The sequence below is a fragment of the Colwellia sp. TT2012 genome (assembly GCF_001440345.1).
Classification (GTDB): domain Bacteria; phylum Pseudomonadota; class Gammaproteobacteria; order Enterobacterales; family Alteromonadaceae; genus Colwellia.
The window spans coordinates 1-57,671 of record NZ_LJYX01000022.1 but is presented as its reverse complement, the minus strand read 5'-3'; the positions used below and the strand labels follow the sequence as shown (position 1 = coordinate 57,671).

Annotated in this window: 51 protein-coding genes and 1 pseudogene (1 of these 52 running past the window's edge); 35 read left to right on the top strand and 17 right to left on the bottom strand. The window is 40.8% G+C overall.

Features of this window, described 5'->3' with window-relative positions; translation table 11 throughout:
• From bhcD to ASU03_RS17235, 15 genes are all read left to right on the top strand, one after another.
• Positions 1–270, top strand: partial view of an iminosuccinate reductase BhcD gene (gene bhcD, locus ASU03_RS17305; protein WP_057833040.1) — the 3' portion only. The gene continues 753 nt to the left of window position 1, outside the view; only the last 270 of its 1,023 coding nucleotides appear in the window; its start codon lies beyond the left edge, outside the window; its stop codon occupies positions 268–270.
• 318 nt (positions 271–588) lie between these two features.
• Positions 589–1,170: a GNAT family N-acetyltransferase gene (locus tag ASU03_RS17300; protein WP_057833039.1), complete on the top strand. Its 582-nt coding sequence runs from the start codon at positions 589–591 to the stop codon at positions 1,168–1,170.
• Positions 1,167–1,367 (top strand): hypothetical protein, encoded by a 201-nt coding sequence (locus tag ASU03_RS17295; protein ID WP_057833038.1) that lies wholly within the window; start codon positions 1,167–1,169, stop codon positions 1,365–1,367. Before ASU03_RS17300 ends, ASU03_RS17295 begins: the two co-directional genes overlap by 4 nt.
• A gap of 725 nt (positions 1,368–2,092) precedes the next feature.
• Complete coding sequence (xdhA, locus tag ASU03_RS17290) at positions 2,093–3,577, top strand: xanthine dehydrogenase small subunit (RefSeq protein WP_057833037.1); 1,485 nt, start codon at positions 2,093–2,095, stop codon at positions 3,575–3,577.
• Entirely contained in the window at positions 3,570–5,993 is a 2,424-nt protein-coding gene (gene xdhB, locus ASU03_RS17285) for a xanthine dehydrogenase molybdopterin binding subunit (RefSeq protein ID WP_057833036.1), read from the top strand. The genes xdhA and xdhB overlap by 8 nt, the downstream gene beginning before the upstream one ends.
• 53 nt (positions 5,994–6,046) lie before the next feature.
• Positions 6,047–6,943: a xanthine dehydrogenase accessory protein XdhC gene (gene xdhC / locus ASU03_RS17280; RefSeq protein WP_057833035.1), complete on the top strand. Its 897-nt coding sequence runs from the start codon at positions 6,047–6,049 to the stop codon at positions 6,941–6,943.
• A 115-nt stretch (positions 6,944–7,058) separates the two neighbouring features.
• A complete protein-coding gene (gene allB, locus ASU03_RS17275; RefSeq protein WP_057833034.1) occupies positions 7,059–8,426 on the top strand; it encodes an allantoinase AllB in 1,368 nt (455 codons plus the stop codon).
• Positions 8,427–8,553: 127 nt separating this feature from the next.
• On the top strand, positions 8,554–9,633 hold the full coding sequence (gene alc, locus ASU03_RS17270) for an allantoicase (protein ID WP_057833033.1): 1,080 nt from the start codon (positions 8,554–8,556) through the stop codon (positions 9,631–9,633).
• A 91-nt stretch (positions 9,634–9,724) separates the two neighbouring features.
• Complete coding sequence (uraD, locus tag ASU03_RS17265; protein WP_057833032.1) at positions 9,725–10,246, top strand: 2-oxo-4-hydroxy-4-carboxy-5-ureidoimidazoline decarboxylase; 522 nt, start codon at positions 9,725–9,727, stop codon at positions 10,244–10,246.
• A 61-nt stretch (positions 10,247–10,307) separates the two neighbouring features.
• Entirely contained in the window at positions 10,308–10,649 is a 342-nt protein-coding gene (uraH, locus tag ASU03_RS17260) for a hydroxyisourate hydrolase (protein ID WP_057183231.1), read from the top strand.
• A gap of 85 nt (positions 10,650–10,734) precedes the next feature.
• Positions 10,735–11,244, top strand: a complete 510-nt coding sequence (locus tag ASU03_RS17255; RefSeq protein ID WP_057833031.1) for an ureidoglycolate lyase — start codon at positions 10,735–10,737, stop codon at positions 11,242–11,244.
• 116 nt (positions 11,245–11,360) lie between these two features.
• A complete protein-coding gene (gene guaD, locus ASU03_RS17250) occupies positions 11,361–12,698 on the top strand; it encodes a guanine deaminase (protein WP_057833030.1) in 1,338 nt (445 codons plus the stop codon).
• Between the two features lie 359 nt (positions 12,699–13,057).
• Complete coding sequence (locus ASU03_RS17245) at positions 13,058–14,248, top strand: urate hydroxylase PuuD (RefSeq protein ID WP_057833029.1); 1,191 nt, start codon at positions 13,058–13,060, stop codon at positions 14,246–14,248.
• Positions 14,249–14,311: 63 nt separating this feature from the next.
• Complete coding sequence (locus ASU03_RS17240; RefSeq protein ID WP_057833028.1) at positions 14,312–16,501, top strand: malate synthase G; 2,190 nt, start codon at positions 14,312–14,314, stop codon at positions 16,499–16,501.
• A 330-nt stretch (positions 16,502–16,831) separates the two neighbouring features.
• Positions 16,832–17,455, top strand: a complete 624-nt coding sequence (locus tag ASU03_RS17235; RefSeq protein ID WP_057833027.1) for a TetR/AcrR family transcriptional regulator — start codon at positions 16,832–16,834, stop codon at positions 17,453–17,455.
• A 91-nt stretch (positions 17,456–17,546) separates the two neighbouring features.
• On the opposite strand, the gene ASU03_RS17230 is transcribed toward ASU03_RS17235, so the two are convergent.
• A complete protein-coding gene (locus ASU03_RS17230; RefSeq protein ID WP_057833026.1) occupies positions 17,547–18,017 on the bottom strand; it encodes a hotdog fold domain-containing protein in 471 nt (156 codons plus the stop codon).
• A 447-nt stretch (positions 18,018–18,464) separates the two neighbouring features.
• A complete protein-coding gene (locus ASU03_RS17225; protein ID WP_057833025.1) occupies positions 18,465–19,586 on the bottom strand; it encodes a pyridoxal-phosphate-dependent aminotransferase family protein in 1,122 nt (373 codons plus the stop codon).
• Positions 19,587–19,786: 200 nt separating this feature from the next.
• Here ASU03_RS17225 and ASU03_RS17220 point away from each other — a divergent pair, with 200 nt between their 5' ends.
• Both ASU03_RS17220 and ASU03_RS17215 read left to right on the top strand, forming a co-directional pair.
• Positions 19,787–20,614 carry an outer membrane protein OmpK gene (locus ASU03_RS17220; RefSeq protein ID WP_057833024.1) on the top strand — a complete coding sequence of 276 codons (828 nt, stop codon included), beginning with the start codon at positions 19,787–19,789 and terminating at the stop codon, positions 20,612–20,614.
• Between the two features lie 241 nt (positions 20,615–20,855).
• Complete coding sequence (locus tag ASU03_RS17215) at positions 20,856–22,103, top strand: malic enzyme-like NAD(P)-binding protein (RefSeq protein ID WP_057833090.1); 1,248 nt, start codon at positions 20,856–20,858, stop codon at positions 22,101–22,103.
• 286 nt (positions 22,104–22,389) lie between these two features.
• Here the strand turns inward: ASU03_RS17215 and ASU03_RS17210 are convergent, their stop codons facing one another.
• Positions 22,390–23,364, bottom strand: a complete 975-nt coding sequence (locus ASU03_RS17210) for a transposase (protein WP_057833023.1) — start codon at positions 23,362–23,364, stop codon at positions 22,390–22,392.
• Between the two features lie 217 nt (positions 23,365–23,581).
• Between ASU03_RS17210 and ASU03_RS17205 the strand changes: the two genes are divergently transcribed.
• From ASU03_RS17205 to ASU03_RS17195, 3 genes are all read left to right on the top strand, one after another.
• A complete protein-coding gene (locus ASU03_RS17205) occupies positions 23,582–23,989 on the top strand; it encodes a DoxX family protein (RefSeq protein WP_057833022.1) in 408 nt (135 codons plus the stop codon).
• Between the two features lie 659 nt (positions 23,990–24,648).
• Positions 24,649–25,311 (top strand): HupE/UreJ family protein, encoded by a 663-nt coding sequence (locus ASU03_RS17200; protein WP_442855149.1) that lies wholly within the window; start codon positions 24,649–24,651, stop codon positions 25,309–25,311.
• Between the two features lie 66 nt (positions 25,312–25,377).
• Positions 25,378–25,914 (top strand): hypothetical protein, encoded by a 537-nt coding sequence (locus tag ASU03_RS17195; protein ID WP_057833089.1) that lies wholly within the window; start codon positions 25,378–25,380, stop codon positions 25,912–25,914.
• A gap of 42 nt (positions 25,915–25,956) precedes the next feature.
• On the opposite strand, the gene ASU03_RS17190 is transcribed toward ASU03_RS17195, so the two are convergent.
• Entirely contained in the window at positions 25,957–26,388 is a 432-nt protein-coding gene (locus tag ASU03_RS17190; RefSeq protein WP_057833020.1) for a hypothetical protein, read from the bottom strand.
• A 296-nt stretch (positions 26,389–26,684) separates the two neighbouring features.
• On the opposite strand from ASU03_RS17190, the gene ASU03_RS17185 reads away from it, so the two are divergent.
• A complete protein-coding gene (locus ASU03_RS17185) occupies positions 26,685–27,995 on the top strand; it encodes a dipeptidase (protein WP_082627334.1) in 1,311 nt (436 codons plus the stop codon).
• 64 nt (positions 27,996–28,059) lie between these two features.
• On the opposite strand, the gene ASU03_RS17180 is transcribed toward ASU03_RS17185, so the two are convergent.
• The 7 genes from ASU03_RS17180 to ASU03_RS17150 form a co-directional block, all read right to left on the bottom strand.
• Positions 28,060–28,695, bottom strand: coding sequence for a hypothetical protein (locus ASU03_RS17180; protein ID WP_057833019.1), 636 nt, complete (start codon positions 28,693–28,695; stop codon positions 28,060–28,062).
• A 149-nt stretch (positions 28,696–28,844) separates the two neighbouring features.
• On the bottom strand, positions 28,845–29,636 hold the full coding sequence (locus ASU03_RS17175; RefSeq protein ID WP_057833018.1) for a substrate-binding periplasmic protein: 792 nt from the start codon (positions 29,634–29,636) through the stop codon (positions 28,845–28,847).
• Positions 29,637–29,756: 120 nt separating this feature from the next.
• Positions 29,757–32,891, bottom strand: a complete 3,135-nt coding sequence (locus ASU03_RS17170; RefSeq protein WP_057833017.1) for an efflux RND transporter permease subunit — start codon at positions 32,889–32,891, stop codon at positions 29,757–29,759.
• Positions 32,891–34,645, bottom strand: a complete 1,755-nt coding sequence (locus tag ASU03_RS17165) for an efflux RND transporter periplasmic adaptor subunit (protein ID WP_057833016.1) — start codon at positions 34,643–34,645, stop codon at positions 32,891–32,893. The genes ASU03_RS17170 and ASU03_RS17165 overlap by 1 nt, the downstream gene beginning before the upstream one ends.
• Entirely contained in the window at positions 34,645–36,048 is a 1,404-nt protein-coding gene (locus ASU03_RS17160) for a TolC family protein (protein ID WP_057833015.1), read from the bottom strand. The genes ASU03_RS17165 and ASU03_RS17160 overlap by 1 nt, the downstream gene beginning before the upstream one ends.
• Positions 36,048–36,644 (bottom strand): DUF411 domain-containing protein, encoded by a 597-nt coding sequence (locus ASU03_RS17155; protein ID WP_057833014.1) that lies wholly within the window; start codon positions 36,642–36,644, stop codon positions 36,048–36,050. The genes ASU03_RS17160 and ASU03_RS17155 overlap by 1 nt, the downstream gene beginning before the upstream one ends.
• A 187-nt stretch (positions 36,645–36,831) precedes the next feature.
• The gene (locus ASU03_RS17150) at positions 36,832–37,272 is read right to left on the bottom strand and encodes a hypothetical protein (protein WP_057833013.1); all 441 of its coding nucleotides are present in this window, start codon (positions 37,270–37,272) and stop codon (positions 36,832–36,834) included.
• A gap of 155 nt (positions 37,273–37,427) precedes the next feature.
• Here ASU03_RS17150 and ASU03_RS17145 point away from each other — a divergent pair, with 155 nt between their 5' ends.
• The 5 genes from ASU03_RS17145 to ASU03_RS17125 all read left to right on the top strand — a co-directional run bounded on the left by ASU03_RS17145 (position 37,428) and on the right by ASU03_RS17125 (position 40,603).
• Complete coding sequence (locus tag ASU03_RS17145; protein WP_057833012.1) at positions 37,428–37,850, top strand: hypothetical protein; 423 nt, start codon at positions 37,428–37,430, stop codon at positions 37,848–37,850.
• A 250-nt stretch (positions 37,851–38,100) separates the two neighbouring features.
• Positions 38,101–38,475, top strand: coding sequence for a CopL family metal-binding regulatory protein (locus ASU03_RS17140; RefSeq protein ID WP_057833011.1), 375 nt, complete (start codon positions 38,101–38,103; stop codon positions 38,473–38,475).
• 311 nt (positions 38,476–38,786) lie between these two features.
• Entirely contained in the window at positions 38,787–39,197 is a 411-nt protein-coding gene (locus tag ASU03_RS17135; RefSeq protein ID WP_231731628.1) for a copper resistance CopC family protein, read from the top strand.
• An 11-nt stretch (positions 39,198–39,208) separates the two neighbouring features.
• Complete coding sequence (locus ASU03_RS17130; protein ID WP_057833010.1) at positions 39,209–40,087, top strand: copper resistance D family protein; 879 nt, start codon at positions 39,209–39,211, stop codon at positions 40,085–40,087.
• Positions 40,088–40,123: 36 nt separating this feature from the next.
• Positions 40,124–40,603, top strand: coding sequence for a YybH family protein (locus ASU03_RS17125; protein ID WP_057833009.1), 480 nt, complete (start codon positions 40,124–40,126; stop codon positions 40,601–40,603).
• A gap of 133 nt (positions 40,604–40,736) precedes the next feature.
• Here ASU03_RS17125 and ilvA read toward each other — a convergent pair whose 3' ends face one another.
• The 3 genes from ilvA to ilvG form a co-directional block, all read right to left on the bottom strand.
• Positions 40,737–42,305, bottom strand: coding sequence for a threonine ammonia-lyase, biosynthetic (gene ilvA, locus ASU03_RS17120; RefSeq protein ID WP_197410305.1), 1,569 nt, complete (start codon positions 42,303–42,305; stop codon positions 40,737–40,739).
• 77 nt (positions 42,306–42,382) lie between these two features.
• Positions 42,383–42,670: an acetolactate synthase 2 small subunit gene (gene ilvM, locus ASU03_RS17115; RefSeq protein WP_057833008.1), complete on the bottom strand. Its 288-nt coding sequence runs from the start codon at positions 42,668–42,670 to the stop codon at positions 42,383–42,385.
• 1 nt (position 42,671) lies between these two features.
• On the bottom strand, positions 42,672–44,336 hold the full coding sequence (gene ilvG / locus ASU03_RS17110) for an acetolactate synthase 2 catalytic subunit (RefSeq protein ID WP_057833007.1): 1,665 nt from the start codon (positions 44,334–44,336) through the stop codon (positions 42,672–42,674).
• 452 nt (positions 44,337–44,788) lie between these two features.
• Here ilvG and ASU03_RS17105 point away from each other — a divergent pair, with 452 nt between their 5' ends.
• Positions 44,789–46,312: a YifB family Mg chelatase-like AAA ATPase gene (locus tag ASU03_RS17105; RefSeq protein WP_057833006.1), complete on the top strand. Its 1,524-nt coding sequence runs from the start codon at positions 44,789–44,791 to the stop codon at positions 46,310–46,312.
• A gap of 14 nt (positions 46,313–46,326) precedes the next feature.
• Here the strand turns inward: ASU03_RS17105 and ilvY are convergent, their stop codons facing one another.
• Positions 46,327–47,205, bottom strand: a complete 879-nt coding sequence (gene ilvY / locus ASU03_RS17100; RefSeq protein ID WP_057833005.1) for an HTH-type transcriptional activator IlvY — start codon at positions 47,203–47,205, stop codon at positions 46,327–46,329.
• 208 nt (positions 47,206–47,413) lie between these two features.
• Here ilvY and ilvC point away from each other — a divergent pair, with 208 nt between their 5' ends.
• A complete protein-coding gene (gene ilvC / locus ASU03_RS17095; RefSeq protein WP_057833004.1) occupies positions 47,414–48,895 on the top strand; it encodes a ketol-acid reductoisomerase in 1,482 nt (493 codons plus the stop codon).
• Positions 48,896–49,044: 149 nt separating this feature from the next.
• Positions 49,045–49,359: a pyrimidine/purine nucleoside phosphorylase gene (ppnP, locus tag ASU03_RS17090; protein ID WP_057183131.1), complete on the top strand. Its 315-nt coding sequence runs from the start codon at positions 49,045–49,047 to the stop codon at positions 49,357–49,359.
• Between the two features lie 278 nt (positions 49,360–49,637).
• Here ppnP and ilvD read toward each other — a convergent pair whose 3' ends face one another.
• Positions 49,638–51,317 carry a dihydroxy-acid dehydratase gene (gene ilvD / locus ASU03_RS17085; protein ID WP_057833003.1) on the bottom strand — a complete coding sequence of 560 codons (1,680 nt, stop codon included), beginning with the start codon at positions 51,315–51,317 and terminating at the stop codon, positions 49,638–49,640.
• Between the two features lie 333 nt (positions 51,318–51,650).
• On the opposite strand from ilvD, the gene ASU03_RS17080 reads away from it, so the two are divergent.
• Together ASU03_RS17080 and ASU03_RS17075 are read left to right on the top strand one after the other, a co-directional pair.
• On the top strand, positions 51,651–52,622 hold the full coding sequence (locus tag ASU03_RS17080) for an SPFH domain-containing protein (protein ID WP_057833002.1): 972 nt from the start codon (positions 51,651–51,653) through the stop codon (positions 52,620–52,622).
• Between the two features lie 36 nt (positions 52,623–52,658).
• Entirely contained in the window at positions 52,659–53,120 is a 462-nt protein-coding gene (locus ASU03_RS17075) for an NfeD family protein (protein ID WP_057833001.1), read from the top strand.
• A 95-nt stretch (positions 53,121–53,215) separates the two neighbouring features.
• Here ASU03_RS17075 and yegD read toward each other — a convergent pair whose 3' ends face one another.
• Positions 53,216–54,589 (bottom strand): molecular chaperone, encoded by a 1,374-nt coding sequence (gene yegD, locus ASU03_RS17070; protein WP_057833000.1) that lies wholly within the window; start codon positions 54,587–54,589, stop codon positions 53,216–53,218.
• Positions 54,590–54,710: 121 nt separating this feature from the next.
• Here yegD and ASU03_RS17065 point away from each other — a divergent pair, with 121 nt between their 5' ends.
• The 4 genes and pseudogenes from ASU03_RS17065 to ASU03_RS17055 all read left to right on the top strand — a co-directional run bounded on the left by ASU03_RS17065 (position 54,711) and on the right by ASU03_RS17055 (position 57,508).
• A complete protein-coding gene (locus tag ASU03_RS17065) occupies positions 54,711–55,100 on the top strand; it encodes a hypothetical protein (RefSeq protein WP_057832999.1) in 390 nt (129 codons plus the stop codon).
• A gap of 210 nt (positions 55,101–55,310) precedes the next feature.
• Positions 55,311–56,186 (top strand): annotated as a pseudogene (locus ASU03_RS17060) (HlyD family type I secretion periplasmic adaptor subunit); the annotation flags it as partial.
• A gap of 188 nt (positions 56,187–56,374) precedes the next feature.
• Entirely contained in the window at positions 56,375–56,512 is a 138-nt protein-coding gene (locus ASU03_RS20900) for a hypothetical protein (RefSeq protein WP_157465949.1), read from the top strand.
• Between the two features lie 78 nt (positions 56,513–56,590).
• Positions 56,591–57,508, top strand: a complete 918-nt coding sequence (locus ASU03_RS17055; protein WP_057832997.1) for a hypothetical protein — start codon at positions 56,591–56,593, stop codon at positions 57,506–57,508.
• The last annotated feature ends 163 nt before the right edge of the window (positions 57,509–57,671 follow it).

The window sequence follows — 57,671 nt, the reverse complement described above, 5'->3', positions numbered from 1 at the left end:
TTACTGACAGTGGCTAAGGTATTTACCGATGAATTAGCACAATCAATTACCATAGGTGAAGCCCAGCACGCGATTGCGCGCAAACTAATTCAACAAAGTGATATCGTTCCTATAGGTGACGTAATTAATGGTACTAAACCTGGACGTACTTCAGCGGAAGACATTACTCTTTTTGATGGTACTGGTGTTGGTTTACAAGATTTAGCGGTAGCTGCTCTAGCCGCTGAATTAGCCGAAGCTAAAGGTTTAGCGACTTACTTTAAACTATAAGGTTAGTGCTTTTTAACGAAGATTTTTCCAGTTAGTTCGGCTAAAAAGCAAGCCTCATCGGAGGCGAAAAGTCATCATGGCTGTTTATTCATTAAACAGCCATTTTTTTGCTTAAAAGTAGCAGTAAGTACATAAGTAAAATCTTGCGTAGCAGGGGGGGGATTTTAATACTTTGAAAATAAAGCTATTAAGGTTAGATTGGTTAATAACCGTTTGATTGTCGTTTGTTAGTTACCTAGTGACCAGGAGTTTATGTGAGCAAGTGTATAGTGAGTTATTTAGTCGGTATTTGTTGGTGTATTGGAGCTCATTGATATCATGGTGATAATTAGAGCTGCGCGTTTAGACGATTTAGAACATATTGCTGAGTTACATGCACAAAGCTGGCGTGAAAACTATCAGCAAGTACTGTCGGCAGACTATCTTAATGATAAAGTTTTTGCTGAAAGGCTAGCCGTATGGACAACAAGATTAACAACACCACAGAGTAATCAATTAGTGCTAGTGGCTGAGTTAGAGGGCGTTTTCTGTGGCTTTATTTGTCTCTTGGGTGGTAACCATCCTAAATATGGCACCATCATTGATAACCTGCATGTGATGTCAGCTAATAAAGGTCAAGGCACTGGCTCTCGTTTATTAGCGGCTGCGGCATCTTGGGCTGCGGCCAATTATAAAGACCATGATTTATACCTTGAGGTTTTAGCCGGTAATAACAAAGCGATAGGCTTCTACCAAGCGAAAGGGGCGAGAAATATAGCGACAGCTTATTGGCATACTCCTTGTAGTAACAAGGCTAAAGAATTCATCTATAGCTGGGGAGCACCTGATAACTTGGCTAAAGGTGTCGTGCAGGGGATAGCTAACAAGCTAACTAATAATTTAGCGGAGAAGGTTTCATGAAAGCAGCAATGAAAGAATCGATAGCAGAAGCGAAGAATGAACTCAAAACTGAGCTGAAAGCTAAGCTGCTGTACTGGAATAACCTTAAAAGCGGAAAAATAAAAGTCGCGGTAATCGTCTTGGGCCTTGGCATAATAGCGTTAAAAATATTCACCACAGTATTAACGTTTGATTGGCTTAGAGGTTTATTTAGCTAAACAGCTAATCAGGCTTATTTACTTTTAATACATTTATTCAAGATTACAGTATCTTAGTAAAATGGAGAGCACAGTGTTACTTGAACAATTTACCCTTACGTTAATCAGCCCTACCGTTGAAAATTTATACAATTACGTCAAAAAGTAGGTTGGGGTGAACTTGATGCTAACATAAAATATAACAGACACCCACTCAAATGGAAATAATGAGTGGCCTAAACTATGCTCGAATAACCATCAATTAAATTTATATTGAGAGTTATTCGGGCGACGGCAAGATTTTGCTAAATTAATTTGAATACCCTCTTCGTCACCATAATACTCAAAGTTAAACTCTGCCCAATGTAAATCAGTAACGCTGATTTATTGATATTATGTATTAATTATTTTGAGTGTGTGTCTGGTGTTTTGTGTTTTATTTTACTTAATTTCACATAGTGAAAGTCTCAACTAAACGTAGTGGCTAACAAAACGTCCTTAAAAAAAGAAAATTTTCATCCAACAGAACTTGGTTGAAGGCGCTGTTTTACAAAGAATTTTATGCTAAAAAAACACTGTTTATCGCCATTTTTAAAAAGTAAAAGACAAGCATAAATTCACCGGTACCAACAACACAGTAACAAAAAAACAAACCTGACACTTGTGTCAACTATCCATTCTGCTATAGTAAAATCATACGAATATTCAAATCGACACTAAAAATCAAAATTAAAGCGGAAAGAATAATGGTAGAAAATACAATAAAATTCCTGTTAAACAATAAGCTAGTAAATATTGAAAACCTAGATCCTAATACCACAGTCTTACAATACTTGCGTGAAGAACAATTTAAATCTGGCACAAAAGAAGGTTGTGCTTCAGGTGATTGTGGTGCTTGTACCGTAGTTCTAGCCGAGCTTGATACTGAGAATAGCGGGCAACTTAAATATAAATCAATTAACTCATGCATCACCTTTGTCGGTAACTTACATGGCAAGCAATTAATTACCGTTGAAGACTTAAAAGACGGCGCTAAATTACATCATGCCCAACAAACTCTGGTTGATAACCACGGTTCACAATGTGGTTTTTGTACACCCGGTTTTGTTATGTCTTCCTTTGCTTTACATAAGCACAACAAGACGCCAAATCGGGCCGAAGTACTTGCAGCCTTAGCCGGTAATTTATGTCGTTGTACCGGTTACCGTTCAATTATTGCCGCGGCCATGACCTCGAGTGAAGCTGTTGCCGAAGATTCATTTGCTCAGCACTATCAAGAAACTGTGGCCGCACTGAGCGAATTAGAAAAATTACCAACACCTGCTTTAACGGGTAATGGTCATAATTTTATCGCGCCAAAAAATATCGATGAATTAGCCACTGCCTTAACCAATGAGCCTAACTCTACTTTAGTTGCTGGTGGTACCGATTTGGCACTTGCGGTTACTCAAAATTTAGCAATAATCGATAAGCTTGTTTACCTTGGTAATGTGGCAGAATTAACCACTATCAAGGAAACAGACTCTGAAATCATTATTGGTGCAGCACTACCTTATAGTGACTTCATTGATACCTTACATCACTACTACCCTGAATTGGGTGAGATGATTGAACGTATTGGTGCTAAGCAGGTACGTAACACCGGAACTTTAGGTGGTAATATTGGTAACGCTTCACCCATTGGTGATATGCCGCCAGCGCTGATTGCTTTAGGCGCGACCATGACACTCCATGTTAATGGTCAAGAACGTACTATCCTAGTTGAAGACTATTTTGTTGATTACAAGAAAACCGTACTTAAAACCGCTGAATTTATTAAATCTATTCAAATTCCAAAACCTACCGCGGGTCAAAGCTTAAAAATTTACAAGATTTCGAAACGTATTGATGACGATATCTCTGCGGTATTAGCTGCTTTTTTCATTGAACAAACACCGACAGAAAATGGCAAAAAAATTACTAAGGTCCGTTTAGCTTTTGGTGGCATGGCTGCCATTCCTAAACGCGCTCCAGCTGCTGAAGCTGTGCTGCTAGGCAAGAGCTTATCTAAAGAATTAGTAGCGCAAGCAAAAGCAGCGTTAGCGAGCGACTTCCAACCCATGTCTGATGTTCGTGCTTCTGATAAGTACCGTATGACAGTGGCGCAAAACCTTATTGAGAAATGCTATTTAGAGCTGAAAAGCGCCAATGCAAGAGCAGTTATTGCAACACGAGTGGTAAATTATGCGTAGCCTTATTAATGTAGAAAAGTTTGCTGTAAAGAAAGCCGATACCCTAAAAGTAAAAACCAATACCAATAAAAGCCTTATTGATGGACAAAAAAATGTTGGTTTAGGTGGCGTAGGTCGCTCGAAAAAGCATGATAGTGCTGATAAACACGTCGCCGGTGAAGCTATTTATGTTGATGACCGTCCATCACTGCGTGGTGAATTACATGCGGCAGTTGGGCAATCGGCTTATGCACATGCCAATATAATTTCTATGGACTTATCAGCCGTTAAAGCTGCGACAGGTGTTATCTCAGTCATTACGGTTGAAGATGTACCTGGACATACCGATATCGGTCCAGTATTTCCTGGTGACCCAGTACTTGCTATAGGTAAAGTTGAATTTATCGGACAGCCACTTTTTGCCGTGGCAGCAACAAGCTTCGATTTAGCCAGACGCGCAGTTAAATTAGCAAAAATTGACTATGAAGAACTTGAAGCGGTACTTACGGTAAAAGATGCGCTAGCAAAACAAAATTTTGTACGACCACCTTTTACCATGAAACGTGGCGACTCTGATGCGGCCATTAATAGTGCTGCCCATCAATTATCGGGTGAAATCAAAGTGGGTGGTCAAGAGCATTTCTATTTAGAAGGTCAAGTATCAACCGCCGAGCCAACTGAAGATGGTGGCATGAATATTTTTACCTCGTCACAACATCCCAGTGAAGTACAAAAATTAGTGGCTGAAGTTTTAGCTATTCCACTAAACAAAGTTTTAGTTGATATGCGCCGTATGGGTGGTGGTTTTGGTGGAAAAGAAACCCAAGCGGCTCAATGGGCTTGTATTGCGGCCTTACTTGCCAATGAAACTAAACGCCCCGTTAAATTTAAATTAGCTCGAATGGACGATATGATCATGACAGGTAAACGTCATCCATTTGAAAATAATTACACCGTTGGTTTTGATGCTCAGGGTCAAATAAAAGGTATTAACATCGAAGTTAATGGTAATTGTGGTTACTCACCCGATTTATCAGATGCCATTGTTGATAGAGCTATGTTCCACTCAGACAATGCTTACTACTTAGACCAAGCAACCATTACCGGTAATCGTTGTAAATTAAACACAGTATCACACACTGCTTATCGTGGTTTTGGTGGCCCTCAAGGCATGATGACCATTGAAATGATTATGGATGATATCGCCCGTCATCTTGGTAAAGATCCCTTAGAAATTCGTAAAATTAATTTATATGGTAAGGATGATCGTAACGTAACCCACTATCATCAGACCGTTGAGCATAATAATTTAAGCGAGATCATTGAGTCGTTAGAGACCAGCTCTGATTATCAAGCCCGTCGCCAAGCGATTACCGAGTTTAACGCCAATAGTACTATATTAAAGAAAGGACTGTCATTAACGCCGGTTAAATTTGGTATTTCATTCACGGTACAGCATTTGAACCAAGCCGGGGCACTGGTTCATATTTACACCGACGGTACCATTCACTTAAGCCATGGCGGCACTGAAATGGGTCAAGGTTTGAATATTAAAGTGGCGCAAATTGTTGCCGAAGAATTTCAAGTTGATGTTGATACTATAGCCATATCTTCGGCCCGTACCGATAAGGTACCAAACTCATCACCAACAGCAGCCTCTTCAGGTACTGACTTAAATGGTAAAGCGGCACAAGCGGCGGCTAAAACCATCAAACAACGTCTAATTGACTTTGCTTGTGAGAAATATCAAGTCGAAGCAGGACAAGTTCACTTTGAAAATAGTAATGTTATTGTTGGTGAACAAAGCTTTAGCTTTGCTGAATTTTCACAACTTGCTTATATGGGCCGTGTTTCCTTATCGTCTACTGGTTTCTATAAAACCCCTAAAATTCATTTTGACCGTGCTACCGGTAAAGGGCGTCCGTTCTTCTATTACGCCACAGGTGCTGCGGTATCAGAAGTTATCATTGATACCTTAACCGGGGAATATAAAACCTTACGTACCGATATCTTACAAGATGTCGGTCACTCCATTAACCCCGCTATTGATATTGGCCAAATTGAAGGCGCATTTATTCAAGGCATGGGCTGGTTAACCACGGAAGAATTAGTGTGGAATGAGCAAGGTCGGTTACTTTCTAACAACCCAGCGACCTACAAAATACCAGCAATTAATGATACCCCTGCAGATTTCAGAGTGGCATTAGTGCCTGACGCACCAAATCGGGAACATACTATCTACAATTCAAAAGCCGTAGGTGAACCACCATTGATGTTGGCTATTTCCGTTTGGGCCGCACTTAAAGATGCCATCTCAAGTATAAATGATTATAAAACTAGCCCGGCACTCGATACCCCCGCAACACCAGAGCGCGTCTTATTTGCTGTTGAAGCAGCCAAAGCATCTCAAGCACAAGCTGCGGCTGCGGCGAAGTAATTCGCCCTGTGAACCTGTAATAGGTATAGCTAGGAATAAATAGGAATATCATCATGAAAATAAATTGGACCGGTGCAGTACACCAACTAAACAAACAAGGTAAAGCCTATGTTGTCGCCACCATTGTCGGGGTAACCGGTTCAACGCCGCGTAATAGTGGCACCAAAATGGTGATAACCAATGACGATATTTTTGACACTATTGGTGGTGGTCACCTTGAACATAAGGTGATTAAACATGCCCATCAACTGTTAACGTCCGGTGAGGCTTGTCAACAACTAGAACATTTTCAATTGGGTGCTCAACTAGGCCAATGTTGCGGTGGTGATGCCAGCGTATTATTTGAATGTTTTAGCGCCAGTGGTGCCAATATCATCTTATTTGGTGCTGGTCATGTCGGTAAAGCCCTTATGCCTATCTTAGCGGGTTTGCCTTGTAGTATTACTTGGGTGGATAACCGCGCGGAGCAGTTTCCTGATGATATCGATAGTTACGGCAATGTCACTGCTGTTATTAGTGAAAGCCCGGCGGAAGAAGTGGCGGCTATGCCGACAAACAGCTACTACATAGTGATGACACACAACCATCAGCTTGATTTTGACATTAGTCACAATATTTTAAAACGCGCTGATTTTAGTTATTTAGGTTTAATAGCCTCGGCTACAAAATGGCGTCGTTTTCAACAAAGGTTTCAACACCGAGATATCGAAAAGAGCTTAGTCGAAAAAATGAATTGCCCTATTGGCTTAGCACAAGTACAAGGGAAATTACCCATGGAAGTAGCGGTATCAGTGGCGGGTGAAATAATTGAGCTTTATCAAGCACAATTGACTGCCAATGCCATCGCCAACCCCAGCGCCAATAAACAAAAAAATGCCAAGCCACAAAGCTCAAAAAAAGGCATTGCTTGGCAAGAGCTGAAAAGTTTAATCAACGAAGAAGTTAACTAATTAGCTCTTGCCAAGCAGTTAGCAAAGAAAGCTTAAATAAAAATATGCTCGCACATATTTAGTAATAAAACCCATGCCACACGTTCACGTTTATCAAATTTAGAGGAGAAGCAAGGTGTCCCATTTTGCCCTGCAAAGTAAAAAAGTAATTGTCCATGCTGGTGAAAAAAGCGAAATGATCGCGGCCTGCATCGAAATTAAAGATCAATTAATCCATGCCATTCACCCCTATGGCCAAGCCCTTACTTGTCCAATCACGGATGTCGGCGAGCAAGTGATCATGCCGGGTTTGGTCGACTCTCATGTGCATATCAATGAACCTGGCCGTACCGAGTGGGAAGGTTTTAATACCGCGACACAAGCTGCGGCAGCCGGTGGTATTACTACTTTAGTTGATATGCCACTTAACTGTATTCCGGTAACAACGACCAAAGCAGCCTTTGAAGAGAAGCTTGCCGCAGTGCATGACAAACTTTGGGTTGATTGTGGTTTTTGGGGTGGCGTTATTCCTAGCAATATCGATGAACTTGATGACTTACTTACCGCCGGTGTTTTAGGGGTTAAATCTTTCTTAATTGATTCAGGTATTGCCGAGTTTCCACCAGTGGAAGCCAAGGACATGCTGGCGGCTATGCCTATCTTAGCCAAACACGATGTGCCATACCTGATCCATGCCGAACTAGATTGTGGTGGTTTTCATGATGTTGAAATCACCAAAGAATACAACTCTTTCTTAGCGTCGCGGCCAAAGAGCTGGGAAAACGATGCTATTTCGTTAATGGTAGAGATGGCGCGTGCATCTAAAAAAGCCGGTGATAACTGTAAAATTCACATTGTGCATTTATCCTCTGCTGAAGCCCTTGCAACGATTGCTCAAGCCAAAGCAGAAGGTTTACGCTTTAGCGCAGAGACTTGTCCACATTATTTAACGCTGGCAGCAGAAAATATTCCTGACGGCAAAACCTTGTTTAAATGTTGTCCACCTATTCGCGAAAACAAAAATAGAGAACTTTTATGGCAGGCCGTTACCGATGGTCGTATTAGCTTTATCGTTTCAGATCATTCGCCTTGTACCCCGCAGTTAAAACATATTGATACCGGTGATATTGAAAAAGCTTGGGGCGGTATTTCAGCATTGCAATTTGGTTTACCCCTAATTTGGACTGAAGCCAAAGATCGTGGTTTCACCCTAGTTGATTTAGCCCGTTTAATGTCGCACGAAACCGCTAAGTTTGCGGGTTTAGATAAAATAAAAGGCCAAATTTCAGTGGGTCATCATGCGGACATATTGGTCTTTGATGACACAGCAAGTTTTGTTATCAGCAATGACATGATCAAACACAAACATAAAATCACCCCCTATGTCGGCCGCAAAGTAAATGGCCAAATAATGCAAACCTTTGTTCGTGGCCAGCAAGTTTACTGTAATGAGCAATTTATCCACTCGCCTATTGGTAAGCCGTTACTTAAAGGTCAGCTGTAAGCTGCTATCGCCAATGGCGAGAACAAATAAATAACTAATAAAAATAATTAAACGAACAAGAAGTCACGCACCTTTGCTACGCCGATAACCAGGCTGAGCAAAGCTAGCGTTTACAGGAGATAAAGTAATGATTGAAGATTGGTTAGCACAAAATAAATTATCGGCAGAAGACGCAACTTTAGAACAAAAATTAAAAAATCAATATGTTGATTTAGCCAGCGAACGTGTGGGTGGCGAAACATTATCTTGTAGTGATGATTTTTTTGCCGAAATGGAAAACTTATTAAAAGTAGGTCGAGGTATTTTTATCGAAGAGAAGTTTACTGAACGTGGTAAATGGATGGACGGTTGGGAATCACGCAGAAGTTATGGCCGTGCTCACCGACTAGAAAGTGGTCGTGATTCTGACTGGTGCATTATCCGTTTAGGCATCAGTGGCGTTATTCGCGCCTTTGATATCGACACTAACTATTTCCGTGGTAACGCGCCAGAGAAAGTTTCGGTAGAAGCCTGTGTTAGTGAAGTACAACCAAATGAAGATACGGTTTGGCATACTATTTTGACCGCTACCGACGTTAAAGCCCATAGCCAAAACCTGTTTGTGCTCGACCCTGAAAAAAAGCTCAATAATACTGCTTTTACCCATGTGCGTTTAACCATGTTTCCTGATGGTGGTATTGCCCGTTTCCGTGTTTATGGTGAAGCAGAAGTAAACTGGAATGACTTTGTTGACGGTGAACTCATTGACTTAGCGTCGATTAAAAACGGAGCAAAAGCGTTATTAGTCAGCGATATGTTTTTCAGTGATAAAAACAACCTAATCATGCCTGGCCGTGGCGCCAACATGGGTGATGGTTGGGAAACTAAACGCCGTCGTGATCCCGGTCCAGATTGGTCAATTGTTAAACTTGCCGCTACCGGTACAGTAAATAAAGTCATCATAGATACTTGTCATTTTAAAGGTAACTTCCCTGACACCTTTATGCTTGAAGGTTGTATCAGTGATAGCGATGATTTCACCGCAGGCGCAGCACCGGTAACGTGGACCGAAATTATTCCAAGCACTAAATTATATGCTCATAGGGAACATCTATTCACTAAAGAGATCATAGTGGCAAAAGATCAGCCTTTCACTCACGTACGTTTAAGTATCTTCCCTGATGGTGGTATTTCTCGCATGCGTGTTTTTGGTAAGCGCCAAGGTTAGTTAACAAAAACTAGGGTTAAGCTTTGAACTCCTTAGCCCGAGCTGCAATTGATTAACGGTATTTACTAGAAAGCGATTAAAGGAAACGAAAATGTTATTAGAAAATTTAAACCAGTTACCAGTAGCAGATGCTAAGCACATGTTTATGCAATGTTGTACTGCAAGTACTTGGGTAAACAACATGGTCGCAGCTCGCCCCTTTGCTAATACGCCAGCGATAAAAAAAGCCGCTGATGATGCTTGGCAAGGTTTAACTGAGCAAGATTATTTTGAAGCTTTTGAAGGTCATCCAAAAATTGGTGATGTCAGTAGTCTGCGTGCTAAGTATGCAAATACCAAAGAATTGGCCGGTAACGAGCAAGGTTTAGTTAAAGAAGCTAACGACGCTGTGCTGGACGTGCTGGCGCAAGGTAATACTGATTACCAAGAAAAATTCGGCTTTATCTTTATTGTGTGTGCAACGGGTAAAAGTGCTAAACAAATGTCTGATTTATTGCAAGCACGCCTGCCAAATAACAGAGCTCAAGAGCTTGTTAATGCCGCTGAAGAGCAAAGAAAAATATTTCAACTCCGCATTACTAAGGCCTTCGGAAAGTCATTAGCTGAAGGCTAAGCCCGGCACCCGTTAATAAAAGTTTTAGGCTATTTATTTTAAGAATTTTTAAGGAAAGAATATGAGTCAAATTACTACCCACATATTGGATACTACCCGTGGTTTACCTGCACAAAATGTACCTATTACTTTGTTTGCTCAAGACGGCGAAAGCTGGCAAGAGATAAACGGCGGAGTTACCAACGCTGACGGTCGTTTACCGGGTTTATTAGCTGCTGATGAAAAATTACCAGCAGGTGTTTACCGCATGCATTTTGCCACCGCGGTATATTTTAAAGCGAATAACGAAACCGGGTTTTACCCCTACGTTGATATCGTTTTTGAAATAGATGCCAGCGGCACTCATTATCATATTCCATTATTGCTAACCGCCTATGGTTACTCTACTTACCGTGGTAGCTAATTTCTATTTAACGAATAGATAACAACAGTTTCAAGCCAGTAGAAAAATATTAACCGCTAACATTACCAGTAACTGAGAGATTAAGATGACCGATAAAATCATTAATGTTATACCCCAAGAATTAACGGCAGCAAACTTTGCCGCTTATGGGGATGTTATTTCAGTGTCCGAAAGTGCTGAACATTTCGCCATTAATGATGGCCACACCATACGCCATCACAATCTTGCTGACGTTGACGTTGCTGAGCAAGCGGGTAAAACCTTGCTTAATATTTTTCGTTCCACCCCGCTGGCTTTTCCTTTACCAGTCAAAATGATGGAACGCCATCCTTTAGGCAGTCAAGCATTTATCCCTATGGGCAATCATCCTTATGTGGTTGTCGTTGCCCCCGCAGGTGAGCTTGATACTGCTGCTATTAAAGTATTTTTAGCCCGCTCAGACCAGGGGGTAAATTACCATAAAGGTACTTGGCATCACTTTTGTTTAGCACTTAATGAGGTCAGTGATTTCCTCGTGGTTGATCGCGGCGGCGAAGGCGATAACTGCGATGTAGAAAAACTCGATGGTTCACTCGTTATCACCCTTGCAGAATAAGAAAAAATTTGATTCAAATTGATGAATCGGATGATAAACAATCAATTAAATTAGTGCAGCTAGTATAAATAGCAGCACAAATACATAGCAATAACATAAGTAATAGGTTTACCAATATGTCTAACAGTACTTCAAACACTCCTTCCACTAGTGAAGTAACAAGCACAGCTACCAAAGCGTTTCGCGGTGAGATACTGCACTTTTTAGCCGATCCTGCCAAAGTCGCGGAAGAAGAGAGTTATCAATACTTTGAAGATGGACTTTTACTGATAAAAAATGGCTTAGTGGTCGCCGTAGGTAACGCCACTGATTTATTGGCAACATTACCCGTAGGCCTTGAAGTCACCCAATATGACAATGGCTTAATCATGCCCGGCTTTATCGATACCCATGTACATTACCCACAAACTGAAATGATTGCTTCATATGGTGCACAATTACTTGAGTGGCTAGAAAACTATACCTTCCCTGAAGAAAAACAATTCTCCGATTTCGAACATGGTAAACGTGTCGCTGAGTTTTTCTTAACACAATTATTAGACGCGGGTACTACCACAGCGTTAGTGTTCGGTACTGTCCATAAAGAATCCGTAGATGCTTTTTTCACTATCGCCCAACAGAAAAAATTACGCATGATTTGCGGTAAAGTTTTGATGAATCAAAATTGCCCAGAGGATTTACAAGATACTACCGAATCAGGCTATACCGACAGCAAGGCGTTAATTGAGAAATGGCATAACACCGACAGATTACAATATGCGATCACCCCACGTTTTGCGCCCACCTGTTCAACGGAACAATTGCAGAAAGCCGGTGAGTTATTAAAAGAATATCCAGGTGTTTATTTGCATACTCATTTATCAGAAAACAAAAATGAAATTGCTTGGGTAAGCGAATTATTCCCCGACAGTGACGGTTACCTTGATGTGTACGATAAGAGCAATTTATTAGGCCGACGTAGTGTTTTTGCTCACGGCGTACACTTACACGACCATGAATGTCAGCGTTTAAGCGAGACTAACTCGGCCATTGCTTTTTGCCCCACTTCCAACTTATTTTTAGGCAGTGGTTGTTTCAACCTAAAACAAGCGGAAGAATTTGATGTGAATGTTGGTTTAGGCACAGACATTGGCGCTGGCACTAGCTTTTCAATGTTAACGACATTAAACGAAGGCTATAAAACCCAACAATTACGTGGCGATAAGTTAAGCCCGTTTAAATCATTCTACCTAGCCACCTTAGGCGGCGCGGTTGCCTTAGATTTAGAGGGGACTATTGGTAACTTTACTAAAGGCGCTGAAGCTGATTTTATCGTACTGGATTACCAAGCAACACCCTTAATGGCAAGACGTATTGCCCGTTGCAAAACCTTAACCGAAAAACTATTCGTCTTGAGCATACTTGGTGATGACAGACATGTTAAAGCCACCCATATCATGGGAGAAAAAGTTTAATCACTTTAGATAAAACATAAAGCTATGTTCCCGCTAATGGTTGTTAAGAACTAAATCGATTGATAGATAATAAGTTTTGCTGATTCGATAAAAGCAAGCTTCACAAGCATGGATGCTTGTGTAGAGCCCCATGGAAGGGTTTACGCGTCTTGCTTGATCGTGCAGCAACACTTAAAAGCAACAGAGGCAAACATAAAATAAACAAATTAACACCCTACAATAACATATAACAGACGGTTGCCTAGCTGGGTCTAAGGCAACATCGCTTAAGAAAGCTAATTTTTAATAAAATTAGTTAGTCATCAAAAATATAAAATTATAAAACGTCTACTACCAGTAGATGTACAAAAGGAAAGACTATGGACCCGTATATTACTGAGTGGTTAAATTTAATCATTCGCTTCGCACATTTGGTCGTTGGTATCGCATGGATTGGTGCCTCATTTTATTTTGTTTGGTTAGATAACCATCTGGAAAAACCACCCGAGTGGAAAGCAGAGAAAGGCATTTCCGGTGACCTTTGGGCTATTCATGGTGGTGGCTTTTATGAAATCGCTAAATACAAACTTGCGCCACCAAAAATCCCCACCACATTACATTGGTTTAAGTGGGAAGCTTATACCACCTGGATCACGGGTTTCTTATTATTATCACTGATGTTTTATGTGGGCGCTGAGTCTTACTTAATTGATCCACGGGTGAAAGATTTAACACAATGGCAAGCGATTGGCTTAGGTATAGGCGCTATTGTTATCGGTGTCGGTAGTTATGAATTATTAGTAAGAACAAAACTTAAAGATCACGGCTTAGTATTAGCACTTATTTTATTCATTATTGCTACCGCTTTATCTTACGGTTTAACACAAGTATTTAGTGCGCGTGGTGCTTATATGCATATGGGCGCTATCTTAGGTACCATCATGGCTGGCAACGTATTTTTTGGCATCATGCCATCACAACGTGCCCTAGTAAAAGCGGTAGAAGATGGCGTTACCCCTGATTCAAAATATGGCTTAAATGCTAAATTACGCTCTACTCACAACACTTATATCACCTTGCCGGTGTTATTTATTATGATTTCAAATCATTATCCCATGACGTATAACCACAGTGCTAACTGGTTAATATTGATGGTAATCATAGTAATCACCGCTGCGGTGCGTCAGTATTTTGTCTTACGTCACGTTGGCAAGCATAAGCCGCTAATATTGGTTGCTACCATTGTTGCCACTGTAGTACTTGCCTATTTAATTGCCCCTAAAACGGTGGAGTTATCAGCAGAGCAAAAGCAGCAAGTTATTAGCCCGGTGCAAGTTCAACAAATTATTGCCGACCGTTGTGCAGCCTGCCATTCAGCCACACCCACCGATGATGTTTTCACCAGCCCTCAAGGTGGCGTTATTTTCACAGATATCGCTTCTATCAGACAATGGGCGCCAAGAATTGAAGCACGGGTTATTAACTCAAAAGACATGCCCTTTATGAATAAAACCAAGATGACTAACGAAGAGCGCTTAACCTTGTCACTGTGGTTATCCCAAATAAAGTAAGTTTGCATAAACGTATCTATATGGCTATTAAAGCAAGATAAAGACAAAGAAAAAGGATAAAAAATGCAGAAAACAACAATCAAACACGGTTATCAGGTGGCAGGCTGTTTAGTTAATTTAGTCAATCATGAAGTGTTACCTGGCCTTAATATTAAGGCCGAGCACTTTTGGGATGCTGTGGCCGAGGTTTTAACTGAGTTTACCCCGCGGAATCAACAGCTATTAGCCACCAGAGCTAGCTTGCAAGCACAAATTGATGTTTGGCATAGTGACTCGGCCAACCAGCCTTTTAACCAAGAGCGCTATGAGTTGTTTTTAAAGGAAATAGGCTATCTGCTAGAAGAAAAAGCTGATTTTACGATTTCCACCAAAAATGTTGATGATGAGGTTGCCCTCATTGCGGGTCCGCAACTTGTTGTGCCCTTAATGAATGCCAGATTTGCCCTAAATGCGGCGAATGCTAGATGGGGCAGTTTATACGATGCTTTATATGGTACCGATGTTATTGGTGATGATAATGGTGCCCAACAAAGTAAAGACTTCAACCCTGTTCGTGGCCGTAGAGTACAGGCTTACGCGCGTAGGTTTTTAGACGAGACTTTACCGTTAACCTCTGGCAGCCATATTGATGCGGTGCTTTACCATATCATCAATAAAAATTTTACCGTGACCTTGTTCTCCGGTGAACAAGTTCAGTTACAAGATAGCGAGCAATTTGTTGGCTACAATGGCGCAACCGAGGCACCAACGGAACTACTCTGTCGACATAACGGTTTACACATTGAAATTCAAATCGATAAAGACAATATTATTGGTAAAACAGATGCCGCGTTTGTGAAAGATGTGGTGTTAGAATCCGCCTTAACTACGATTCAAGACTGCGAAGACTCCATTGCCGCGGTTGATGCCATGGATAAAACTGCGGTTTATCGTAATTGGTTAGGTTTAATGAAAGGCGATCTTGCTGAGATTATTCAAAAAGGCAATAAAACCATCACCCGCACTCTGAACCCTGACCGAAGCTACTTATCACCAAACCGAGAAAAGATTTCTCTGTCGGGTAGAAGCTTGCAATTTATCCGCAATGTCGGCCACTTAATGACCACAGATGCTATTGTCAACAAAAATGGCGACAAGGTACCTGAAGGTATTGTTGATGGCCTTATCACCAGCTTAATTTCATTACATGACTTAAACGGCAATTCTAAATTTAAAAACTCTCAGCAAGGCAGTATTTATATAGTCAAACCGAAAATGCATGGCCCTGAAGAAGTAAAATTCAGTCATGATTTATTTAGCGCTATCGAGCGTCATTTAGGTTTAGCCGAAAATACCATTAAAATGGGTATTATGGATGAGGAACGTCGTACCTCAGCCAATTTAAAGGAATGTATTCGCGCGGCACAAACTCGTGTCGCCTTTATCAACACCGGTTTTTTAGATCGTACCGGTGATGAAATACATACCAGTATGCTCGCTGGAGCTATGACACCAAAAGAATGGATGAAAGATGAGCCCTGGATCAAGGCTTATGAATTGAGAAATGTCAGAATTGGTTTACAAGCAGGTTTTCAAGGCAAAGCGCAAATAGGTAAAGGCATGTGGGCAATACCTGATCAAATGTCAGCCATGGTAAACAGCAAAATCGCTCACCCACTATCAGGAGCAAATTGTGCTTGGGTACCTTCACCTACCGCAGCAACTTTACACGTAATGCATTATCACAAAGTGAATGTGCAAGCCGTACAAAATGCGATGCAAGCGGAGTTTGCCTTACCTGGGGCTATCGATGATTTAACGGATTTATTGACTATTCCTTTACTGAAAAACCAAACTGAATTATCAGCAGCGGCGATTCAAAAAGAATTAGACAATAACATTCAAGGGCTACTTGGTTATGTTGTCCGTTGGGTCAATCAAGGTATTGGTTGCTCAAAAGTACCTGATATTGATAATGTTGCCCGTATGGAAGATAGAGCGACGTTAAGAATATCGAGCCAGCATATCTGTAATTGGCTTCATCATGGTGTTATCAGTGAAAGCCAAGTGCATGAGTCCTTGCAACGTATGGCACCCATTGTTGATCAGCAAAATGCTGCTGATGATGGCTATATCGCCATGTCGAGTGACCTTGAAAATAGTATTGCTTTTAAAGCAGCTGGAGAACTTATTTTTCAGGGAAAAGAGCAAGCCAGTGGTTATACTGAGCCGTTATTACATAAAAGACGTATAGAAGTAAAAGCTGAGCATTAAATTCCAGTTATTTACTCATACTAGCTTAATGCAATAGTCATCTTCGAGGTATCTAAGCGAAGATCCAAAGGACAATAAACACTGGATTACCGAATAAGCACGGTTGCCATATAAAGAAAGATGACTTCCCCCTTAGTCATCTTTCTTTTTGTTCATATTCGCACTAAAAACACCATGCCCCTCACGCATGACCATAAACGAGGGTAATTGACTGGTGATATTTTCATTTTAGCGCAATTAATTATTCCATTTGCCATAAAGCATTGGCTGTCAGTTAAAACTTGTTATAAAGTTATTTTTCTCCACCATAAATGAAGTTATGAGGTATCTGTGCAGGTTAAAAAGGAATCAGTCGGACAAGTTCGCCAAAAGAATGTCGCACTTATTTTAACAGCGGCAAAAATAGAGTTTGTTACTCACGGTTTTAAAGGCGCCTCTATTAAGCGAATTGCCGAACGAGCAAATATTCCCCGAGCAAACATTCATTATTATTTCCATGATAAAACCGACCTTTATCAGCAATTACTCAGCGAGATTATTGTCAGCTGGAATACTAGCTTTGATACCTTAAGTGTTGATGATGATCCTAAAACGATTCTTACCGCCTATATTCATGAGAAAGTCATGCATGCTAAGCATGATCCTGACGGCTCAAAAATATTTGCCAGTGAAGTGATTCATGGTGCGCCCATTCTTAAAGACTATTTGCATACCGAATTCAAACAATGGTTAGATGAAAAAATTTCCGTAATAGAAACCTGGATAGAAAAGGGCCAAATAGACGCCATTAACCCTTATCATTTGTTATTCCTTATTTGGAGTTCTACCCAGCATTATGCTGATTTTAATGTGCAAGTATTAGCCGGTCTTGGTAAAGAAACGATGAACGATGCTGATTTTGATGAGGTGATCCATTCACTGACCACGATTATATTAAAAGGCTGTGGCTTATAGCCTAAGCTAAGTAATGGGGATGGCAATTGCACTGTGCCCGTTTAGCGGGCAAGTCGCAGACTTTTATGCGCCTTGTTAATTCGAACAATGCTCAGACTGTTGGCTTTTCAGATATCCACAGTTTAATATCCCCTTTAACCACGACAATGTTATTTTCATCATAGGCGGTGATGCTAACGAGCATATCTCCAGGCCGCCAGTCTTCTTGGTTTACCTTTGCTACACATCGAATATCACTACCCGCTTTGGCCGTATAAGCAACCGTCATTCCTTTTGGGATCCAGCGAAGATGCTTGGGAATTGAAGCTTCTGCCATGACGCCCATTGCCATTTCTAAACCATTACAAATAGCTATCACATGCACTGTTTTTATATGGTTAAAGACCTTTTTCTTTTTTTTGATTAGACAGGTGCACTGGTTCGGCACTAGTTCTGAAATTTTAGGATTAATAGTGGCGAAGTAAGGTGCGACACGACTGACGATAATTGAGAAGATTTTTTTGCCAAAAGGGTACTTTTCAAGTTTTTGATATATCGATAATGTTTTATTAGTCTGCTTCATAATAGGCTTTAAAGTTAAAGGTTAATGGCTGAGCTAACTTATCATTAGGTTATATTCTGCCCAAACAAATGCTCACTATTTTTAATATTACTGCTGTGAATGACGTTAATGACGGCTCGTTTTTTCACAAAGCTTTCCGATAAACTATTAGAAAGCAGAGCCAGTATCCACTCCATTTAACCATAATAGTGTTCATTTAAAGCTTCATTCAGCGTACAACAGCATTTCACCCGGTAATAAATAGCAGTCTATTGGCTTTATCATCTAAAAAAACCTTGTAGAAATGCCACCGCGGCTATTCCTATGCCACATGATGAAAAAATTAGCGAGAAATTTACCAGAAACTGCGCTTTAGATTTCATCATGCGAAAAAAAAGACCACCAAAAGGTGGTCTTTTTTCATCAATAAAACTATTTATTGAGTTTTATTACGTTTTTAATAAGCCCTTATTGATTCAAGGCATCTTTTAAGGCCGTTAAACATAAGGCCACATTTTCACTTTTAGCGGTATGTCCCATCAAACCAATGCGCCATGCTTTACCGGCAAAGGCTCCTAAACCAGCACCGATTTCCAAGTTATAATGCTCTAGTAAGTAATTTCTTACTTTAGCATCATCAGCACCGTCAGGAATGTAGATAGCATTGAGCTGAGGTAAGCGCTCTTCTTCAGGTACGATAAACTCAATACCTAATTCTTTCAGACCCTTAGCGAGTACTTGGTGTTGTGCTCTATGACGCGCCCAGCTGTTTTCTAGACCTTCTTCATGTAGTATGATTAACGCTTCATGTAGTGCATATAAAGAGTTTACCGGCGCGGTATGATGGTAAGTACGTTTACCTTTACCAGACCAATAACCCATGACTAACGTTTGGTCTAAGAACCAGCTTTGTATTTTAGTCTTACGGTTTTGTACCACTGCTACCGCTTTAGGACTGAATGAAATAGGTGACATACCCGGCACACAAGATATACACTTCTGCGTTCCAGAATAGATAGCATCAATACCCCACTCATCCACTCTAAGCTCAATACCACCCAATGACGTCACCGCATCGACAATAGTTAAACAACCATGTTCCTGAGCCATTTGACAGAGTGTTTTAGCATCTGACACTGCACCTGTTGAGGTTTCTGCATGAACAAAGGCTAGGAACTTGGCATCAGGGTGGTCGTGTAATGCTGCTTTCACCTTATGTGTTTCCACAGCTCGTCCCCAAGGAGAGTCAACAACTACGGCCTCGGCACCAAGCCTGGTAACATTTTCAATCATACGGTCACCAAAAACACCATTGCGACAAACAATGACCTTATCGCCAGGTTCTACTAAGTTTACAAAACAGGCTTCCATACCTGCAGAGCCCGGCGCTGATAAGGCTATAGTGAATTCATTCTTGGTTTGAAAAGCATATTGCAGTAAGGTCTTAACTTCATCCATCATATTGATAAATAAAGGGTCAAGATGACCTATAGTTGGCCTAGACAGTGCTGAACGTACTCGTGCACTTACATCGGAAGGGCCAGGGCCCATTAAAATTCTTTCTGGTGGATTGAATGATTTAAACGTCATAATTGCTTTACCTTCTATTTTAGTTTTAATTTTTAGTTGTGTTTATAAAACAACCTGATGTATCTTAGTTAATCGCAACCTGACAAATGTGTCAAGTTACAGAAAAGAGTAAAATATGGACATCTTGAAAAAAATTAAAACTAAAATTAATATGACTATTAAATAAATAAATAAAAATAAATTACCTTAAGAGAGACACTATGAAAATTTCAGTATCACTTACCGCCCTTGCATTAACAGCCGCATTAAATGCGCCAATGGCATCAGCAGAAATCTGGAGCAATACCGAAGTTCAAATTCAAGCGCTAGGTGAATTAGAGCGAGTAGGTACCGGTGGCACCGCTGATACCACTATCATCACCTTCCAACATGCCGGTGGCTGGGAGTACGGCGATAACTTCTTCTTTATAGATTACTCACGTTACTCAGTGAATAACGATGCTAACTTCCCGGTATCAGATTCAAGTGAGCTTTATGGTGAGTGGTATTCAAACTTCAGTTTAGGTGCAATCACGGGTAGTGATCTCAGCTTTGGTCCGGTAAAAGATATCGGTCTAGTTGCCGGTTTTAACTTCGCTCCTGAAGTAAACAGTGCTTGGGTATTACCGGGTATGAGATTCGCTTTAGACCTGCCAGGTTTTGCTTTTGCGCAAATAGATGTAACGGCTTATATCCATCAAGGTGGCGGCAGTGCGGATTCTCCGGTATTTACCGTAGTTGATGAAGACTCTAGTTTTATGATTGATTTTGCTTGGGCTTACCCCTTTAAAATTGGCTCAACAAGCTGGAGCATTGAAGGTCACTTAGAGTACATCGACGGCCGTATACAAACTAATAACTTTGGCACTACCGAGTTAGAATCATGGATTCTATTTCAACCACAAATCCGTTTGGATTTAGGTGAGGTATTAGGTCAAAAAGCACAACGTTTATTCGTTGGTATTGAATACCAATACTGGAAAAACAAACTAGGTGCTAAAGGCGTTGATGATAATACCGCACAGCTTCTTGCTGTATGGCGCTTCTAATAAGAGCATAACCTAGTTAACCTAAGTTCAGTTTCTTAAGCACGTAAATTAAAAACAAACTGCGCTATCAACTATCGAGTAAATGGCTAGTGATAGCGCAACTATGCCAATCAGGTTTATTAACAACAATATTTTGGTATTCAGCATGCTACCCCCGACCAGCATGTTGAGTACCACCTTTTATTTACAAAAAATTTACAACCATATATTTAATCTTAAAACTATAAAAAGTAGGTCACACATGTCTGATTTTAAACAAGCAGCTCTGGATTATCACGCCTTGCCCACCCCAGGTAAAATTGCCGTTGCCATCACTACCCCCGCCGAAACAAGTGCCGATTTGTCGCTAGCGTATAGCCCAGGTGTCGCCGAACCTTGCCGAGAAATTGCCAAGAACCCTGACGATGTTTACAAGTATACCGGTAAGGGCAATACCGTTGCCGTTATTTCAAATGGTACTGCAGTGCTTGGCTTAGGGAATCTAGGACCAATGGCGTCAAAGCCAGTAATGGAAGGTAAAGCGTTATTATTTAAACGTTTTGCCGATATTAACGCTTTTGATATTGAAGTTACCCATAAAACAACTGAAGAGTTTATCAATACGGTTGCCTGTATTGCCGATAGCTTTGGTGGCATTAACTTAGAAGATATTAAAGCCCCTGAATGTTTTGTTATCGAAAAAGCGTTACAAGAGCGTTGTAAAATTCCGGTCTTTCATGACGATCAACACGGTACCGCTATCGTGACGGCAGCGGCGATGCTCAACGCCTTAGAAATTCAAAACAAAAAAATAGAGCAAGTAAATATTGTTTGTTTAGGCGCCGGCGCTGCCGCTATTGCCTGTATGGAATTGTTAATCCAATGTGGCGCTATGCGAGAAAAAATTTACATGCTCGACACTAAGGGGGTAATTCATACCCGCCGTAGTGACTTATCAGAGTATAAAACACGGTTCGCTAATAACACCGACAAAAGAACGTTAGACCATGTGATTGCAGGCGCTGATGTTTTCCTTGGTGTTTCTGGTCCTAACTTACTTAGCCCTGAGCAGGTAAAGAAAATGGCTGATAATCCGATAATATTTGCTTGCTCTAACCCAGATCCTGAAATTAAACCCGAGCTAGCACACGCAGTTAGAAGTGATTTAATTATGGCGACAGGTCGTTCTGATTACCCGAACCAAGTAAACAATGTCCTTTGTTTCCCGTTTATTTTCCGTGGTGCCTTAGATGTACGCGCCGGTAAAATTAATAATGAAATGAAATTAGCAGCGGTTCATGCCATTAGAGAGCTAGCCAAACAAGATGTACCGGAAAGCGTTTTAAAAGCCAGTGGTGAAAAGGAATTATCCTTTGGTAAAGGTTATATTATCCCTCGCCCTATGGACCCAAGGTTATGCCAAAACGTCGCCTTTGCTGTGGCTAAAGCCGCGGTCGACTCAGGCGTTGCCGCTTTACCTTTACCTGATAACTATATGAATAATTCGTAACTTAGTAAGTCAAACTGTGGCGACTTGAATTTATAAGTAGCCACAGTTTGTTTTATGATAACGATAAAACAAGAGTGATAGAGTAAACACCAGACACCCACTCAAAATAATTAATACAGAAGATCAATAAATCAACGTTACTGATTTGCATTGGGCAGAGTTTAACTTTGAGTATTATGGTGACGAAGAGGGTCTTCAAATTAATTTAGCAAAACAGAGGTTTCACCTAATTTAAGGCACAACTAGCCTTAAGTGAGTGATGTATCTAGATGAGTTATATGGATTATTAAGCAAGTAACTTTTGGCAAATTGACACCGTGGCTCGTTTTTTTAAGTGTTGATGTTCGCAAAAATCCGTAAGTGCTTGCGCTCTGCCCACAGCGCCATGAAAACATTGTCTAAACTGGGTGGTTAATACTAACCAGTTTTGGGCGCTAATACCTAAACGCGTTAATATTTCAGGTTGGGCTTTGTCTATAGAACCGCGTTTATCGGCTCGAATACAACGGCCGGTTAAATCAAGCAATTGGATATAGTCATTTAATGCAAACGGTAAACCTGTAGGCATGTTCTTTCTTGGGTTACCGATAAATGGCAGTAGTTGTGTCGCTTGTTCACCCTTAATCGCCGATTTTATTCGCAGTTGAATACTGGTGTACTTGGATGTTTCTGGGGTTTTAGCTATCTTAGCTCTAATGGGATTTAAATCGACATAAGCCATACAGGCTATTAACGCGGCGTCATCAAGCAAGGCTTGAGATTTAAAACGTCCTTCCCAAAACCTGCCGGTACACTTATCTTCTCGATTGGCTTGTTTAGCGATAGTTTCATTTAAAATACGCATAAACCAACTGATATCCATCAATCTCTGACGATAAACCCTGGCTGTTTCGTCTACAACTTGTTGAAGCGTGTCAATGAGTGGCTCACCCCGTAAATATTGTTGCGTTAGCAAGGTTCCTTTAAATAACTGATGCCAACGGCTAATCACTTCATGCATTGTCCATGACTTCGCTTGCTGCTCATCAATGAACAATACCAAATGGGTGTGATTACTCATGACCGCATAAGCACAGACATCAATCGCAAAAACCTTACGTAATGCCTGTAGTTTATCTGCTACCCAAGCACGTCTATGTTCATAATTTTGTCCGGTGAGTTTATCTTCACCACAAAGATACGCTCGGCGAACACAACGAGAAACACAATGATAATAAGGGGTATCAACTAAGCTTATTTGTTGTTTTCTTGCCGTCGCCATAATAACTCTCAAAGATATTCATTGATGGTTATTTGAGCATAGTTGATACCACTCATTATTTCCATTTGAGTGGGTGTCTGCTATATTTCATATTTCTCACGTCCGGATCTGTGTGGAGTCGGCTCAGTAATGGGCCGCTCTACCACGATTGTTTTACATTCTATTTTGAGAGTTATTGTAATCAACTAAAATTTATATGGATATTAGGAATTAAATTATGCATACAGTTAAATCTAGAGAAGAATTATCATTCTTTTTTTTAAGATGTATTACTGGAATAATCATTGCGAGTCATGGTTGGCATCGTCTTTTAACTGGAGGTTATGAACCTTTTGGAGGTTGGTTAACTGGTGAAGGTTTTCCTTTTGGTCTAGGGATAGCTTTGGGAATTACTCTCTTTGAAATTATAGGTTCACTTTTTTTGGTAGCGGGTAAAAAATTACCATATATTTGTACAACCTATATTCTTATTTATTTTACTGGTTTAATTCTGGTGCATTTACCGCATGGATGGTTTGTTGTTGGTTCCGGCTCTAATGGAATTGAGTACAGCGTTTTGTTAATCTCCTCACTTTTCTGTATCGGTTATCCTGAGATTAATAAACCGGCGAAATCAATTTCATAATAATTCTAATTATTGTAGTGGTAGAGTAAATTTTCTTTAATTGCCGGATAGTCATCTTCTTGATGATCTAACCATGAATGGGCGAACTAAGCATCGGCCTGGCGTTTTAAATCACCAATTTGTTCAACAGGAATTAATAGCTGTGGTGATGCATCTGTGCGGTTAATATCAACGGATGTGTTTGTGCTAACTATGGATAGGTTAACTCCAGATTATTGTGAAATTCATCGGTGGTAATGTTGTTTAAGGCAGTGAAATCAAAATGTTCATTATCTGCAAGAGAGAAATATTTGTCATCTTGGCCATGGGAAATCGGAATATAAGCGATTTTTTCAATGCGGTTTTGTTTGCTGTGCTGGTTTTATTTTGAAAATTGAAAGAAATAATGATAATCACCATCATGCTGGCTAAAAGCGCATAGGGCCAATAACCCATTCGTTTTCAAAGCGGCAGAGCAATTTGTTTAAATATATTTCCACTCGAAACGTAACAACTTTAGCCTAAAGGCTTGTCACTATAAATATAACTGGCATGATGTAGTCATCATTTTATCTTGTTTGTTTGCTCGGCTCTATAGCGCCATATCATGCACTCAAAATAGCCTCATTCAAGCGGAGTCATCAATGTTTTCTAGTAGTAAGCACCTAACTTTAATTGTTATGGTGTTATGCCTGATGGGCTTGTTTTCACTCGATGCCATGGCACATGGCGTTGATGAGAGTACCCGACTGTTTTTACAAAATAATACCGGCGTACAATTTTTTGCCTTTATGTATATTGGTGCCAAACATATGGTGACCGGTTATGATCATTTACTGTTTTTAGCGGGCGTCATTTTCTTCTTATACAAGAGCAAAGATATTTTGCTTTATGTCAGTATGTTTACTTTGGGCCATAGCTTAACCTTGCTATTGGGTGTGCTATGGGATGTACAAGTAAATGCCTATATTATTGATGCGATTATTGGCTTGTCTGTTGTTTACAAAGGCTTTGATAACTTAGGTGGTTTTCAGCGTACCTTAGGTTTTACTCCTAATGCTAAAGCTGCGGTGTTGATCTTTGGCCTATTCCATGGCTTTGGCTTAGCGACAAAATTACAAGAGTTTCAACTGCCACAAGATGGTCTTTTTGCCAATTTAATCGCCTTTAATTTAGGTGTGGAACTAGGACAGTTGGCCGCCTTAACCTTTATCTTACTGGTTATTAGCTTTTGGCGGAAACACCCATCGTTTGTGCAGTTTTCCACGGTAAGTAATACTTTATTGATGAGCGCGGGTTTTATGCTGATAGGTTTTCAGTTAACTGGTTACTTTACTCGTTAGGTTAACTATCAAATGAACGAAATAACTCAATTTAAGTATGAAGAAATAAAAAGAAGAGAAATAGATATGCAAGATACCTTATCAAACAAAGCTTTGCTCAAAGCCACCGTTATCGCGGTGTTTATTGCCGGCTTAGCGCTGGTAAGTTTTATATTACCGGCAGAATACAATATCGATCCAACAGGTATCGGCGCTAAATTGGGCTTAACAGCTTTAGCTAATCCTAAAGCTGCTGCTGTGGATAGCGGTGCTGATACTATTGACGTTCCGAAAAGCATTCAAGCTGCTGATATCATTGAGATCATAGTCCCTGCAGGGCGTGGCCTTGAATTTAAATTTGCCATGGAAAAATTTAAAAAAATGGAATATCAATGGCAGACTGATGGCGCAGCGATTTTCTTTGATTTACACGGCGAGCCTGAAGGTGATACCACAGGTTATTATGAAAGTTATGCTATTGCCACGTTAGCGGATATGCAGGGTAGTTTTACCACACCTTTTGCGGGTGTGCATGGTTGGTATTGGAAAAACAAATCAGACCAAGCTGTGGTAATTAAACTTACTGTTAATGGCGAGTATACTATTGTCGGGTTAAAAAAATAGTAGGGACACTTATGATCGAATTGCTCACCGTGCGTATAGCTATTAATATTTTAATAATTTATTAACCAACCAAGAGTTTCCTTTTTTGATTAATTGAATCTTTTTTACTTCCTTATAAATTTTATCATTGCGCGTACCTGTCAATAATACCGTCATGCTTACTTCCACATTAAACTCATCAATTACTTTGGTAGTGGATTTTTGAGTCTCAATGCTGACCGAGTCAAAGGACAAGTTAAGCATACGTCGAGAAAAGTTATTAATAGTTTTATATTTTTTTATTTCTTCTTTAAAGCTAGCCGAGCTAAAAGAAAGAGCAATATTTAAATCTTTTTTATTATAGACAGCATCAAAAAATGCAACGGTAACCTCTGCTTCAGAGGGATCTTCTAGTTCTTCAGTGCAGCTGCTAGTTAAAGAAAGCAGCACTAAGATGAGCAATAAACGTATATGAGGCAGGTAAAAAGTTGTCATGTGTTTCTCTATTATAATTACTATAGCTTGTTAATTATAATTGCGAAATGCGATAAGTTAACGTCTCTTAAGGGTAGCCTGAAGGGGGATAAAATAAAAGTAAAAACACTCTGAACGATCGTTATTCATTGATTACGGCGTTAATAGCTTTGCTGTAATCAGGGAGATTGCTTTAGCCTGGTTAAAAAATCCATTCACCTATAGAAACTCTATTTTATCTCTATTTACCTCTTTTGTTTTGACATTAATGCCCAGCATTGGCAAAGTGATTTTTTAAATGCAAAAAGATAATAATAATGAATCAAATAAGCAGTAAGTCTGTTAAAAGTCATCCCTTTAAGCTATCGCCATTAATGGCTGGCATTGTTTTATCCTTGGGCGTAGTCGTCAGTGGTTGTCAAGATCCTAAAGCCGTGACACCAAGCAGCGCCAATGTAGCTGAATCGACCAGCAATACTGAACAAGTAGCCGCAGTAAATTATGCCGAATTAGCCCAAGAAATAGCTAAAAAATACATTATTACTGATGGCCATATTGATGTGCCATATCGTTTAGAAGATGAATTTGAAAATGTTGCTGAGCATACTGAACATGGCGATTTCGATTTTCCAAGAGCAGTTGCTGGCGGTTTAGATGCGCCATTTATGTCGATTTATATTCCAGCCAGACTTGAGGAAATCGGTGGTAGTAAAGCGCTTGCCGATAAATTGATAACTTTAGTTGAAGATATAGTTAAAGCAGCGCCTGATAAATTTGCTTTAGCTTATTCAACGGCTGATATTAAAGCTAACTTTGCTAAGGGCATAATTTCGCTGCCTATGGGCATGGAAAACGGCAGCCCAATTGAAGGTGATTTAGCCAATCTTAAGCACTTTTATGACCGCGGTATTCGTTACATCACGTTAACGCATTCAAAAACGAATCATATTTCTGATTCTTCTTATGATGAAAATCGTCCCGCTGGCGGTTTAACTGCTTTTGGTAAAATTTTAGTCACAGAGATGAATAATATTGGCGTCATGGTTGATGTTTCTCATATCTCAGATGAGGCTTTTTATGATGTCATGGCGATAACTAAGACACCTGTTATTGCTTCACATTCTTCCGCACGTCATTTTACTCCAGGCTTTGAACGTAATATGAGTGATGAGATGATTAAGGCACTGGCGGAAAATGGTGGTGTGATTCAAATTAACTTTGGCTCTAGCTTTATTAATCAAACAGCTATCGATTACGGCAAAGTGCGTAAAGCAGCAATTAAAGCGTTTACCGAAGCTAACAAGCTTGAAAAAGATAGTGATGAAGTTAAGGCGTTTAAAGAACAATACAAAATTGACAACCCATATCCATACGCCAGCTTAAACGATGTGCTTGATCACTTTGACCATGTGGTGAAATTAGTCGGCATTGATTATGTTGGTATTGGCTCAGATTATGATGGTGTCGGTGATAGTTTACCGACTAACTTAAAAGATGTGGCTTCATATCCTAACTTGATCGAAGGCTTGTTAAAGCGTGGTTATAGCGAAGAAGATATCGCTAAAATTTTATCAGGTAATGTGCTGCGTGTTTGGCAAGCTGTAGAGATTTATGCTGCACAGCATTAAGTTATATACTTAGCCATATTTACTTAATGATATGGTTGGAGCACTTATTGGTTTCAATTGCTATTTAGTTAGCTGTTGGCAATCGATAGTGCTCATTCAAGCTGATTATGGCAGTCTGCTCAGGTAATAACTCAATAGCGCGTATTTGTAATATCGCTTCTCCGCCCTCTTTGTCGGTCATGCTTGGCGTTAAATAAATGGCATTAATATGCTCCGGCGATAAACCATAATCTTTAGAGCTAGCGGGGGTCCATGCTGGGCGGTAGAAGTCTTTTAAAGCAACTTCCTTACTAAGCCACTGTTGAGTCGCTGGTAATTTTATTTGATAATGGGCATAACTTTGATCACCATTTTTGCCATATTCTTGCTGTGATAACTTCATTAACAGTGGCGTATCACATTGATACGTTAGACGTATTTTTTTTATGCCCGTTAATGAAGCGCTAGGTAATTTATGAATCAATTCAATCCATGAATTGCGCTTTTCATCAATACGCGGCACACGCTTAAATTTTATCCAGATGCCACCATGTCTAATGAGTTTTTCATTAATGATAGCCTCACTGCCATAAGGGTCAGTGTCATAAGTCCATTGGTTTCTATCTAGTGCTGCATAAGTAGTCTCTGCTTGGACGGCAGTTGCCGCTAAAAGTAGTAAACTCACCATGCTAGTACGCAGTGTTGCGCTGAGAAAATGCATATTAATCCTGTAAAGTAAGGTGCGAACTGGGTGATAAAAAACAAGCTGGTCTGGTACGTTATACTCTAGCAAAATACTGGCACATTGTTTTACTAGCACTCGCGTGATTTTTTGCCGCAGGCACGAGCAATGTGCGCGTTAATATTCTGCTATTGCCAGTCGGTGAGGCCATATTTTGCTAATATCTTCTTTAACCTGCCGCTTTGCCTCAGCGTTATTAAGCCGCTATCAAATATATTTACTAGTTCTTTACTGAGCAAAGATGAAAAGCCTAAATACAGCGGAGTAAAATTACCTTGGGTTCCTGCATAAATAATGCCTTTTATTTCTCCTTTGGCTAGTTGATATTGCACGGTAAATCGAGAGTCTAATAATATATCTAATCGGCCCATTTGTAGCATTTTTAACTGCTTTACTAGAGGCGAATTGCCACTGGCCGCAAAAACATGTTCGCTTTGTGCTTTGAGAAAATGGCTGAATTCTGCGCCATATTGATAACCATTAATGGTACCTAAAATAGCGTTACCTGTTAATGTCGCTGATAAGTGAGTCATACTCTGAAAACGCCAAGGGTTACCTGCTCTGACATAAAAATCATTATATAAGCCAGCAAAGTTTAACTGACTTTGCTGAAGTTGATAACGTTCAATATGTTGTGGTGTTAAGGCGAGTACTATGTCGACTTTGTTTTTTTGCGCTAGCTTTAATGCTCGAGCTAATGGCATTAAAGAAAAGGTTAACTTTATTGCGTTATCTCTAGCTATCTCATTGACTATTTCCACCAAGAAACCAGGTAAATCTTGCTCGTCACACACATAAGGGCACCATTCATCAGAGACAACGACTAAGGCTTTAGCTTGTACAGCAGCGTGGTACAGCGTTAGCCATAGCAAGCACAATATCAGGCAGCGCGGTAATAACTTGCTAGTGATTTTAATCATGATGTTCTTTTCAAGCTAAAGTGTTGTAGTGCTATCAGTAACTACCAATGTTGCTATAAAGACAAGTGACAGCAGTAAGTGACCACTGAAGCCACTTACTGCTAATAAACTCGGATTTAGCTAGTTAGTATCAGCAGTTTTTATACTGTTTGCACGCCATAAATAATAAAGCACAGGCAATACTAGCAAGGTTAATAACATAGCACTTGCCATGCCGCCAACCATAGGGGCGGCAATACGACTCATCACTTCTGAGCCAGTACCTGTGCCATATAATATAGGTAATAAACCGACAATAACTGTACCGCCGGTCATCATAATAGGTCTAATTCTTAACCCCGCACCCCGCAGCACGGCTTGTAATATTTGCTCTTTACTGGTGGTTTTTCCTTGGGCAGCATTGTCAGCCAATAAGGCGTGATAAGCTTGGTTTAAGTACACCAGCATGATAACACCAATTTCTACTGCTACGCCGGCCAAGGCGATAAAACCTACTCCGACCGCAACCGAGAAATTGAAGCCTTGCAAATACATTAGCCAAATACTGCCGACCATAGCGAGGGGTAGTGTGCCTAAAATCATCGCCACTTCAATAACATTACGGAAGTTTAAATACAGTAATACTATGATAATGGCTAATGTTAACGGTACCACATAAGTGAGTTTAGCTTTTGCCCGTTGCATGTATTCATATTGACCCGCCCAAGCAATAGAGTAGCCAGCGGGTAATTTTAGCTGAGCATCAACCACTTTCTGAGCGTTTTCAACATAAGTGCCAACGTCTATGCCTTCTATATCAATAAAAGCCCAGCCATTTAAGCGCGCATTTTCTGACTTGATACCTGGAGGACCATCTTCAATAAATATATGAGCAACATCACCAAGGGAAATCCGTTGGCCATTGGGGGTAACTATCGGCAATAGCGATAGCTGCTCAGGGGAATTACGATAATCTTGCGGGTAACGTAAATTGACTGGATAACGCTCTAAGCCTTCAACAGTAGTGGTAACATTCATGCCGCCAATTGCCGTCGCGATCACTTGCTGAATATCACTAATATTTAAGCCATAACGAGCCGCCTTGGCTCGTTGAATATCAACTTTAATATAGCGGCCACCCGCGACACGTTCCGAGTAGACCGAAGCTGTGCCGGGTACGTTAGCTAAAATAACTTCCAGTTGCTGTCCTATTTCTTGAATAACCTCGAGTTTAGGTCCTGCTATTTTGATACCTACCGGAGTTTTGATGCCTGTTGCTAACATGTCTATACGCGTTTTTATCGGCATAACCCAAGCATTGGTGACTCCAGGTAACTTCACTAAGGAATCAAGCTCTTTTTTCAAGCTAGCGGTAGTAACTCCTTCTCGCCATTCACTTTTTGGCTTGAACTGGATAAAGGTTTCTATCATGGTTAAGGGCGCCGGATCCGTGGCCGTTTCAGCGCGGCCCACTTTGCCAAAAACAGTTTTTACTTCAGGTACGGTTTTAATCAGCTTATTGGTTTGTTGTAACAGCTGCCTTGCTTGGCCAATAGAAATACCCGGATAGGTAGTTGGCATATACATCAAGTCGCCTTCATCAAGGGGCGGAATAAATTCGCTACCTATTTTATCTAGCGGATATAAACCGATGAGAAGCACGACAAAGGCGGCTGATAAGGTAATTTTAGGCGAATGTAATACGGCCTTGAGCGCTGGCATGTAGAGTGAGGTTAAAAATCTATTGACCGGATTTTTATGCTCAGCGAGCACTTTGCCGCGAATAAAATAGCCCATTAATACGGGTACCAAAGTAATAGCTAAGGCCGCCGATGCCGCCATGGCATAAGTTTTGGTGTAGGCCAGGGGCGAAAACATTCGACCTTCTTGTGCCTCAAGAGTAAATACCGGCACAAAACTGACCGTGATAATCAACAAACTAAAAAACAGTGCTGGGCCTACTTCACAAGCGGCATCGGTGACAATTTGCCAACGATTCTGATCGGTTAATGGCGTCTTCTCTATATGTTTATGCATGTTTTCGATCATAACAATAGCGCCATCAACCATAGCGCCAATGGCAATAGCAATACCACCAAGAGACATTATGTTGGCGTTTAAACCTTGGGCATGCATGACAATAAAGGCCGTTAAAATACCGACAGGAATGCTAATTATCACCACTAAAGATGAGCGAAAATGAAAGAGAAAAATCACGCAGACTAAGGCAACGACAGCAAATTCTTCTAACAGTTTCATCGCTAGGTTTTCCACCGCACGCTCAATCAAGGCTGATCTGTCATAAACTGTTATAATTTCTACACCATCAGGTAGGCCTTTTTTTAACTGCTCAAGCTTAGCTTTAACGCCTTTAATAACCTCTTGGGCATTTTCGCCAAAGCGCATTACTATAATACCGCCGACGACTTCACCTTCACCATTCAGCTCGGCAATACCGCGGCGCATTTGTGGCCCAGTGCCAATTTGAGCGACATCTTTTAATAATAAAGGCGTACCATTTTCATTGACGCCAAGGGGAATGTTTTCAAGATCCTCAACACTTTTGATATAACCGGTGGCGCGCACCATATATTCGGCTTCGGCCATTTCCACTACCGAGGCACCAATTTCTTGGTTACCTTGTTGGATCGCCGTTTGGATCAGCGATAGAGGAATACCAAAGGCGCGTAATTTATCGGGATCAATTTGTACCTGATATTGCTTAACCATGCCACCGAGTGCGGCTACTTCAGAAACCCCTTTTACTGTTTGTAATTCAAACTTTAAAAACCAATCTTGTAAACTACGTAGTTGGCTCAGATCATGTTGACCCGTTTTATCAACCAGTGCATATAGGTATACCCAGCCAACCCCCGTGGCATCAGGGCCTAGTTGTGGCCTAGCTTCGCTAGGTAAACTAGGGCCTACTTGGCTTAAATATTCTAAAACGCGAGAGCGTGCCCAATAAAGGTCGGTATCTTCGTCGAAAATAACATAAACGTAAGAATCGCCAAAAAAGGAGTAACCACGTACGGTTACTGCGCCAGGTACCGATAACATGGCAGTGGTTAATGGATAAGTTACTTGTTCTTCAACAACTTGTGGTGCTTGGCCAGGGTAGCTGGTTTTGATGATAACTTGCACATCAGATAAATCAGGCAGGGCATCAATCGGGGTGTTTTTTACTGAATATAAACCAACACCCACGAGTATCATGGTGGCCAGTATGACAAAGAAGCGATTGTTTACCGACCAGCGAATAATAGCTGTAATCATTACAGACCTCCTTTAAGCATGAGTGCCTGAGGCATGTTATGTTTCATGCTTGAGTTCATTGCCATAGCGCTAACAATAATGAATTCACCGTGATGAATTTCGAAGGTGAACATCAAGTAAGCATCGACAGTAAAAAGTGTCATATCAACATTTTCGGCGACTATGAAGTCAACAGTCGCCGCTGCTCGACCCCATTTTTCGATGGCTTCACGGTGTAGAGTAACCATGCGGTGCGCTGGCATAACCGAGCTTACTGTGCCATTTACCGTGGCACTGCTGACGGGCTTGTCACCATTTTGTTCAATGTTAATAATGCGATAATCGTTGTCACTGGCTTTTTCAATCTCAACACGGATAGTCATATCCGCTTTTAGTTGAGAAAAGTCGACTGAGTCTAAAGCGATAAAGTCCATGGTCATTTCTGGCCAGTCCCATGCAGGGATAGCCTGGTGAGCTAAAGTCAGCATCTTATGATCTGCCATCAGGCTAACTATGCTGGCATCAACCCACACTGTGCTGGGCACTGAATCATGGTTCATACGTTTAAAGTCAGAGGTTTTACTCGATTCAGAGTCGAGTAAAAATTGTGCCGAACTAACCACTTTTTCACCTGCGCTCAGGCCGGATAATATTTCCACATTATGGCTATCAAAACGTCCAACACTAACGGCGATGGATTTAAAGTTTCCTTCGCCGAGGGCTAATACCACACGGTCTTGATTGCCGGTGCGAATTAGCGCCTCTTTGGGTATTAATAGTGCTTTTTCATCACTGCTAGTATGAATGGTAATTTGCGCAAACATATTAGGCTTAAATTCACCATTTTCATTGTTAAAGCGCAACCTGACTTTTACCGTGCGGGTTTTTGCATCTAAGATGGGGTAAACGTAATCTATCTTACCTTGCCAGGTTTTACCCGGTAAATAATCTAGGCTCATGGTCACAGCTGTGCCTTGTACTACTTGATTTGCCTGGCGCTCAAATACTTCGGCAACCACCCAAACTTGTGATAAATCACCAATAGACATTAAGGTTGAACCAGGCTTAACAAAAAAACCTTCCCGTATTTCTAGGTTTTCAATGACGCCATTTTGTGGCGCATAAAAGGTAATGTTTTGTTGCACCTTATGCGTTTTTTTAAGCTTTTTAATGGCTGATTTTGGTAATTGCAGTGCGACTAAACGATTTTCTGCCGCGGTAATTAAACGGCGATTTTTTCGGTCTATGGCGAGTAAAAACTCTTCTTGGGCATTGACTAGCTCAGGAGAATAAATATCATACAGTGGTTGGCCTTTTTTTACTGCATCGCCAATGGCTTTAACATAAAGTTTTTCTATCCAGCCTTCTACTCTAGGGTGAATATGTACTAAGGTATCTTCATCAAAGGTGACATAACCTACGGTATCAATTTGGGTATGTAATATTTTAACTTCGGCAATGACGGTACGAACACCTAAGTTATTAACGACATTGGGGGAAATACGAATAGTGCCGACACCTTCATCTGGCCCTGAACCATCGTCAGCATAATAGGGAATTAAATCCATACCCATAGGTGACTTTCCGGCTTTATCGCGACGATAATTAGCATCCATAGGGGCAACCCAATAAAGCGGCTCACTGCTAGCACTACTGTCGCTATTAGTTAGGTTACTTGGGGGCGTGAATAGGGTGTAAGCCGTTACGGTAAGAGCTGCACCAAAAATTAAGCCAACTAGGCTGGCTTTAACTGTTGAGGTTTTAGTTGCTGTCATTATTGTTCTCCCGCTATGTTATTGGCGGTACTTAACGAGCCAACAAATAAGTAATTTAATTCTAAAATAAGCTTTTGCTCTGCGACCTGAATGCCTAAGTCGTCAATGTTGGCATTGAGCACAGCAATACGTGAACGCACTACTTCAGCAAAGTCACCGTAATCATTGGTGTAAGCGGTTAATGACGCTTCTGCCTGATCTTCAACTTGTGGTAAGAGTCGCGTTCGGTAGAGCATTTTTCGCTGTTCTAAGCGTAATAAACGGCCTTTGGCACTTGAAAAAGCACCCAGTAGTTGACGTAATAACAGTATTTTTTCTGTTTTCACCGCCTCCGTTTTTGAAATTGCGGATTTTACCACCATATCTTGGCGGTTTTCAGTAAATAGCGGCAAATCGAAGGTGATGCCAACAGAGAGGAAATCTGAGCGGCTATTACCCATAGGGTCATTACCACGATAACCATAACTGGCATTAACTCCCCACTCGGGTTGATATTGCTGCTCGGCTAAGTGAATGCCGGTTTTACTGGCAGATATTTTTTTATCCAGCGCAAATACGGCGGGATGATTAGCAAAGTGTTTAGCGAGCACTTCCACAGACAACCAAGTTTTACCATAAACAAGCTTGTTATTGAGTAAATCAAGTTGTGGTAATTGCTGGGCTAATTGTATGTTGTGCAGTTGGCTGATAGCATCTTGCTGGCTATTGGCACTGGTAGTAAAAGCCGTCGATAGCCATTGCGCCAACATACCCAAATAGGCATTTTTTTGTTGCGCTAATATATCTAACCTGTCATCGAGGCGAGTTAATTCAAGTTGCGCTCGAACAATATCTTGTTGGCGGGTCTTGCCTAAGGCAGAAGAGTAACTGGCTTGAGCGACATCAGCTAATTGTTCGAACAAAGAACGATTTTTTTCAATAAGGCTAATACTTTGCTGAACCCGAAAGGCATCAAGCCATAAGGTACCTACGGTAACGGCGATTTTAGCTTTTCGGTCGGCCCGTTGAAAAGGGTAAGCTTCACTTTCAATACGTAATTGTTGATTTTTAATGGCCAGGCTATCGCCACGTGGAAACATCTGGGTAATACCGACCTTAAGCTGGGTCATACCTTCTTGAGAAAAATCAAAGCCATCGGTTGGTAAATTTGCCAGCCCAATGGACATTTTGGGATCTGGCATAGTAGCCGCAGCATGACTCATAGCTACAACTGCTTGTTGCAGATGTTTATTTCCCGTTAGCCAAGGGTCATTTTTCTGCGCGGTTGTCACTGCGCTATTAAATGACAAAATTCGTTCATTGTTAGCCGCTTGACTCATTGGGCTAACACTAAAAAGGCAACTTAAGGCTATGGCACTGGCAACTGAGCTTATCTTGGTCTGACTTAGTTTATTGCTAATCATTAGAATTGCTCCTGATAATTATTAAGCTCGGCGTAAATACCATAACTACCGTCAGCGTTAAGTAAAATGACTTGGTAGGGCATAAATTTATCCCCTATTTCCATACCCGGTGTACCAATTGGCATAGCGGGTACCGATAAACCAAGGGCATTTTTGGGTGGCTGAGCTAAAAACTGATGAATGAATTTAGCCGGTACATGACCTTCAAAAACATAGCCGTCTTTTGACACTGCGGTATGACATGAACGATATTGCGGCGCTATGCCCTTAGTTTGCTTGAAGGCCGATAAATTTTCGTGGTTATGAGCTTTAGTGGTAAAACCGTGTTGCTCAATATGATCTATCCATTTCTCACAACAACCACAAGTAGGGCTTTTATACACTGCAAGTATCGGGTGCAGTGTCGTAGTTTGCGTGGTTGCTATTGCTGAGGTGAAGGCTACTGGCGTTGATCGGTCAATTTTTGGCGGGGTAACTTTCTGCTTAGCTACGGGCGTTGATTGCGTGTTTTGTTCTGAACAAGCACTAAGCAATAATAAGCTAGCGAAAAGGCTAATAGCTATAGTGGCTTTAACGGGAAAAGAAAATGAAAACATAACTCCCTCCTTGGGGGCAAATTTAACAATATGAGTACTTAAGGTAATTACCGTACTTTGTCGTGATTGATTCTAAAATTTATATATTTTTTAATACGTTTAATGCTGGAACTGCTTAACGGCCAACCGATAAGGTGTGCTTTGTTAAATACTTTAGCAATAAACTTTAGACGTAATGAGGCTGTGTTTAGCTCAGAATAGGAGGTCGATAAAGGGAGGTAAGGGTATTACTGGCAATAAAAGCACTAGAGGAAACTATCTTATTCGCTATGGCAATTTCAGCGTGGTAATTAATAATGGCTGTAAATGCTGAGATGGTAGAGCAACCACTTGTTAAGCAGTCACATTCTTGCGCACAACATTCTTCAGTAGCCGTTGTTGGACAAGTGTTGGTCATATCCTCTTGTGCACAAGCACTTATGTTAGTCATAGCAGTCATATGATGAGTAGCAGTGTCCATTTTACTCATATCATGGTGTGAGTTGCTCATTGATGACATGCCACTCATAGCAGACATGGATTGCATACTGGTCATGCCATAAAACATGGTCATTGATGCCACTGATTGACCAATAAAGATCAAACACAGTAATATCACCAGCAATGTTTTATTTAAAAATGTAGGCACAAGCAACACTTAATTATGAAATAACTATTATTATTCTAGCATTAATAAAAACAAAATATCAATAACTAGCTATTTGTTATCTTGCCATTTTTACCTTGGCTCAGGTAATATCCATGCTAATTACAATGGCTACTAGTTAATACATAAGGGCTTTTATGCGTGGTGCAGGTGGAACGTCGGGTGGTTTAGGGCAGTTTTTTATTGGCTTGATAATGATGTGTGCAGGTTTTTATTTACTGTTAAATGCCATCACAGTGACAGCAAGTTTTGGCATGGGCATGCGACTCTATGGCTTTTCTGCTATGGGCGGTAGTTACAGCATCACCAGTGGTATGGTGATGATCCCGTTTATGTTTGGTGTTGGTATTATTTTTTATAACAGTAAAAACCCCATTGGCTGGGTCTTAGCGTTAGGCGCTATTACGGGTCTTATCTTTGGCGTAATTTCCTCTATTCGCTTTAGCTTTAGAACCATGACGTCATTTGATTTAATTGTCATCTTAGTGCTCGCGATGGGCGGTTTAGGTTTGTTTTTACGCTCGTTGAAGAAAATTGATGCTGCCTTGCCAGCTGAGTAATATTGATTAATTAGCAGTAATCGCAGCGAATAATGTCTCGCTGCGTAGTGAATTTTGAGGGTATAAATAATATTGTTAACTCCCCTATTGGATAACTGTTTAGCTGCTGTTTTTATTAGATTTAGTCATGATTTAGCTTTAATGAATTAGCGTTTATAAGCTTTAAATTGACTTGTTGCCGAAAAAAGTTGCTTGAATGACGTGATTTTTTGTGTAACATAAAAGTGATTCTTATTCTTCGTGAGTTACCATGTTACCAACGTTCACTAAAGCCTTAATGGTATTGCTACTGTGTTTGACCTTTATCGGTCAAGTCATGGCGTCTACCCTTATGCCATATCGTATGATGAATATGAATGAAGTGACTATGCAGGGACAATCTCATGATATGGCCATGATGGCTGACAATGCTGAGCAAATGGCGAGTGATAGTGCAACTGCAACGAATGATTGCTGCACCAATGACTGTGAATGTTTAATTGCTGGTTGCTCAACATTTGCAGCATTGAGCCAAACTTCTCAAACAGAGTTTAATATGGCCTCTGCTTCGAAGATTCACTCCATTACCACATCAGCTCTGAGCCAATACCTAACCTCCCTATACCGACCGCCAATATTGAGTTAAATAGAGCATAAATGTGTCCAGAATTTGGTTCATTTACTGCGCTTGCTCATACCAAGCAGAGCAATATATTAGTCCGATTGGTATTACCTCAGGCACCTTGATGGCTACGTCAATTCAAAATCTATCTAAAGAAAACTCTGCTATTTTTAATAGTAGCTTTTGAAAAAATAGGTTATCAACCAATATTTGATAACTTGCCTTGTCGCCATGTTTTTTATTGCTCTTTAAAGCAATATTAGCACTAACATTACTTATAAAACTGCACGTTATGGCAGTACGTTTACCTTATTAAACAACACCTAGGAACACACATGAATACCATTAAATTATTACTTACGATTACTTTATTATTTATTTCTTCATCGGTATTAGCACATGCCGGCTTAAAAACTTCATTACCAAAAGACGGCGCTATGTTAATGGCAAGTCCAAAAGTGTTGCAGTTGGTTTTTACTAAGGATGTTCGCTTAGTGAAACTTACCCTGGCCGATAAAAGTGGTGCTCTGCTGCCCATTGAGTTTAAACCTTCAACCACAGCAGCGAGCTCTTATAAGCTTGTTTTACCCAACTTACCGAGCAGCAACTACCAAGTTAATTGGACTGTTATGGGCATGGATGCTCATAAAATGAAAGGAAAATTTACCTTTATGGTTCATGGGGCAGCTACCAAGGTAATGAAAAGCCATAAAGAAAAGCCATCTAATGGTCAGCATAATCATTAGGAGCAGTTAACATGGAAATATCACCTTGGGACATCGCAATTATTATCAGTAAACTAATGATATACATTGGCATATCTGGTGCTATTGGTGGTATTTTCATCTATTGGTTAGTTATCAAACGAGGTTACCCATTCAATTTACGGCGGCACTGCCAACTTCTGCTATTACTCGGTGTTTTTGGCACAATTTTGAATTTTTTTATGCAAGTAGGAGCTTTTGCCGAATCAGGGCTATCAGGTGTTTTTGACCCCTTTTATAACGCCTTGTTGTGGCAATCAAATGCCGGTGAGTCACTTTTATATCGCCTTGCCGGCTTTATACTGGCATTAATTTCAGTGTCTAAAGGCATAGCAACGGGGCAATATCGTCGGATATTTTTAGTTACTTTTACCTTAAGTGCTTTACTACTGGTGCGTTCGTTCAGTGTTATTGGCCATACCGCAGAGATGAATTTGGCTTGCCAATTGTTATTGAATTTACATGTGCTACTCGTTTTCTGCTGGTTAGGCTCACTTTGGCCGCTGTGGAAAGCCTGTGGAGCTTTATCTGCACCTGTTTTACATAATGTTATGCAGCAGTTTGGCTACTATGCCAGCTATATTGTTTCGCTCTTGATACTTTGTGGCTTGATCGTGGCTTATCAACTGTTTGGCTCAATAGCTAGCTTGTTTTTTACTAGTTATGGGCAAAGTTTTTTAGTAAAACTTGCTTTAGTCATGGGCATATTGCTGATCGCTGCGCAGCATAAATTTAACTTGGTCGCTAAACTAATAAAAAATGAGCAGGGTAAACAAGCCCTAGCTCGCTCTATTCAATGGGAGATGATTTTAGCCTTGGGAATTTTACTGACCACCACTTGGCTTACTACTGTCGTTGGACCTGATTATTAAATAAAAAATTAAAAATTTGCACAAAAGAGAGAAGCTATGAAAAGTTATAAATTACTATGTTTCACCGTACTATTTTCGGCCCTTGTACCGACCGCTTATGCGCATGACGATGCTAAAAAAGCACAGATAAAGTCTAGTATGTTTATCGGCGTCGATACCATGGCGGCTAAGGTTGTTCAGCGTTTTCATCAGGCACTAAAGTCTGGCGATAAAGTTACCGCTCGGCAGTTACTGGCAGACGATGTACAAATATTTGAAGGGGGCGGAGTAGAGCGCTCGGCTGATGAATATGCCAGTCATCATATGTTGTCAGATATGAAATATCTAGCAGCAGTAAATAGCAAAACATTAGAGCATAATGTAAAGGTTATGGGTAACACCGCGGTATCAATGTTTCGTAGTCAAACTACAGGGATGTTCAAAGGCAAAGAGCGTAATTACCAAAGCATGGAGACTCTGGTCTTAGAAAAACAACAGGGCGAATGGAAAATAGTTCGTATCCATTGGTCTAATTAAATAATCTGGGTAGATGTTACGCTAGCCGATTTTTGACTAACGGTTGCGTTTAATTCACCGGCAATAGACTTGCTATTGCCGGTGAATATCGGTTGAGTTAAAGACAACGATTAAGCTAGCGATAGCAGCATAGTTAATTTAAAAAGGTTTGATAGGCAAGGTTATCGCTTTCTTCTTGCCATTGATAACCCAGTGCATCAAGGTGTTTAAAAAATGCCTCTTGCTGATTTTTATCTAGATCAAAGCCGGCAAGTACTTGCCCAAAAGCTGCGCCATGATTACGATAATGAAATAGCGTGATATTCCAATGTTCACCCATAGCATCTAAGAATTTCTCTAAGGCGCCTGGATGTTCAGGAAATTCAAAACTAAATAGTCGCTCTTTTTTACTGTCTTCTGCATTACTCGGATTTTTACCGCCTATCATATAGCGTACATGTAATTTGGCTAACTCATTATCGGTAAAGTCTCTCACTTGATAGTTAGCACTAACTAAACCTTGCAGTAACTCTTGGCGTTCTTGCACACTACCGTCTAAACGGACACCAACAAAAATTTCTGCGCTCGGTTTACCCGAGTAGCGATAGTTAAACTCAGTAATTGTCCGGTTGCCTAATGCTTGGCAAAAACGTTTAAAACTGCCTTTTTCTTCTGGGATAGTCACCGCTAAAATGGCTTCTTTTTTCTCGCCGAGTTCACAACGCTCGGAGACATAGCGCAAGGTATGAAAGTTCATATTCGCGCCGGATAAAATCGCTGCTAGTTTTTCGTCGCCCTTGCTAGTTTGACAATATTTTTGTAAGCCAGCTAATGATAAAGCACCGGCAGGCTCAGCAATAACACGGGTTTGTTCAAAGATATCTTTTATTGAGGCACAAATTTCATCGGTAGAGACTGTCATGACTTCATCACAATAATGCTGGATTAACTCGAAAGTGTGTGCACCAATACGTTTAACCGCGACACCATCAGCAAATAAGCCCACATGTTCCAGGTCAACAGGCTTGCCAGCGTCAAGGGCAGCTTTTAAACAAGCTGAGTCCTGAGCTTCCACCCCGATGATTTTTGTACTTGGACTTAATTGTTTTAAATATACTGCCATGCCAGCAAGTAAGCCACCGCCGCCGACAGGAATAAAAACCACATCGGCATTGGGTAACTGCTGTAATAGTTCTTTAGCGACTGTGCCTTGACCGGCAATAACCTCAATATCATCAAAAGGATGAATAAGGGTTTTATTTTCGGCTTTGGCATACTCAATAGCAGCGGTTTGTGCTTCATTATAGCTATTACCAACTAAGCGTACTTCAGCGCCAAAACGTCGGACATTATCGACTTTAATCTCTGGGGTAGTCTTAGGCATAACTATGGTCGCTTTAATGCCTAACTTATTGGCCGCCAGTGCTAAGCCTTGCGCGTGATTACCGGCAGAGGCGGCAATCACACCATGAATACATTGCTCTTCACTTAGGCTATTGAGCTTATTGTAGGCACCGCGTAACTTAAACGAATGCACAGCTTGTTGATCTTCACGTTTTAAATAAATTTGGTTATTTAAGCGAGCAGATAATTTAGTGAGCTGCGTTAACTCGGTTTCAACCACAACATCATAAATTGGCGCTAATAGAATACGTCTAAGGTAATCTAGTTGCGTTGCATGTTTTGCTTCTTGTGCCGAGAGTAGTGCCTGTGTTTCTGTCATAGTATTGCCTAAAAAATATATCGCCATAGCGATCAATTGGAGTCGTTACTTATCAACTAAGCTCAAGTAGAACACGTTTAATTACCTGGCTTAAGCGCAGATTTAGCCAGGCTTGTAGCTAACTTTGCTTCCCGATCGTCTACTTTGACCCCCTTGATGTCGATCAATTTGTTAATTTGATCAATAAGCAGAGAAATAGGGCGATCACTGCTGACAGTCATAGTAATAGTAGCAATATTATTACCGGTATTTACTTCGGCATTCATGGCATTAATTAAGAAACCGCGATAACGAGTGACTTGTAAAATTCGTTCTAGCACCACTTGTTTATCGTCAGCCATAATGACTAGTTGATACTTATTCATCTTAAACACCCTCCATCATTTTATCATTTGCGGTGTTTGGCGGTACTAAAGGCCAAACATTTTCTGAGGCATCGATTTTTACTTGTAAAAAATAAGGACCATCGTGATCTAGCATCTCTTCAATGGCAGCTTTGACTTCACTCTTTTTAGTGATCTTCTGTGATTTTATATCGAACGCCCTCGATAACATAACAAAGTCTGGGTTATCTGATAAATCTGTTTCACTTAATCTACCGTCAAAAAACAGGTCTTGCCATTGACGAACCATACCCAATTTTTCGTTATCGATCAGCACAATTTTTACCGGGATTTGGTAGCGCTTGATAGTAGCCAGTTCTTGAATATTCATCATAATTGAGCCATCACCCGAGACCACAATAACGGTATCGTGCGGTCGAGATATTTGTGCACCAATCGCGGCCGGTAAACCAAAACCCATGGTACCCATGCCGCCACTGGTTAAAAAGTTACTTGGATCATCAAAGCTCATATGCTGTGCAGTCCACATTTGATGTTGGCCAACATCCGTGGTTACACACGTGTTACTTGGCATTAAATCACTTAGGGTTTTTAATAGCGCGGGGGCATAAATATTGTCGCCTGGATGATCATAGCGCCAAGCAAAATCAGTTTTCATTTGCTGTACTTTCTGTTGCCATTTTTTGATTGCTAGCGGCATAGTTAGTAGTGGTAAATTTCCTTTTAAATCACCTAAAATAGCAGCATCAGCGGTGCGGCGTTTATTAATTTCAGCGGTATCAATATCAAAATGAATAACCTTGGCATGTGGAGCAAACTCATCTAGTTTACCGGTAACTCGGTCATCAAAACGAGCGCCAACCACCACTAATAAATCACTTTCCTGCACGGCAATGTTGGCAGCCTTGGTACCATGCATGCCTAACATGCCCAGGTAGTTGTCATTATCAGGGTTTATTGCACCTAAGCCCTTTAATGTTGAGACACTTGGCATGCCGGTTTTCTTGGCAAAATCTCGAACTTCATCGATAGCACTGGCCATACCTACACCACCACCTACGTACAATATAGGCTGTTTGGCATGGGTCAATAAATCAAGGGCTTTACTGATATCAGCAAGCGGTAATTTAACCTTGTTTTTTAAGTGCGATAATTTGTCTAAACGTTGCGTTACTGCGGCTAATTGTATGTCTTTTGGAATATCAACCAGTACTGGGCCATGGCGACCTTCCAGAGCAATTTCAAAGGCTTGATATAAAACTTTTTCCAGCTCATTAATATCGGTTACTTGAAAAGAATGCTTAGTACAAGCAAGGGATAAACCAAAAATGTCAATCTCTTGAAACGCATCACTACCCATGGCAGAAGTAGGAACTTGACCGGTAATGGCAACAATAGGAATTGAGTCGGCCAATGCATCGGCAAGACCAGTGATTAAGTTTGTTGCCCCTGGACCTGAGGTAGCAAAGCACACACCTACTTTGCCGGCAGCACGGGCATAACCAACCGCAGAAAATGCTGCTCCTTGCTCATGACGGCATAAAAAATGTTGTATATCACTGTCGTATAAAGCGTCATAAATCGGCATTATGGCGCCACCTGGGTAGCCAAAAACGTGCTGTACGCCATGTTCTTTTAACACTTCAAATAATAATGCGCTGCCTGTTAGCGTTTTACTCTCGGTCATGATGATTCCAATGGTTATCTTGTTAATGTCTATATTGTCAGCGTTTTATATTTAATGAAAAATTTAATAAAATGCTTAATAAAGTTTAGTAAAAAAGTGCTAAAAGAAAACCCTCGGTTCTTGCGAAGCGAGGGTTTGTATTTGTTTGGATGCTTTTTCTTTCGCTCAACAAAACCCTCGAGATGATTTAATAATCACCACGACGAGACGGTTAATAATAATTGAGTTAAATTTATGCATTTTATCTATATCTTTGTTTTATTTTGCGTAGACTGATTAGTGTTTTTTTATCTTCGGTCTCGCTTACTTATTAAATTAGTACCATAGCTCTAATCCCATGTGCAAGTTTTTTTGTTATAGCTTTTTTGTGCAGTAATCGAAATTCGGTAATAAACACATTTCATCATATTTGAACTACACTGGAAAAATGGAATCAATAAAATGGAATTTTTATGTCACTTTCCTGTGTGTATAGTCGAGCTCGAGTGGGCCTTGAATCTCCTCTCGTTACGGTCGAAGTTCACCTAGCGAATGGCTTGCCAGCATTCAATATTGTTGGTTTACCTGAAACCTCAGTAAAAGAAGCAAAAGATCGAGTACGCAGTGCCATTATCAACTGCGGCTATGAGTTTCCCGCTAAGCGCATTACCATCAACTTAGCCCCGGCCGACCTACCCAAGGAAGGCGGCCGCTTTGATTTACCTATTGCGGTCGGTATTCTCGCTGCGTCTGAGCAGCTGCCGCCAGTGGATTTATCGCAATATGAATTTGCCGGTGAACTGGCCTTATCAGGCGAACTACGTGCCATTGTTGGTGAAATTCCTGTCGCTATGGCAAGTAGTCAAAGTCAGCGAACCTTGATAATTCCCATGCAAAACACCGAGCAAGCAAGTTGGGTCAAGCAGGCAAAAATTCATGGTATAAGCCATTTAACCCAGTTGTTTCCACACTTTGCCGGTCAACAAGTTTTACCCTTGGTTACTGAACAGTTCATTGCCGAAGAGTTGGGTGAGCAAGTGTTAGATATGAGTGATGTTATGGGCCAGCCCTTGGCAAAACGTGCTTTAGAAATGGCCGCCAGTGGTGGCCATAATTTATTGTTTATCGGTCCGCCAGGGACAGGGAAAACTATGTTAGCCAGTCGTTTAGCAGGAATTTTACCGCCAATGACCGAAGAAGAAGCACTAGAAGTCGCGGCTATTCAATCGATTAGCCATCAGGATATTACCCGTAACTCTTGGTTTACTCGACCGTTTCGGGCACCTCATCACACGGCTTCGTCAGCCGCTTTAGTGGGCGGTGGCAGTCAGCCAAAACCTGGGGAAATTACTTTAGCGCACAACGGCGTGCTGTTTTTAGATGAATTGCCTGAGTTTGAACGAAAAGTATTAGACGTACTACGTGAGCCAATGGAATCGGGAGAAGTCACTATCTCGCGTGCTTTACACAAACAATGTTTTCCGGCACGTTTTCAATTGATTGCCGCGATGAACCCTAGCCCTACGGGTTTTTATAACGATAAGCGCAGTACCCCAGAGCAAGTACTAAGATATTTAAATCGGCTCTCTGGACCTTTTTTGGATAGAATTGACATTCAAATTGAAGTGGCCAGATTACCTCGCGGAACCTGGGCACAGAGCAGTCAAAAAAATGAAACAAGTGTCCAAATACAACAGCGAGTGCAAGCCTGTCGGGCGATTCAGTTACAAAGACAAGCCAAAGCCAATGCCCATATCAGTAGTCGCGAGCTGAAACAATATTGCCAGTTAACTACTGATGACAATGAATTTTTAGAGCTAGCGGTAGAAAAATTGGGTTTATCAACCCGTGCACACCATAAAATTTTAAAAATCTCTCGTACCCTAGCGGATATGGAAAAATCGCCAGAAATTCTTCGCAAGCACTTGACCGAAGCGTTATCTTATCGGGCGATGGACCGGCTGTTACGTCACTTAACCAGCGAAATTGCCGTTTGATGCAAGTAGAAAAATTAAGAAATCGAGTTAAAAAAGGCTTTAATGAGTGGCTGGGCTTTTGATTGATTCAAACAACAAACGCCAAGTTCGAACGGCTCTATTTCGCCGATATTAGCGAGATTTCTCACTTTATCTTTTACCGGGCTGTTATCCACCACCACTTGCGGCACTATGCCAACGCCACAACCTAAAGCAACCATACTGACCAAGGCTTCGTGCCCTGAAACTGTTGCGTAGATCATTGGTTTTCCTTGCTGTTTTTTACGATACCAGAGTTCAAAGCGTTTTCGTGCGGCGCCATGTTCAGGCAAAATTATCGGAATTTCAGACCAAGTCAATACTTTTTGACTTAGCTGTTGCTGCACCTTGCAGGTCATTGTTGGTGCAATTACCGCCATGGCTATGGTATCTAAGTGATGAAAATACACACTACGAGGTAACTGCTCGGGGGCGGCAGCGATAGCAAAATCAACGGATTGATTTTGTACTTGTTCAAGGGCATCAGCAGCATCACCCGTGGTTAACATGATCTCTACCAAAGGATGACGAGCACGAAATCGTTCCAGCAAGGGCGGTAAATGACTGTACGCCGCGGTAACTGAGCAGTAAATATGAAGTTTTCCGGTTAACTCGACTTGTTTTTCAGCAAGTGATTGTTTGAAGCTAAGCCATTGCTCAAGCTGTTGTTCAGCATAAATTTTGAATTTCTTGCCAATATCCGTTAATACCACCGTGCGATTGTCTCGATGTAATAACTCACCGCCGACTTCATCTTCAAGCCTTTGGATTGCCCTGCTCAAGGTAGAAGGACTGATGTGATGCGCACGTGCCGTTTTAGCAAAGTGTAAACTTTGGCTCAAATGGCTAAACATCGCTAGTGCTTTTTGATCCATTATTTTTCCGTAGGCGGGATTTAAATCGCGCAGGTAGATTAATATCAATCATTGCAAAAAACGCAACGTAGTGGTGCGAATATATCACTTTTTGCAACGTTAATGCTAGGGTATGATGTTTATATGGTAAAAATCATGGTAAAAAGTATCGTCAGAAAACTGACTTTGTTTTTAACTAATATCCAGAACAAAATTTTGAGGAATCAACATGAGCAATTATTTCAATACCTTAAGCCTACGTGAAAAGTTAGGTCAATTAGGCCAATGTCGTTTTATGCAACGTGAAGAATTCAGCGATGGCTGTAACTTCATCAAAGACTGGAACATTGTCATTGTTGGTTGTGGCTCGCAAGGTTTAAACCAAGGTTTAAACATGCGTGATTCTGGTTTAAATATTTCTTATGCGCTACGTGATGCAGCGATTAGCGAGCAGCGTCAATCATGGCAGTGGGCTACTGAAAATGGTTTTACGGTTGGCAACTATGCAGAATTGATTCCGCAAGCCGATTTAATATTAAACCTAACACCTGACAAACAACATACTTCTGCCGTTACTGCGGTAATGCCGTTGATGAAGCAAGGCGCTACGCTTTCTTACTCACATGGTTTTAATATTGTTGAAGAAGGCATGCAAATTCGCCCTGATATTACCGTGGTTATGGTGGCGCCTAAGTGTCCAGGTACAGAAGTACGTGAAGAGTACAAACGGGGTTTTGGTGTACCAACCCTTATTGCTGTTCACCCAGAAAATGATCCACAAGGTAACGGTTTAGCGATTGCTAAAGCATACGCTAGTGCTACTGGCGGTGATAGAGCGGGTGTTTTACAGTCATCTTTCATTGCTGAAGTTAAGTCTGACTTAATGGGTGAGCAAACTATTCTTTGTGGTATGTTGCAAACGGCTGCAGTTTTAGGTCACCAGCAATTAATCGCACAAGGCATGGACGCAGCTTATGCGCGTAAATTATTACAATACGGCTTAGAGACAACTACTGAAGGTCTTAAGCACGGCGGCATCACTAACATGATGGACCGTTTATCAAACCCGGCTAAAATCAAAGCCTTTGATATGTCAGAAGAATTAAAAGTGATTTTACGTCCGTTATTTGAAAAACATATGGACGATATTATTGAAGGTCACTTCTCGAAAACTATGATGGCAGATTGGGCTAATGATGATATTAACTTATTAACATGGCGTGCAGAAACTGCTGAGTCTACCTTTGAATTAGCCGCTGATTGCGAAACAGAAATTACTGAACAAGAGTATTACGACAAGGGAATTTTCGTCATTGCTATGATCAAAGCCGGCGTTGAACTTGCTTTTGAAGCTATGGTTGAGGCTGGTATTGTTGAAGAGTCGGCTTATTACGAGTCACTTCATGAAACACCCTTAATAGCTAACTGTATTGCGCGAAACAAGCTTTATGAAATGAATGTGGTAATTTCAGATACTGCCGAATATGGCAACTACTTATTTACCCATGCAGCCGTACCCTTGCTTGCAGATTTCACGCAAAAATTAACCCTTGAAGAATTAGGCGAAGGGTTCAAAGACAGTTCGAACAATGTTGATAATGCTCGTTTAATTGAAGTAAATGAAGCTATTCGCAGTCATGGTGTTGAAGTGATTGGTAAAAAATTACGTGGTTACATGAAAGATATGAAGAAAATTGCTAGTGCAAAATAACATTCGCCTCTTGAAGTAGAGCGCATATAAGTAACTAAAAACGGCAGCTGAATTCAACGTCAATGCCGTTTTTTATTGCCTGGATATTTAAGTGAAAATTTTGCTATTAATTGCCGAACATTAAAAACGTCTTAACAAGGAACAAACCTATGTCAGAGTTCAAACAAGTTACCATAAGCAAAGCCGCCAATGTCTATTTCGATGGCAAAGTCACCAGCCGTAAAATTACCTTTAGTGATGGTAGTTTTAAAACCTTAGGCATTATGATGCCAGGTGATTATAAGTTTGCCACCAATGAACAAGAACTGATGGAAATTACCGCCGGAGAGTGTGAAGTTTTACTTAGCGGTGCCAGTGATTGGCAAAGTATCAGCGCCGGACAATCTTTTAACGTTGAAGCTAATAGCTCCTTTGAGATCAAAGCTAAAACCTTAGTGGATTATTGTTGTACTTATATAAGCTAACTAATTTACTGATTGCTATTAGTTAACATTAGACGCTATTGTTCCAATGTTAATATTACTTGACCACTTCATACAATATCTTTTTCAATTCGCCTTGTTGTGGTGAGCATACTCTGGTTTTGTTGAGATATAGAAGCTGCTCGCTGGACAAGGGTAAGCAGGTCTAACTTTAGGGTACTGGTCGCATTCATAGCCAAAGCGTAACCCTCGATGGTGGACCTGCTATCCTGAGCACCTGAGTCGATAAAGCATCAGGTGCTGCAAACCTACCCCGCGAATTAGTCTATTTCATCGGTAACACAGCCCAGCGATGCTGATTTTACTGTGGCGATATATTTTCTTAGTACGCCGCTGGTTGCCCGGTAAGCAGGTTTTACCCAAGCAGCTTTTCGCTTGGCGATTTCAGCCTCATCGACCTTTAGTTCTAAAGTATTCGAGATAGCATCAATGCGGATAATGTCACCATTTTGTACCAAACCAATCAAGCCGCCTTCAGAAGCTTCAGGGGTAATATGGCCAACGACAAAACCGTGAGAACCACCAGAAAATCGACCATCGGTGATTAAAGCCACGTCATTGCCAAGGCCAGCACCCATTACTGCGGAAGTGGGTTTAAGCATTTCTGGCATACCTGGGCCACCTTTGGGTCCAGAATAACGAATAACAATCACTTCACCTTTTTGCACCTCTGCTGAGATACCTTTAATGGCGGCAAATTCATCTTCATAAACTCTGGCCGGACCTTCAAATATTTCGCCTTCTTTACCGGTGATTTTTGCTACCGAACCTTCAGCCGCTAAATTACCATAAAGAATTTGTAAGTGGCCGGTAGCTTTGAGGGGATTATCAATAGGTCGGATGATATCTTGGCCTGCGGGCAGACCGGGGACATCAGCTAGGTTTTCTGCGATGGTTTTACCGGTAACAGTTAAACAATCACCGTGCAATAAACCTTCAGCCAATAAATATTTCATTACTGCCGGAATGCCACCAATCGCATGTAAATCTTGCATCAAGTATTCACCAGAGGGCTTTAAGTTGGCCAAGAAGGGGGTCTTGTCGGCCATCGCTTGGAAATCATCTAAGCCTAAGTCAACGCCACAGGCACGCGCCATGGCTATCATGTGCATAGTGGCGTTGGTCGAGCCGCCTAAAATCATGATGATACGTAAGGCATTTTCAAAGGCCTTTTTGGTCATGATGTCTTTGGGCTTGATGTCTTTTTCCATCAAGTTTCTGATGGCAGCACCCACTTTGGTCAATTCAACTTTTTTCTCATCACTAACCGCTGGGTTGGAAGACGAGTAGGGTAGACTCATGCCTAAGGCTTCAATGGCGGAAGACATAGTATTAGCCGTGTACATGCCACCACAGGCGCCAGCGCCGGGGATAGCATTTTGAATGATACCCTTATAATCTTCGTCAGTGATCACGCCCTGTAATTTTTTGCCGTAAGCTTCGAAAGCAGAAACAATGTTCAAGTCTTCACCTTTCCATTTTCCTGCTTTGATAGTACCGCCATAAACTAAAATGGCCGGACGATTTAAACGCGCTAAAGCAATCATAGCCCCTGGCATGTTTTTATCACAGCCAACCACTGGCACAATGGCATCATAATACTGAGCGCCAGCGACCGTTTCGATAGAATCAGCAATGATGTCACGGGAAACCAGCGAATATTTCATGCCCTCAGTGCCATTGGCAATACCATCACTGACCCCGATGGTGTGAAATATTAATCCCACCAATTCGGCCGCTTTTACACTGGTCTTGACCTGTTTAGCGAGGTCGTTTAAGTGCATATTGCATGGGTTCCCTTCCCATCCGGTAGAAACAATACCCACCTGAGCTTTTTTCATGTCTTCTTCGGTCAAACCAATGGCATATAGCATGGCTTGTGAAGCAGGTTGTGATTCGTCTAAAGTGATTGTTTTTGAATATTTATTAATTTCTGACATGAGTATTAGTGTTTCGGCTTATTAATGTCCACCATCATAGAGTTTTCTCTTAAATAAAACTAGCCGAGAGCGGGCATTTTTTCTTCTGAGATATAACCAGAGCCAGTGACTTAAAGGTGAGTAATAAGTCGTCAGTGATAAAAAGACAGCTTGAGGCCGGCCGCGTTAACTTGTGCGCTGGTTATTAGTAAACCTTTAATATCATACATACAAAAAGAACAGTGTAACCAAGAGCCTAGCTAGAAATAACTTGCTTTGCAGTTAACAGTCAATTAACGTGTTATCAGAAATAATTCACAGTAGAATTCATATCATTAGAAGGTAAATTTATTTATGGACAATATATTGTTAAGCTTACTCACTAACCCGCTTGTCTGGGTGACGATTGTTATTTTATACACCCTAAAAAAGGGTGTCTATTTTGTGCCGCAAAACCGTGGCTATGTTGTTTATACCTTAGGGAAATACACCAAAACCCTATCGGCGGGTTTAAATTTTCTTATTCCTTACGTACAAACAGTGGCGGCTGATCGAAATTTAAAAGAGCAATCGTTAGAAATAATCTCTCAGCCAGCGATCACCAAAGATAATATCACCTTGGATATAGACGGTATTTTGTTTATGAAAGTTATCGATGCCGCTGCCGCGACCAATAACATTACCGATTATAAAACGTCCGTTGTGCAACTTGCCATGACCTCAATGCGTAATGCTATTGGTTCGATGGAGTTAGATGAATGTTTCCAAAATCGTGATGCTATCAATGCGCAAATTTTAGGTGCTATGACTGAAGCGACCGCACCTTGGGGCGTTATGGTGACGCGTTATGAAATTAAAGATATCACCCCGCCGCAAACCATTCGTGAAGATATGGAAAAACAAATGACGGCAGAGCGAGAAAAACGTTCGGTTATTTTAACCGCTGAAGGGGTTAAAACCTCCGCCATTACCGAAGCTGAAGGTTTAAAACAAGCGCGTGTTTTAGATGCAGAAGCGGCAAAAGCAGAGCAAGTATTAGCGGCACAAGCCACTAAAGAATCACAAATATTAGAAGCAACCGGTAAAGCAGAAGCGATACGTTTAGTGGCTGAAGCCGATGCTAGTGCCTTAGACGTAGTGGGTAGTGCTGCCAATACTGAACAAGGTAAAGCAGCGGTAACTTTAACCTTAGCGCAAGATGCTATTAAGGCGCATCAAGCCATAGCGAATGAAAGTACTATAGTGCTAACCGATGGTAAAACCGGTGATAACATTGCCAATACTGTTGCCCAAGCGATTGCGGTATCGAGTAGTTTAAAGCTTTAATGTTGCTAAGAGTTAAAGGTAAGGAATTATATTAATATGCAGACCTTTTTAGAAAACCATCAACTTATCTGGTATGCCATCGCGGGTTTAAGCCTAGTGCTTGAGTTAGGTGTTATGGGCTTAAGTGGCCCGTTATTATTCTTTGCTATCGCCAGTGCTCTCACTGGGGTGTTAATCAGTGTCGGACTTATTGACGGTTGGCAAAATGAAATATTGGTGGTTGGGGTATTATCTGCTGTTATTACCTTGTTGCTGTGGAAGCCGTTAAAGAAGATGCAAAACTCTCGCAGCAAAACCGATGATTCCAGCGATATGATAGGTTTGCAAGTACCGGTAAGTGATGATATTACCAAAGCTGGCGGTAGTATTCGTTACTCAGGACTTAATTGGCCGGCGCGTTTAGCTGATGATGTTGATATTGAGGTAATTGAAAGTAATAGCCAATGTACTATTGTTGCGATTACGGGAAACACTATGTTAGTTGCGCCAATTGACTAAGCCATTATCATTTTAAAGTAACTTATTGGTATTATTATAAACCAGGACGAATATCATTATTCGTCCTGGTTTTTTATTGTCAATTTCTTACTTATTTATCTATAAATACGTTCAGCCCAGCGAGCTAATCCTGAGGTGACACTACCAAAATGATCACCGACAATCAGTGGGATGCCAGGCATTTGTTGCTGTAAAAACTCACTTAGTACCGGTGATTTTGCTGTACCGCCGGTAACAAAAATAACATCAGGCTGACACTGCGCTTCGGCCACGGCCGATGTCATCAACTGAGCTATCTGATCGAGAGTTCGCATATTTGCTTGTTTTAACATTGCTCGAGAGACAGTTATCGATAAGTTTTCATGAATATCATCTAGATGAATGATTTGCTCTTCATGATCTGACAAGCCAATTTTGGCTTGCTCAGCGGCATTGACTAGTTGATAACTGAGTTTGTGATCGTGGACAGTGAGTAAACGTGACACCAACTCACTTTCTTGCGCATCTAGGCTTAATAGTTTTAGTTCACGTCTATTTTTGGCGCTATAAAACTCGGTTTGTGCATTAATATTATTGATTGCCAGAGCTTGTCTAAAGTTTGCGCTTGGCATAGGTTTACCTGTTTTTAGTAAACTGTTCATGCCCAAGCTTGGCATGATACCTTGCAAGGCTAATTGAATATCAAAGTCATTACCAGCAACACGAACACCTGCATGCGCGAGCAGATGCTCGTTACGATTATCATGTTCAGCGAAATCTGGGCCCATTAGTAACATTGAACAATCGCTGGTGCCACCACCAATATCTACCACTAATACCCGAGTTTCTTTAGTAAGAGATGCTTCAAATTCAAAACCTGCAGCGACGGGTTCATATTGAAACTCAACCTCTTTAAAACCAACACGTTTTGCCGCTTTAGTTAAGACACTAATGGCCTGTCGGTTACTTTCCTCGCCATGTAAACCTTGGAAGTTAATCGGGCGACCGATAACCGTTTGGGTCACTTCTTTTTGTAAGGCTTGCTCGGTGAGTCTTTTCACATTGCTCATCATGCAAGCGACAATATCTTCAAAAAATTGAATTTGTGTGCTCGCTAAACCACTAGCACCGAGAAATGATTTCGGCGATTTGATGTAGTAGCCTTCTTCTGGATCTTGAAGGTATTGTGTTAAGGCGCTTTTACCAAAGAGTAATTCACTGGAGATACCGTCAAATTTTAACTCGCGTAGTGCCGATTGGCCTTTTTGTAGCTGATGTCTACGCTCAGCAATATAGTCTGCTTGTTGTGGGGCCGCTAATTGTTGCGATAGCCAACTACTAATAACATCGCGGCTTGGCGCATATAGATTAGAAGCAATGTATGATTCATTACTTAACTTATTACCGAGTAAAGGAATAATGTGGGGTTGGCCGTTGCGCATAGTGGCGACACTACAATTAGACGTACCGTAATCGAAACCTATCATCATTAATACCTAAGAGAATACCTGGGAGAAAAAGGTCGCGTAGCATACTCAGTTAATCAGTGATTCACAAGACTTTGTCAGTTAAAATGGCAAAAACAATCTCGAAAATTCAAGGGTCTCTATAATGAAATTAAGTAAAACCAATCAAAAAATTGATAATAATGTCTGTAAAGCGTTAACTGTTGCTTGTGAGTCCTCTTTGCATGACGTTGCCGGTTTTGTTTGGTTAACCCATAGAGCCAATTATACTAATTTTCCAGCCAGCTTAGTGATCACTTGTGTGTTTAATACCGATGAAGAAGTGGCTGCGATGAAAGCAGAGCAGCAAGATGACGTATTACGCTTGAGTATTCAAAAGCAATTATTAAAAGTGGGCGTAGTGGTTAAAAATATTAAACAGAGTGTGCGCTTTGATAGTGAGGAAGCTTGTCAGCGACAACACCGTGGGGAATGGGCTGATCGCCTAGCATTGAGCGTAGTAAAACAAAAACCTAATGCTCGACGTGTTCATTAAGAGCCGTCTTTAATATAGGGTAATAATAGCTATTGAAGACAAACAATAATAAGTTAAGCTGCTATTTTCTTCTGAGCGCTCAGCTTTTAGATCATATCGCGGACATAAATTTCTGAGTTCTAAGGCGCTAAGGGGTAAAAAGTGAGATTGTGTTAATGCTCGCTATCTTACCAAAACCTTGTACTCAGCCCTGCTGAGCAATTCACGCAAACCCTAATGCTTGAGCAAAAATGGTTAGATTATCAATCGCGCGTTAGTACAGTACAAAGCCAAAAAAATGAGCGTAAGGCGGCACTCAATGCCAACCAAGCAAAACTCAGTCAATTAGAACAAACATTACCGATAGCCATTAGCAGGGTAGCGTCGTTTAAAAAATTATACGATGGCAACCTCATTCCAGAGATGAATTACCTAGAGGCCAAAGAAACGCGCATTGAGCAACAGCAAACACTTTATAGCTACCAAGCGCAGCAACAACAAAACTTAGCGGCTATCGAGACTTCTGTGCAGCAACTCAATACGCTTAGGGCTGAAGCGGTTAGTCAAGCGCTAACACAAGTGGATGAATTTCAGCGTCAAGTGCAGTCACTTATCCAAGAATTAGCCAAAGCGAAAGATGTTACCGCCAAACAAATACTTTATGCACCGGTTACGGGGAGGGTGCAGCAGCTAGCTGTGCATACCATAGGTGGTGTGGTAACCGAGGCGCAAATACTGATGCAACTGGTGCCCTATAACGATTATTTAGAAGTTGAAGCGGTATTAGAGAACAAAGACATCGGTTTTGTTTATGTGGGTCAAAGCGCAGAAATAAAAATTAATACTTTCAACTTTACCAAATACGGCTCTATTGATGCTGAAGTGGTAAGTGTAACGGCCGACGCTATCGCTGATGAAGCGAAAGGGTTGGTTTACAAACTTCGCTTAAAAATGAAACAAAAAACCATGATGATTAATGGCCGTCAGGTTGATTTACTGCCGGGTATGTCGGTAATGGCAGAGATTAAAACCGGCAAACGTAAGTTAATAGAGTTTGTACTTTCGCCGTTAATGCGCAAGGCACACGAAAGTGTGGGGGAACGATAGAGAGCTTGGTTCAATAGAGTAAAAAACAAACTAAGGCCCATTTTTTAATAGATGTAAAAGATTAATTAATATAGGAGGGTGTCTGCTATTTTTGAAGGAAAACGTGGTAGGCCTATTGGTTGGAAGAAAGAGGTAGACGAGAGTGGTTAGTTTGTTAATTTAAAACGGCTCTGACCCCTTTTATTCTGATGATTAATGGCCGTCAGGTTGATTTACTGCCAGGCATGTCGGTAATGGCAGAGGTTAAAACCGGTAAACGTAAGTTAATAGAGTTTGTACTTTCGCCGTTAATGCGCAAGGCCAATGAAAGTGTTGGGGAGCGATAAAGAACTTGGTTTAAGTAGAAAACTAAAGCTAAAAAGACAGTGGCAGTGTCATATGACGTTAATTTTTAAGGAAATAAAATGAATATCAAGTTAAAGAAAATAACCTTATATGCAATGAAAGTACTTACTTTATTGTTATGCCTTTTTGGTTTTGTTCAAAGTGCTTTTGCTGAAGAGTTAACTCCTTGTGATGATAGAAAAATACAATTTAAAGCGTATTTTCAAGGAGAAGGGAGACCAGATTTAGAATGGAACACATTTGTGAACAGCAGGTCTCCATTTGAAAAATTTGTGGTTGAACTCGTTAATCATGTCAAAGCAAAGTTAAGTAATGAAGTTGCCTGTGAGCAAAAGTCTTTAGAAAATCCAGAAATATCATTAACATTTGTTGAACGCCACTTCCCTGTATATCAAGGTGAGTGGGGGCTATATAAAAAGGAACAAGAGTTAACGCTTAAAATTGACCCTAGTTCACTGAATAATTTTTCATGTCAGTTATCAAGCCCATGGCTAGACATGACTATTCAGCGCAATCCTAACTTAGTGGTTACTGCGGTTTTTAATTTTGAAGATAGGCAGTTTTTAGTTGACCAAACCTTGCTAACTTATCCTAATTTAGCGGCTACTTTTGAGCGCCAACCGCTGACAGATAATATATATGAGCGTTACGAGAAAGAGTATTTAGCGTTACATTCTACTCGTAAAAGTTACAGAACAAAAATGCCAAGTCCTGAAACCGCAAAAAATATACCACTAGATATGTTATGGCTTTTTGATCACACCCGATCCGAAAGTGCTGGCATTTATGAAATTAACAGGTTAGTTAGGGCACGTCATCAGGGCTATGCAAAACTTGTTAAAGCTATAGTTAGCCATTGTTTTGCTTCAGATCAATATGAATTACAGAGTTTCAAAACTATTTATGAACTTGAGAGTTTTTATAAAGCTAAAGCACTTAATAACTACAGAATAAAATCACATAAGAAAATTAATTAAGAAAAGGATAATTTGAAATAATAAAAGGGGTCAAATAATAAAAGGGGTCAGAGCCGTTTTAAGTGACCTATACTGAGGTAAATTGTATCTTCAGTAGATTGTAATTATGCCAAGAAAATCAAGAGTTTCATTAGCGGGCGTGGCGGAACATGTTATTCAGCGG

Excerpts from the sequence above, each read along its gene's own strand:
- ASU03_RS17300 (WP_057833039.1), top strand. The coding sequence starts at position 589 with ATGGTGATAATTAGAGCTGCGCGTTTAGACGATTTAGAACATATTGCT.
- ASU03_RS17295 (WP_057833038.1), top strand. The coding sequence starts at position 1,167 with ATGAAAGCAGCAATGAAAGAATCGATAGCAGAAGCGAAGAATGAACTC.
- xdhA (WP_057833037.1), top strand. The coding sequence starts at position 2,093 with ATGGTAGAAAATACAATAAAATTCCTGTTAAACAATAAGCTAGTAAAT.
- xdhB (WP_057833036.1), top strand. The coding sequence starts at position 3,570 with ATGCGTAGCCTTATTAATGTAGAAAAGTTTGCTGTAAAGAAAGCCGAT.
- xdhC (WP_057833035.1), top strand. The coding sequence starts at position 6,047 with ATGAAAATAAATTGGACCGGTGCAGTACACCAACTAAACAAACAAGGT.
- alc (WP_057833033.1), top strand. The coding sequence starts at position 8,554 with ATGATTGAAGATTGGTTAGCACAAAATAAATTATCGGCAGAAGACGCA.
- uraD (WP_057833032.1), top strand. The coding sequence starts at position 9,725 with ATGTTATTAGAAAATTTAAACCAGTTACCAGTAGCAGATGCTAAGCAC.
- uraH (WP_057183231.1), top strand. The coding sequence starts at position 10,308 with ATGAGTCAAATTACTACCCACATATTGGATACTACCCGTGGTTTACCT.
- ASU03_RS17255 (WP_057833031.1), top strand. The coding sequence starts at position 10,735 with ATGACCGATAAAATCATTAATGTTATACCCCAAGAATTAACGGCAGCA.
- guaD (WP_057833030.1), top strand. The coding sequence starts at position 11,361 with ATGTCTAACAGTACTTCAAACACTCCTTCCACTAGTGAAGTAACAAGC.
- ASU03_RS17245 (WP_057833029.1), top strand. The coding sequence starts at position 13,058 with ATGGACCCGTATATTACTGAGTGGTTAAATTTAATCATTCGCTTCGCA.
- ASU03_RS17240 (WP_057833028.1), top strand. The coding sequence starts at position 14,312 with ATGCAGAAAACAACAATCAAACACGGTTATCAGGTGGCAGGCTGTTTA.
- ASU03_RS17230 (WP_057833026.1), bottom strand. The coding sequence starts at position 18,017 with ATGAAGCAGACTAATAAAACATTATCGATATATCAAAAACTTGAAAAG.
- ASU03_RS17225 (WP_057833025.1), bottom strand. The coding sequence starts at position 19,586 with ATGACGTTTAAATCATTCAATCCACCAGAAAGAATTTTAATGGGCCCT.
- ASU03_RS17220 (WP_057833024.1), top strand. The coding sequence starts at position 19,787 with ATGAAAATTTCAGTATCACTTACCGCCCTTGCATTAACAGCCGCATTA.
- ASU03_RS17215 (WP_057833090.1), top strand. The coding sequence starts at position 20,856 with ATGTCTGATTTTAAACAAGCAGCTCTGGATTATCACGCCTTGCCCACC.
- ASU03_RS17210 (WP_057833023.1), bottom strand. The coding sequence starts at position 23,364 with ATGGCGACGGCAAGAAAACAACAAATAAGCTTAGTTGATACCCCTTAT.
- ASU03_RS17205 (WP_057833022.1), top strand. The coding sequence starts at position 23,582 with ATGCATACAGTTAAATCTAGAGAAGAATTATCATTCTTTTTTTTAAGA.
- ASU03_RS17200 (WP_442855149.1), top strand. The coding sequence starts at position 24,649 with ATGGTGTTATGCCTGATGGGCTTGTTTTCACTCGATGCCATGGCACAT.
- ASU03_RS17195 (WP_057833089.1), top strand. The coding sequence starts at position 25,378 with ATGCAAGATACCTTATCAAACAAAGCTTTGCTCAAAGCCACCGTTATC.
- ASU03_RS17190 (WP_057833020.1), bottom strand. The coding sequence starts at position 26,388 with ATGACAACTTTTTACCTGCCTCATATACGTTTATTGCTCATCTTAGTG.
- ASU03_RS17185 (WP_082627334.1), top strand. The coding sequence starts at position 26,685 with ATGAATCAAATAAGCAGTAAGTCTGTTAAAAGTCATCCCTTTAAGCTA.
- ASU03_RS17180 (WP_057833019.1), bottom strand. The coding sequence starts at position 28,695 with ATGCATTTTCTCAGCGCAACACTGCGTACTAGCATGGTGAGTTTACTA.
- ASU03_RS17175 (WP_057833018.1), bottom strand. The coding sequence starts at position 29,636 with ATGATTAAAATCACTAGCAAGTTATTACCGCGCTGCCTGATATTGTGC.
- ASU03_RS17170 (WP_057833017.1), bottom strand. The coding sequence starts at position 32,891 with ATGATTACAGCTATTATTCGCTGGTCGGTAAACAATCGCTTCTTTGTC.
- ASU03_RS17165 (WP_057833016.1), bottom strand. The coding sequence starts at position 34,645 with ATGACAGCAACTAAAACCTCAACAGTTAAAGCCAGCCTAGTTGGCTTA.
- ASU03_RS17160 (WP_057833015.1), bottom strand. The coding sequence starts at position 36,048 with ATGATTAGCAATAAACTAAGTCAGACCAAGATAAGCTCAGTTGCCAGT.
- ASU03_RS17155 (WP_057833014.1), bottom strand. The coding sequence starts at position 36,644 with ATGTTTTCATTTTCTTTTCCCGTTAAAGCCACTATAGCTATTAGCCTT.
- ASU03_RS17145 (WP_057833012.1), top strand. The coding sequence starts at position 37,428 with ATGCGTGGTGCAGGTGGAACGTCGGGTGGTTTAGGGCAGTTTTTTATT.
- ASU03_RS17140 (WP_057833011.1), top strand. The coding sequence starts at position 38,101 with ATGTTACCAACGTTCACTAAAGCCTTAATGGTATTGCTACTGTGTTTG.
- ASU03_RS17135 (WP_231731628.1), top strand. The coding sequence starts at position 38,787 with ATGAATACCATTAAATTATTACTTACGATTACTTTATTATTTATTTCT.
- ASU03_RS17130 (WP_057833010.1), top strand. The coding sequence starts at position 39,209 with ATGGAAATATCACCTTGGGACATCGCAATTATTATCAGTAAACTAATG.
- ASU03_RS17125 (WP_057833009.1), top strand. The coding sequence starts at position 40,124 with ATGAAAAGTTATAAATTACTATGTTTCACCGTACTATTTTCGGCCCTT.
- ilvA (WP_197410305.1), bottom strand. The coding sequence starts at position 42,305 with ATGACAGAAACACAGGCACTACTCTCGGCACAAGAAGCAAAACATGCA.
- ilvM (WP_057833008.1), bottom strand. The coding sequence starts at position 42,670 with ATGAATAAGTATCAACTAGTCATTATGGCTGACGATAAACAAGTGGTG.
- ilvG (WP_057833007.1), bottom strand. The coding sequence starts at position 44,336 with ATGACCGAGAGTAAAACGCTAACAGGCAGCGCATTATTATTTGAAGTG.
- ASU03_RS17105 (WP_057833006.1), top strand. The coding sequence starts at position 44,789 with ATGTCACTTTCCTGTGTGTATAGTCGAGCTCGAGTGGGCCTTGAATCT.
- ilvY (WP_057833005.1), bottom strand. The coding sequence starts at position 47,205 with ATGGATCAAAAAGCACTAGCGATGTTTAGCCATTTGAGCCAAAGTTTA.
- ilvC (WP_057833004.1), top strand. The coding sequence starts at position 47,414 with ATGAGCAATTATTTCAATACCTTAAGCCTACGTGAAAAGTTAGGTCAA.
- ppnP (WP_057183131.1), top strand. The coding sequence starts at position 49,045 with ATGTCAGAGTTCAAACAAGTTACCATAAGCAAAGCCGCCAATGTCTAT.
- ilvD (WP_057833003.1), bottom strand. The coding sequence starts at position 51,317 with ATGTCAGAAATTAATAAATATTCAAAAACAATCACTTTAGACGAATCA.
- ASU03_RS17080 (WP_057833002.1), top strand. The coding sequence starts at position 51,651 with ATGGACAATATATTGTTAAGCTTACTCACTAACCCGCTTGTCTGGGTG.
- ASU03_RS17075 (WP_057833001.1), top strand. The coding sequence starts at position 52,659 with ATGCAGACCTTTTTAGAAAACCATCAACTTATCTGGTATGCCATCGCG.
- yegD (WP_057833000.1), bottom strand. The coding sequence starts at position 54,589 with ATGATGATAGGTTTCGATTACGGTACGTCTAATTGTAGTGTCGCCACT.
- ASU03_RS17065 (WP_057832999.1), top strand. The coding sequence starts at position 54,711 with ATGAAATTAAGTAAAACCAATCAAAAAATTGATAATAATGTCTGTAAA.
- ASU03_RS20900 (WP_157465949.1), top strand. The coding sequence starts at position 56,375 with ATGATTAATGGCCGTCAGGTTGATTTACTGCCAGGCATGTCGGTAATG.
- ASU03_RS17055 (WP_057832997.1), top strand. The coding sequence starts at position 56,591 with ATGAATATCAAGTTAAAGAAAATAACCTTATATGCAATGAAAGTACTT.